Raw genomic sequence first — 57085 nt, 5'->3', positions numbered from 1 at the left:
CATCCACCAGCGGCGAGGATTCGTCGATGCGCCGGCCAAGGCTGGAAACGATGCGGTCGATGATGTTCAACAGGTGCTGGTCGTCCCGGAAGCGCACATCAGTGCGCTGCAGCTTGCCGTGGCGCTCGACGTAGACCGAGGCGTGGCCATTGACCAGGATGTCCGACACCGTGGCGTCGGCCAGCAACGGTTCGAGCGGGCCGAGCCCCAGCACCTCGTCGGTGATCTGCTTGATGATCAGTTGCCGCCCGGCCGCGCTGACCGGCGCGGCATGCTCGTCGAGCAGGCGCTGGCAGATCTCGCGGATCTGCCAGCCTGCGTCCGCCGGCTCCAGCGAGTCGAGCAGCGACAGGTCCATGACCTTGAGCAGCTGCTGATAGGTCCGTTCGCGCCAGTCGGCATCGACCGGGCTCAGTTGGCTGCGGGTTTCATACAGCCGCTCGACCGCCGGCATTTCCCAGGCCATGACGCCTTCCGCCCGTTCGGGCGCAGGGCCGGTGTCCGGCTGGCGGGTCGCGGGTCGCTTGCCTGTCTGCAGGCGGTTGCGCAGTTCGCTGAGCATGGTCATCCCCTGAATAGTCGGCCGAAGGTGCGCTTGAACAGGCCCGGCGCGGCGGCTTCGTTACCGAGCAGGTCCTGGGCGATCTGGCGGATGCCCTGGGTCAGCGCCGCCCGCGGCGCGTGCAGCCCCAGCGGCACGCCGGTGTTCTGGCTTTCGTTGATCACCGCATAGTCGTTCGGCAGCCGCAGCGGCTCGCCGCAATGCAGCGCCTCGGCGATGTCCTTGAGGCTGACCGGCGCCGACTTGTCGTAGCGATTGACCACCAGCTGCAGACGCTCGCCGCCGATGCCCAGGTCCTCGCGCATGATGCGCACCAGGCGCACGGCGTCCTTCAGATGGCTGAGTGACTGCTGCAGCACCACGTAGACATGATCGGCCTGCTCCAGGGTGATGCCGGTGAGGTGGTCGATCTGCCGTGGCAGGTCCACCACCACCCAGTCGTAGCTCGTGCGCGCCAGCCGCAGCAGCGCCTCGAGCTGCTCCAGCTGCACATCCTGGGTCAGGCACAGCTCGCTGGCGCGGCCACCGAGCACGTCGAGGGTCGGGCTGAAATGGCTGCAGAAGCCGTGCAGCGCCACGCCATCCAGTTCATCGATGCGCTGCAGCACTTCCATGTGGCTGTGGTTCGGCTGCACGTCCAGGCAGTGGGCGACACTGCCGAACTGCAGATCCAGGTCCAGCAGCAGCGTGCGTCGTCCGTGGGCGCTGAGACTGTGGGCCAGGTTGCAGGCGAGCATGGTGGCGCCAGAGCCGCCCTTGGCGTTCATGATCGCTATCAGCTGCCCGCCAGGCGCCGGAACGTCGCGAGCTTCCAGTGCGACCCGACCGATCGCGGCCAGCAACTCCTGCTCCAGCAACGGTTCGGGAAGAAAGTCGCGCGCGCCGACCTGCATGGCCAGACGCATGCAGTCACGATCGTCCTGCGGGCCGCAGACCAGCAGCGGCGGTCGTTGCTGCGACGGGTGCTGCTGCAGCGCACCGAGTTCCTCGCGCCACAGGTGGCTGACGTGCAGCAACAGCATGTCGGGAAGCTGCTCCAGCCCGTAGAGCGGGTCGGTGTGCCCGTTGCTCACCTGGCGCGTGCTCACCTGCAGGCCCGGCAGCTGTTCGCTGAGCGCCTTGAGCCGGGCCAGCACGCCGGCATCGCGGCCGCTGATGAGCAGCCGCAGGCCCTGTCGACCGACCGCGACACCGCTGGAAGTTTCGAGGGTGTTCAGCATGGCGTGATCTCCGGAACGGCATCGGGCTCGGCATGGCGGCCGAGGCTCTCGCGCGGCAATGTCGAGCTGAATGGCGGCAGCGTGATCGCCCCGCTCAGGCCGGGAATGAGCGAGTCGAAGGTGAAGTTCTCCACCCGCAGCTGGACGAAGCGGATGGCGCTGAATCCGGCGCTGCCGGGCGTCGACGGATTGGCTATCGGCGAGCCGTTGCCGTCGAGGTAGACCAGGGACAGATCGGCGGTCTGCAGGTTGGCGATCAGGCTGCTGGCGGCGCTGTTGTCGGCCTCGTTGAAGATCGCCCGGCGCAGGATGCGTGGCTCGTGGATCTCGCATACCGCAGCCAGCCGCGCACCACGGCGCACCGTTTCATTGAGCGCGTTGACGGTAAAGAACAGCCGGCCCAGTTCCAGCACGCCGAACAGCAGGATGAACAGCAGCAGCCCGACGACGGCGAACTCCACCACATACACCCCGCGCATGCGCCTGGCGTTCATCACAGCGCCCTCATCACGGAAGTGGCCACCAGCGGAAAGCTCAGCGAGACGGCGTCGCCGTCGAAACCCGGAATGCCGCCGCCGAACAATGGCTGAAACGGATAGCTGATGCTGACCTGCACGTGATCGCTGCCCAGCGTACTGACCGTTACCTGCGACGGGCTCAGCCCGGTGACCAGCGGCGCGCTGCCGTCCTGCGGCACCGGCACGCCATACACCGCCAGTGAGCGCGCCTGTTGCTGCAGGCTCGCGCTCAGTTCCAGCTGCCCGAGGGTGCGATTCCAGGCCTGACCGGCGACGAAACGACTAGCATCGCGGCTGGCCTGCAGCAGGCTGTTGTACTGCCACAACAGCCGACCCAGCTCACCAATCCCCAGTAGCAACAGCAGCAGCAAGGGTAAGGCGATGGCCAATTCCACCATCGCCAGCCCCTGCTGGCGCGCCCTGCTCCGACCTCCCCGACTGTTCATGGCGCCTCCTACGAGTCGCTGCTCGGCGTACGGTTATTGTCGATGTAGGTCTTGTAGAGCTGGATGATCTGCGGGCCGCCATCGTCCACCGGGTTGCTGTCCGGCACGTTGTCGCCTTCGCACTCGCTGACGAACTGGCCGAAGATCTGCGCCTCGTTGCCGGCGCCGGTGGGTAGTGGCTGGACCAGGAAGAAGCAACCGAACCCCAGCACCGGCACGGAAACCTGGCCGCCGGAGCTGCCGCTGCAGTCGCCGAGCACGATCTTCAGGATGCGCCGCTCGAACACGCCGTCCGAGCGACAGCCGTTGGGGCAATCCGCCACGCGCTGGCGCCAGTCGTTGTAATCGAGCAAGGCGCTGCTGGCGGTGGAGAGGTTGCCGTCGCTGGCGTTCACCACCTCGCCGTCATACTCGGCCTGCGCGGTGCTGTTGTTGTAGGTCATGCGTGGCGCGCTGTAGTCGGTGATCAGGTCCGGCGGATACTGATCGCCGCTGTTCGACAACGCCCCGCTGTACTGCCCGAAGCGCGTATTGAAGCCCTGGGCCACCGGGCCGATGGTATTGCCCGGCTCGGTCTCGACCGTCTCGCCGACGCTGTTGCACTGTTCGACGCCACCGGCGAGGGCTTCACGCACGTCCGCACCGCCGCTGCTGTCGCCCAGCCGAATCAGCTGAAAGTTGCCAGGCCCGATGGCCGGCGCATTGCCGGCCGACCCCTTGAGCACTTCCAGATCGCCAAAGCGATAGCCCCAGAACAGGCCATCGTCCGGCTGGTGCTGCGCCGGGTTGCCGCAAACCATCAGCGGCGCAATGTTGCAGGGGCTGGTCGGACTCGGACCGGCGGTCGCCGCGGCGGCCACGGCCTTTTCGCTGCTATTGCCGAAGACCTGCAGCAGCCCCCAGAAAAAGCCCGTCAGCGGCAGCTGGGTGACGCTGACGCGCACGTAACGTGCGTCGGCCGGGCCGGGAAAGGAGAACGGTCCGTAGACGCTGGCGGCCAGATCGACCTGCACCAGGCTGGCCGGGTCCTCACCCAGCGCCGCCGCCAGCTCGTCGTTGCCGGCCGCCTGGGCGTTGAGCTGAAAGGTGGCACGCGCCGCGTCCTGAGCCAGGCTGCCGGCATTTCCCGACCCCATCACCTGCTGCAGGGTCTTGGCGCCGCTCAGCGCAGCGGCATCCACCGCGTTCTGCAGGCGCGTCTTGTTGACCAGCATGTGGCTGCCGTCCAGCGCGAGCGCTGCCATCAACAGGATCGCCGCCAGTGCCACTACGATCAGCACCATCACCGAACCGCGTTGGGCTCGGGGCAGCGGGCGCATCGTGCGAGAGGCGTTCATGATGCGGCCCTTCAGTTTTCCACGTTGATCTGGATCGGCTGGGCGACCTGCTGCGCATCGCCGGTCACGCCGCGGTAACCGTCAAGGACCCGCTCGGCCAGCGGTCCGTCGGTGCCGACAGTCGGCAGCTCCGTGCCTGGATTGGCGGCCGTGTGCTTGTCGGCGATCTGCTGATACAGCGTTGCGTTGACCGTGCTGCCGAGCGCACCGACCCGCCCTTGCTGATAGGGAATGCAGCCGGCCAGCAGGAGCAGGACACAGACGGGGAGCAGACTTTTCATGATCGCGACTCCTACTTGAGGTCGTGGCCGAAGCGGCCTTCGCTGATGCCCAGGCTAACCGGCACCGCACGGTCGACGCCGCGGCCCTTGGTCTTGCCTAGCAGGTAGAACTCGGCATCGCTGGGCTCGACGAAATGCTCGGTGGGCAGCCGCACGGTCTTGGCATCAACCGGCTGCGCAAGGTGCGGCGTGACCAGGATCACCAGTTCGGTTTCGCCGTGAATGAATTGCTGGCTACGGAACAACTGACCCAGCACCGGCACGTCGCCCAGGCCGGGGAAGCGGCTGACGAAATCACGGGTGTTCTGGCTGATCAGGCCGGCAATGGCGATGGTCTGTCCGTTGCCCAGCTCGACGGTTGACTGCGCGCTGCGTTTGGTCAGCGACGGAATCACCTGGCTGACGCCGTTGCCGAGAATGCTCTCCAGGCCGGTGTCCAGTACCAGCGAGTTGGCGTTGGAGAGCTCGCTGACCGAGACGTTGAGGTTGAGGTTGATCCGCCCAGAATCGAGCACCACAGGCAGGAACTTGACCCCGACCCCGAATTCCTTGAATTCGATGGTGATGCCGTCGTCCTCGGTGATCGGCACCGGAAACTCGCCGCCGGAGATGAACTCCGCCTGCTGTCCGGTCAGGGTGGTCAGCGTCGGTTCGGCAAGCACCTTGGCCGAGCCGTTGTCCTTCGCAGCCTCGAGGACCACGTTGAAGAGGAAGTTGTCGGAGAGGAACTGGCCGAAGATGCCGGTGCCATCGCCGAACAGCGTGGTCGGGTTGACCAGCCCGTCCTCATCGAAGCCCAGCCCGGCGCCGTTGTTGAAGCCGCCGCCGGACCAGCGCCCGGACGAGCCGAAGTCCAAGGCGTTGAAGCGCACGTTGAGATTCTTGAACAGGTTGCGCTGCATCTCGGCGACCTTCACTTCGAGCATCACCTGCTGACTACCGCCGACGCTGAGCAGGTTGATCAGTTGCAACGGCCGCTGCGCCGCCGGCGACGCCTGAGCCATGGCGCCCTGCTCCGCGGCTATACCAGGCGCCGGCTCGCTGTAGCTCTGGGCCAGCCTGAGTGCACTGTCCATCACTGCGGCACTGCTGACCTGCCCACGCAGCACCAGCGCACCCTGGGCGCTGAACACCTCGATGGGCTCGTTCGGCAGCACCTGATGCAGTTTGCTTTTCAGGCCGCCGAGGTCGTGCACCACTTCCAGATCGAGGCTGTCGATAAGCCGGTTGCCGCTGTCCCACAGCAGCACGTTGGTGCTGCCCAGCGACCGCCCGAGCAGATAGAGCTGCGTCGGGCTGGTGATGAGAATGTCGGCGATCTCCGGATTGCCCACCGAGATGCGCTTGACAGCTGTGCGCGTGGTCAGCACCCGCGACTTGTAGATCGGCACCTGAACGTCGCTGGTATTCGCCGCCGGGGTCGCGACGACAGCCGGGGTCGCCTGGGCGGCCGCCAGGCCGGACAGCATCATGCCCAGCACCAGGGCCGTAGCCCCCACTCTGCACTTGCTCTTCATGTCCTTCTCCTTGCGCGTCGGTCCGCTCTGGCCGCGCGTCGTCAGCCGGCAGTCGCCCTACAGCCCCAGGTTGCTCACGTTCACCTGGGTGCCACGAATGATCGTCACCCCGCTCGGCGCGGGCGCGCGGCGCACCACCGGTTTCGGCGCCACTGCAACCGGAGCTGGCGGCGGGGCCGCCACCGGCTTCTTCTGGTTATCCAGGGGATTGCGCAGCGCCAGCTGCAGGCGGCCTTCGGTCATCGCCTTGACCAGTTCCTCGGCTTCCTCGGAGCTCATTTCCAGGGTCACCGCGCGTACCACCACCGGCTGGGTCTTGTCGGTACTGGCGGTCTGGTCGACGGCGAGCACGCGCAGGTCTTCGAGAATGGTCCTGGCCTCGGCTTCGTCGCCGTTGCCCTTGCGTCGAGTGGCCAGCACGTCGACGCGGTTGCCCGGCAGCAGGAAGCCGCCCACCCCCACCACATCATCGACCCGCACCGACACGGCGCGCTTGTCGGTGGCAATCAGCGAGGCCAGCGTGCTGCCGCCCAGGTGTTCGGCCAGCCGCGCACCACGCAGTACATCGCCGCGCAGCATGCCGAAGGTGGCGATCTTGCCGACCACGTCTTCGGTGGCGGCGAACGAGTCGTCCGGCACCGTGCCCTTGGGCATGCGCACCAGCGTCACGTGTTGCATCTCGACCATGCGCCCGAAGGGGATCTCGGTGGTGGCGACCACCACGTTCTGCGACTGGTCATCGGGACCGGCATCGAGCCTTGCGCTCAGCCAGTTGTTGGCCATCCAGACCGCCCCCAGTCCCAGCAGCAGAGACAGCGCGATCAGCGTGAGAGTACGAGCGCCCATGTCTGTATCTCCTCATCCGAGAAATTCGAGCTGAACGAAGTAGTTGCGCCAGGCCCATTGCAGGTCGTCGGGCGTCAGCGGGCCGCTGCGTTGTGCGTAGCGCTGGCGGTCCAGCGCCATGCTCAGCAGGTCGCGCGGGTGGCACGGCACCAGCGGCATGCCCTCGGCCTCGTAGAGGTCGTGCAGGACGTAGCGCAGCAGGTGCGCATCGAAAGCGATGCCCAGCCGCTCGGTTTCCTGGCGCCAGAGGCGCTCGTACTCCAGCGGCCTGAGGTAGTTGAAGCGCAGCTTGTAGCCGATCCGCCGCAGGAAGGCCTCGTCAGCCAGTTCCAGCGGATTGAGGTTGGTGGAGAACACCAGGACCATGTCGAACGGCAGTGCGCATTGCTGGCCACCGCCGAAGTTGAGGAAGTCGCGCTTCTCCTCCATCGGCACGATCCAGCGGTTGAACAGCTCCAGCGGCGGCATGCGCTGGCGGCCGAGGTCATCGATGACGAACAGGCCGTTGCTGGCCTTGAGCTGCAGCGGCGCCAGGTAGCGGCGGCTGAAGGGGTCGTAGCGGATGTCCAGCTGCTCCATGCTCAGCTCGCCGCCGGATACCGCCAGCGGCCGCATGCAGCACAGCAGGCGGCGGTCGACGCCTTCGCTCAGCAGCAGACTGGGCGACTGCTCGTCCTCATCCAGGCGCTGGTGAATCTGCGGGTCGTAGATCTCTACCACCGCGTCGTTGACGGCGATGGCGTAGGGCACCCAGATCACCTCGCTGAACAGCCTGGCCAGGCGTGCACTGATGTAGGTCTTACCGGTGCCGGCCGGGCCGTAAAGCATGATCGCGCGCCCGGAGTTGAGCGCCACGCCGAGCTGATCGAGCAGGTCGTCGGCGAGCACGACGCCGCTGAAGGAGGAGCGCATCCGCTCGGCATTCACCCGTCCGTGGTGAATCGTCTGCACTTTGACCAGCGAGCGATAGGTGCTCACCGGAAACGGCGCCGCACCTACGTAGCCACTGCGCTCCAGCGCGGCGCGGGCAGCATTGCGGCCCCGCTCGGTCAGGCCATAGCGCAGGGCCTGGCCATTGTGTTGGCCGAGCACCTCGATGCGGCCGTCCTTGCGCAACAGGCCCAGCACTTCCTCCAGTACCGCGCCGGGCAGCGTCAGCCGCTCGACCAGCCGCGACATGTCCAGCGCGCCACCTTCGTGCAGGTGCTTGCATAGCAGGTCGGCAAGCAGCTGGTCGCTCAGCCCGGTCTCCGCGATGCTGCGCGGCTGCGGCGCCAGACGCTGCACCGCGTCGCGCTCGCTGGGGTAGGCATCGCTGTCGCTGACGGCGTACATGGCGCTCTCCCGCGCTAGAAGTTGAGCTGGCTGGACAGGCTGGCAGTGGTTCCCAGAAGAATCGCGACGGCGTAGGGGAACGGCTGGCCAGCGACCTCGCTGGACGCTGGTGGCAGGTAGCTGTGGACGCGGAACATCGCGCCGTAGCGAACCAGGGTCTGACGTAACTGCCCGTGCCAGAGCAGCAGCGCCAGCCCGCAGAGGCCGCCGGCGAGCAGGCTTGCCGCCGTGGCCAGCAGTGCCTGCTGCGGCGTGAGAAACGCCCCGACCATCGCCATCAGCTTCACATCGCCCGCCGCCATGCCACCGGTGAGGTAGAGCAGCAGGAACAGACCGAAAGCGATCAGCCCGGCCAACATCCCCTGCCCCAGCCCGACCAGACCGCTGACGAAAAACTGCCCGGCCAAGCCCAACGCCAGCCCCAGCAGGATCAGCAGGTTGGGAATGCGGTGACGGCGCAGGTCGCTGATCGCCGCCAGTCCCAACAGCGTCAGCAGCAACAGCGTGCTGATCCAGCCTTGACTGCTCATCGCGATGCTCCGGCCTCAGGATGCCGGGGTCCCGCCGAGCGCAGTGATAAGCGCGTTGATCTTTACGAGCACCGCCGCGCCCAGATTGGTGAACGCCAGGGCAACGGCCGCGGTAATCAGCCCTCCGGCCACGGCGTACTCGACGATGGTCAGCCCGTCCTCATCCTTGGCAAACGCCAGCATCGCGGTCTTGATCGATTGAATGGTCATTTCGCTCACCTCACTCGAAAGTGGTTGCTCAAAGGCGGGCAACGCGGCGTGCGTTGCTTGAGGTGAACACTAGTCAGCGGACCGAAGCGGTCGTTAGGACTCAATTGCCGATCGCTAGCACTCAATTTCGCTGGCACTGCACTGCCCTACGGATCGCCTCAAGGCGGCTGCCGAGACGGATGCAATCAATAACGGCAAATAGCCATCACTAAGGGCGATTAGCAGAAATCGTTATTACCGATAATGGCCAATTGCCAATACTGTGGGTAAGGAAATGTAAAGAGCAGAGCTAGTGCAGATGTCTAACTCTCCGCCGCTACCGGTCCTTCGCTGGATCGATCTGACTCACGACCGCAGCACCGCAACGCTGATGAGCCAGTTCACGGCGTTTAGCGACTCTCGCCTGCTGCAAGCGCATAGCCTTGCCGATAGCAAGCCGGGGCAGCGCATCGACATGATCTGCATGCACTTCGACCGCCCCGATGCCCCGGGCTTGAATCAGTTGCAGCAGGTCAAGCATGCCGCTCCATCGATCCCCATCAGCATGTTCACCGTCCAGCATTCCGAAGAACTGGCGGTGTGGGCGATGCGCTCACGCGTCTGGGAATACATCACCCTGCCGCTGTCAGCGGCCGAGTTGCGGCGTTTCCGTCAGGCGCTGCAGGGGTTGCTCGAACTGCGACAGAACAGCGAACGCGGCGCACGGCGGATGCTCAGCGAGCATTACCCCGACCTGCCGCCGAGCATCCGCCTGACCGCCGACCACCAGAAGCACCAGCTGCTGGCGCGGGCGACCCAGTACATTGACCTGCACTTTCGCGAGAACCTCGATCAGAAGGAGCTGGCGCGGCTGTGTGAGATGACGCCCTCGCGTTTCAGCCGTCTGTTCCGCGACGTGCATGGCGTCTGCTATCTGGAGTACACCCTGGGCAAGCGCCTGGAGTTCGCCAAGGATCGGCTGGAGAACTCGCAGATGCCCATCACCACCATCGGCTACGAAGCCGGCTTTCGCGATCCTTCCTACTTCGCCCGTGCGTTCAAGCAGTTCGTCGGCTGCACGCCAAGCGAATACCGCCTCGCCGGTGGCGCGAACGCTGCCACGCACGCCACTCAGGCACTACAGGACGCCACCGCGACACCCGCCCGGCTGGAGCTGGACATCGGCGCCTGAGCGTTGGAGTGTCGACCGTGCCCGTCTGCTGTCGTCCTTGCCACCCACCATCGCGTCTGTCGCCCGCATGCCGCTCAATCTGGCTAAAAAATATCCACATCGGTATACTCGCGCGCCTTTTTCATGCGCGGTTTTCGAGGTTCAAAGTCGATGAGCAAAACGCCAACAGTCGGGTTCGTGAGCTTGGGGTGCCCCAAGGCAACGGTCGACTCTGAACGCATCCTCACCCAGCTGCGCATGGAGGGCTACCAGATCGTGCCGTCCTACGAGGATGCCGATGTGGTGGTGGTCAACACCTGCGGTTTCATCGACAGCGCCAAGGCCGAATCGCTGGACGCCATCGGCGAGGCGATCGCTGAGAACGGCAAGGTGATCGTCACCGGCTGCATGGGCGTGGACGAGAACAACATCCGCGGCGTACACCCCAGCGTGCTGGCCGTCACCGGGCCGCAGCAGTACGAGCAGGTGGTCAACGCCGTGCACGAAGTGGTGCCGCCGAACATCGAGCACGACCCCTTCGTCGATCTGGTGCCGCCGCAGGGCATCAAGCTCACCCCGCGCCACTACGCCTACCTGAAGATTTCCGAAGGCTGCAACCATACGTGCAGCTTCTGCATCATTCCGTCGATGCGCGGCAAGCTGGTCAGTCGTCCGGTGGGCGATGTGCTCAGCGAAGCCGAGCGTCTGGTCAAGGCCGGCGTGAAGGAAGTCCTGGTGATCAGCCAGGACACCAGCGCCTATGGCGTCGACCTCAAGTACAAACTGGATTTCTGGAACGGCCAGCCGGTCAAGACGCGCATGCTCGAGCTGTGCGAGGAGCTGGGCAAGATGGGCGTGTGGGTGCGCCTGCACTACGTTTATCCGTACCCGAACGTCGACGACGTGATCCCGCTGATGGCCGCCGGCAAGATCCTGCCGTACCTGGACATCCCCTTCCAGCACGCCAGCCCGAAGGTACTCAAGGCCATGAAGCGCCCGGCCTTCGAAGACAAGACCCTGGCGCGCATCAAGAAGTGGCGCGAGATCTGCCCCGAGCTGACCATCCGCTCGACCTTCATCGTCGGCTTCCCCGGCGAGACCGAAGAAGATTTCCAGTACCTGCTCGACTGGCTGACCGAAGCCCAGCTCGACCGCGTCGGCTGCTTCCAGTATTCGCCGGTTGACGGCGCGCCGGCCGAGGTCATGGGCCTGGAACCGGTACCGGACGAGATCAAGCAGGATCGCTGGGACCGCTTCATGGCGCACCAGCAGGCCATCAGCGCCGCGCGCCTGCAGCTGAAGGTCGGCAAGGAACTGGACGTGCTGATCGATGAAGTGGACGAGGACGGCGCCATCGGCCGCTCCTGGGCAGACGCCCCGGAGATCGACGGCATGGTCTACATCGACAGCGAGAAACCGCTGCAGCCGGGCGACAAGGTCCGCGTGCGCGTCACCCACGCCGACGAGTACGACCTCTGGGCCGAAGTGATCTGAGCTAGTCCGCCATACGAAAACGCCCCGCAAATAGCGGGGCGTTTTCATTTCTGCACGACGAGTCCTCGGCAGCGTAGCGTGGAAAACGGCGAAGCCTTTTCCACTGCCGAGCTGCGGGTTCGTCAACGCTGCGGTGGTTGCCGCACCGGTGCGCCATTGGCCACGTAGTAGCTCGCCGTGCTGCGCGGCAGCGGCTCGCGACCGCGAATCCGGTCGGCGATCTTCTCGGCCAGCATGATGGTGGTGGCGTTGAGGTTGCCGGTGATGATCTGCGGCATGATCGAGGCATCCACCACGCGCAGCCCTTCCACCCCATGCACACGGCCCTGACCGTCGACCACGGCCATATCGTCCGTACCCATCTTGCAGGAGCAGGACGGGTGATAGGCCGTCTCCGCGTGCTCGCGGACAAAGGCGTCCAGCTCGGCATCGCTCTGCGCGTCCACGCCCGGGTTCAGCTCGCGACCACGATAGGGATCGAGCGCGGGCTGCGCGATGATCTCGCGGGTGAGGCGAATGGCATCGCGGAACTCGCGCCAGTCCTGCTCGTGGGCCATGTAGTTGAACAGGATGCTCGGATCGACCCGTGGATCGGTGGAGCGAATCTCGATGCGCCCGCGACTGGGTGAACGCATCGAGCCGACGTGGGCCTGGAAGCTGTGGCCGTTGTGGGCATTGCTGCCGTTGTAGCTGACCGCCACCGGCAGGAAGTGGAACTGGATGTTCGGCCATTCGAACTCGTCGCTGCTGCGGATGAAGCCACCAGCCTCGAACTGGTTGCTGGCACCGATGCCGCTGCCGAGGAACAGCCATTCGGCGCCGATGGCCGGCTGGTTCCACCACTTGAGCGCCGGGTACAGCGACACCGGCTTCAGGCATTCGAACTGCAGGTACATCTCCAGGTGATCCTGCAGGTTCTGGCCGACGCCGGGCAGCTCCTGCACCAGCGTGACGCCGAGCTTCTTCAGCAGCGCGCCATGGCCAACTCCCGAGCGCTGCAGGATTTGCGGCGAGGCGATGGCGCCGCCGCACAGCAGCACTTCACGGCGCGCACGCGCCACCTGTGGCTGCTCGCGGCCGCGCAGGTAACGAACGCCGACGGCACGCTTGCCCTCGAACAGCACACGGTCGGTGACGGCATGGGTGTGGATGGTCAGGTTCGGCCGCTCCTTGGCCTGATCCAGATAACCGCGCGCCGTGCTGGCGCGCCGGCCCTGGGGCGTCACGGTGCGATCCATCGGGCCGAAGCCTTCCTGCTGGTAGCCGTTGAGGTCATCGGTACGCGGGAAGCCCGCCTGCACGCCCGCTTCCACCATGGCGTGGAACAGCTCGTTGTTGTCGGCCTTGGGTGTGGTCACGCTGACCGGGCCGTCGCCGCCGTGGTAGTCGTTGGGGCCGATATCGCGCGACTCGGCCTTGCGGAAGTACGGCAGGCAGTCGAGGTAGGTCCAGTCCTCCAGCCCCGGAGTCTTGGCCCAGTTGTCGTAGTCCAGGGCGTTGCCGCGGATGTAGCACATGCCGTTGATCAGCGAAGAACCACCCAGGCCCTTGCCGCGGCCGCAGTCCATGCGGCGGTTGTTCATGTGCGGCTCGGGGTCGGTCTTGTACGCCCAGTTGTAGCGCGTGCCCTGCAGCGGATACGCCAGTGCTGCGGGCATCTGGGTGCGGAAATCCAGGCGATAGTCCGGGCCGCCGGCTTCCAGCAGCAGCACGCTGACGTCGGCGTCCTCGGTCAGGCGCGCGGCGAGCACGTTTCCCGCCGAGCCGGCGCCGATGATGATGTAGTCATATTCCATGGTTCAAACCTCCCTCAGAACACCGAGGCGAACTCGCCCAGCTCTACCTGTACCGATTTGACCCGCGTGTAGTGCGCCAGCGAGGCGATGCCGTTCTCGCGGCCGATGCCGGACTGCTTGTAGCCACCGACCGGCATCTGCGCCGGCGATTCACCCCAGGTATTGATCCAGCAGATGCCAGCCTCAAGGCGATGGATGATGCGGTGCGCCCGCGCCAGATCGGTGGTGACGACGCCGGCGGCGAGGCCGTACTCGGTGTCGTTGGCGCGGCGGATGACCTCCTCTTCGTCCTGATATTCGAGCAGGCTCAGCACCGGGCCGAAGATCTCCTCGCGCACGATGGTCATGTCGTCGCTGCAGTCGCTGAAGATGGTCGGCGCGACGAAGGCGCCTCTGGCGTGCTCGCCGTCGGTCACCCGCTCGCCACCACAGAGCAGCCGCGCGCCGGCGGCCTTGCCCTTGGCGATGTAGTCGAGCACGTTGTTCATGTGCGCGAAGCTGACCAGCGGACCGAAGTTGGTTTCCTCCTGCTGCGGATCGCCGAGACGAATGCGCTGCACCCGCTCCAGCAGCTTGGCCTCGAACGCCGCTTTCAGACCGGCCGGAACGAACACCCGCGTGCCGTTGGTGCACACCTGGCCGGAGCTGAAGAAATTGGCCATCACCGCGATGTCGGCCGCGCGGTCCAGATCGGCATCTTCGCAAATGATCAGCGGCGACTTGCCGCCCAGCTCCATGGTCACGTCCTTGAGCGACGACGCCGCCGCACTGGCCATGACCTTCTTGCCGGTGGCCACGCCGCCGGTGAACGACACCTTGGTGATGCGCGGGTGCTCGGTGATCAGCGCCCCGACGCCGGCGCCACTGCCAGTCAGTACGTTGAACACGCCATCGGGCAGCCCAGCTTCGCTGAAGATCTCCGCCAGTTTCAGCGCGCTCAGCGAGGTGACTTCGCTGGGTTTGAAGATCATCGCGTTGCCGGCAGCCAGCGCCGGTGCGGCTTTCCACAGGGCGATCTGGATCGGGTAGTTCCAGGCGCCGATGCCGGCCACCACGCCCAGCGGTTCGCGCCGGGTATAGACGAAGCTGCTGTCGCGCAGCGGAATCTGCTCACCTTCGATGGCCGGTGCCAAACCGGCGTAGTACTCCAGCACGTCGGCGCCGGTGACGATGTCGACACTGCGGGTTTCGCTCAGCGGCTTGCCAGTGTCCAGGGTTTCCAGCACGGCCAGCTCGTCGTTGCGCTCGCGCAGCAGATCGACCGCACGACGCATGATTCGCGCCCGTTCGATGCCGGTCAGTGCCGCCCAGATGCGCTGGCCCTGCTCGGCGCTTTCAACCGCGCGCTCCAGATCGGCCGCACCGGCCTCCGCCACTTCGGCCAGGACTTCGCCGTTGGCCGGGTTGATGCTCTCGAAGGTCTGGTTGCTGCTGGCGTCGACGTAGCCGCCATGGATATAGAGTTGCTGCCGTGGAAAACGGGCCATGATCTACCTCTTCGTACTGTTCGTGGCGGCAGCGGATCGACGCTGCCGCAACATGATTGGAACGCCTCGGGGATCGCCCGAGGCGTGCAGGATCAGGGTGTCGGCGCCGCGCCCGGATTGGGCATGCCGCTTTCACCACCGCCGTTCTCGCGTTGCAGATGCAGGAAGTGCATGTGGTGCTCGTAGTGGTCGAGGATGTCCTCGATCAGCTGGCGCCGCGAGTAGCCCATCAGGTCGTAACCCAGGCTGCCCTGACGCAGATGCACCTCAAGCCGGTAGTAGTCGGCGTTGCCGCTCTGCGTGCGCAGGGCAAAGGACGGCATGGTGCCGCGCACCGGCCAGATCTGGTAGGTGAAGTCCTGCTCGCTGCCCAGATTGACGTGCAGCGCCAGGTGCTCGTTGCCCGGTTCGCCTTCGACGATCTCCACCGGCACGCCCTTCTCGCCCAGCGCCTTCTGGATCTCCTCCATCGCCGGCTTGCACACATCCTTCAGGTAACGACGGATCTGCGAACGGCTGGGGAAGCTCATTGCCCGCGACAGGCGCTGACTCCAGTTCATCTGCGTGTGTTCCAGCGTAGCGCGCCCGGACAGGTAGCCGGACAGGCTCTTCTGGTAGCTGTCGGCCATGACGCCTTCGACGTGCAATGCCTTGAACAGCCCGTACATCATGAACAGCAGGACGATGGAGAACGGCAGCCCCATGATCACCACGGTGCCCTGCAGCGCAGTCAGGCCGCCCGCAATCAGCAGCGCCAGGGTGAGAATGCCGATGATCGCCGCCCAGAGGATGCGCATCCACACCGGCGCATCGCTGTTCACATCGTTGAGGATGGAGGTGAAGTTCGACAGCACCAGCGAGCCGGAGTCGCCGGAGGTGACGAAGAAGACGATGGCCAGGATGGTCACCACGATCGTGGTGAGACCGGCCCACGGCAGGCTCTGCAGGAACAGATAGATCGACGAACCGGGGTTGCTCACCGCCTGCTGGCCGAATTCGAGGGCACCGCCCATGACCATCTCGATGGCGCTGTTACCCATGATCGACATCCAGGCCATCATGAAGGCCAGGGGCAGCAGCAGCGTGCCGATGACGAACTCGCGGATGGTGCGACCGCGGGAAATCCGCGCCAGGAACAGGCCCACGAACGGCCCCCAGGCGATCCACCAGGCCCAGAAGAACACTGTCCAGGCGTTCAGCCAGTCGGTCGGCCGGCGGTAGGCGTAGGTGTCCAGCGACAGGCTGATGAAGTTGGAGAAGTAGTCGCCGACGTTCATCACCAGCGCGTTGAGCAGGAACACCGTGTCGCCGACCACCAGCACGAACAGCAGCAGCAGGACCGCCAGCAGCATGTTGAATTCGGAAAGCCGGCGAATCCCGCGCTCGACCCCGGTCGCCGCCGAGATTGCCGAGAACACCACGATCAGCACCACCAGCACCGCCTGGGTGAGCGTGCCTTCCGGTATGCCGAAGATGTAGTTGAGGCCGAAGTTGAGCTGGATGATGCCGATGCCGAGACTGGTAGCGATGCCGAACACCGTGCCCAGCACCGCGGCGGTATCGACGGTATGCCCGATGGGGCCGTAGATGCGCTTGCCGAAGATCGGATACAGCGATGAGCGGATCGACAGCGGCAAGCCCTGGCGAAAGCTGAAATACGCCAGCGACATTCCGACCAGGGTATAGACACCCCAACCGGAAAGGCCCCAGTGCAGGAAGGTCAGCTCCATGGCGTGGCGCGCGGCCTGGGTGGTTCCGCCCTCGCCTACCGGTGGTTCGAGAAACTGGGTGATGGGTTCGGCGATGCAGAAGAACAGCAGGTCGATGCCGATCCCGGCGGAAAACAGCATCGCCGCCCAGGTGACCACGTTGAATTCGGGTTTGGAATGATCCGGCCCAAGGCGGATCTTGCCGTAGCGGCTGGTAGCCACGATCACCACGAAGAGCAGGTAGACCAGCACGGCGAGAAAGTAGAACCAGCCGAAGGTGTCGGATATCCAGCCAAGTACCGTGTTGATGACCGCTTGGGAGCGATCTGTGAAGAACATCGTCCATATGGCAAACGCCACGATGGCGATTGCGGAACCGTAGAAAACTACGGGATTGATCCGGTCAGCCGGCGCTTCGGAATCATTGGGCGAGAGCTCAGCCTCGTTCATCAGTTCTATCTCCTGAACTTGTTCTGGCTTTTACGACATCGCGGTGCGACGTATTGCGGCAGGTGGCGGGCAAATCTCTTGAAATTGCTGCGCACCAAGGGCGGGATGGGCATGCATAGCGGCCGTACTGATGACAGCCATGCCCGTCGGCAAGCTGCTGCCGACAAAAAATTGAGTTGAATCATGCTCCCATAATGGCGAAGTCGGCGTGCATCCTACACGATAAGTGTCAATTTCGCGAATCACGGCGAAATCGGCACCATTCCATACGCCTTGATCCGACCCTTCGGTCATGCGAATCGCCTCGCCACGAGCGGCCCAGCGCTCCGCTCCAGCTCGGCGTTTTCAGCGATTGTGCGCTGACTTATGATCGGCCCCGCATAGCAGCAGCCTTCTCCCATTCCACCTGCAGAGATGAGTTCATGTCGTCCGATCCTCGCTTCACCGCCATGCCCGACGCCAACGGATATTTCGGCCCCTATGGCGGCCAGCTGGTCCCACCGCACCTCAAGCAGGCGATGGACGACATCAACCTCGCCTACGAGGAAATTCGCCAGCGTGATGACTTCCGGCAGGAACTGGCCGCACTGTTCGCCGACTACGTGGGTCGGCCAAGCCCGATCTTCCATGCGCGGCGGCTGTCCGAGCAGCTCGGCGGTGCGCAGATCTATCTGAAGCGCGAAGACCTGAACCACACCGGCGCGCACAAGATCAATCACTGCCTGGGCGAGGCGCTGCTGGCCAAATTCATGGGCAAGAAGAAGGTGATCGCGGAGACTGGCGCCGGCCAGCACGGGGTTGCCCTGGCTACCGCCTGCGCGCTGGTCGGCATTCCCTGCGAGATCCACATGGGCCAGGTGGACATCGAGAAGGAACACCCGAACGTCACCAAGATGAAGATCCTCGGCTGCAAGCTGGTAACGGTCACCCGCGGCGCCGCGACGCTCAAGGAAGCGGTGGATAGCGCCTTCGAGGAATACCTGAAGGACCCGCACAACTACATCTACGCCATCGGCTCGGTGGTCGGCCCGCACCCGTTCCCGAAGATGGTCCGCGACTTCCAGTCGATCATCGGCACCGAAGCCCGTGAGCAGTTCCTCGCCAAACATGGCCGCCTGCCCGATCACGTGGTTGCCTGCGTCGGGGGTGGTTCGAATGCCATGGGCATGTTCACCGCCTTTCTCGAAGATGCCGCGGTCGAGCTGGTCGGTATCGAGCCGGCGGGCGAAAGCCTGGACAAGCCTGGGCGCCACTCGGCCACGCTATCAAAGGGCAAGCCCGGCGAGCTGCACGGCATGGCCTGCTACGTGCTGGAGGATGCCGATGGCAACCCATCGGCGGTGCATTCCATCGCCTCCGGCCTGGACTACCCGGGCGTCGGCCCGCAGCACAGCTACCTGAAGGATCTAGGTCGGGTGAACTACCAGACCGCGACCGACCAGGAATGCCTCGACGCCTTTATGACCCTTTCCCGCGTCGAAGGCATCATCCCGGCCCTGGAAAGCGCCCACGCAGTGGCCTGGGCCATCCGCAGCGCACCGACGCTGAGCAAGGAAAGCCATATACTCGTCAACCTCTCCGGCCGCGGCGACAAGGATGCCGATTACGTCGCCAACCTGCTCGGTCTGTAGCGCCCGCGTGGCTGACCGACGCTGCATATGCGCGTCGGCCGGCCGTAAGCGCAACCGGCGGCCGTAGCGGGTAAGATGCGCAGCCGCCCGACTGCTTCCTAGGCCCGCCTTCATGGATCACAGCGTCTCGCCTATCGGCTACGTCCGCTCCTGCTTCAAGGAGAAGTTCGCAATCCCCCGCCAGCCCAGCCTGGCACCAGCCGCACGCGGTGTGGTGGAACTGCTGCCGCCGTTCGACAGCGGGGAGGCGGTGGCCGGGCTCGAGCAGGTCAGCCACGTATGGCTGCTGTTTCTTTTCCATCAGGCGCTGGAAAGCAAGCCACGCCTCAAGGTTCGCCCGCCTCGCCTCGGCGGCAATCGCATGGTCGGCGTGTTCGCCACCCGCGCGACCCACAGGCCCAACGGCATCGGCCAGTCGGTGGTCAGGCTGGATAAGGTCGAGCCGGGACGACTGTTCATTTCCGGCATCGACCTGCTGGACGGCACCCCGGTGCTGGACATCAAACCCTACGTGCCGTACGCCGACGCGCTGCCTGAGGCACGCAACGAGATGGCCGCCGACGCGCCAGGGTTGATCGAGGTGCAGTGGTCGAACGCCAGCTTCCTGCAGGCTGGCCACGAAGCATCGCGGCTCGGCGAACCCCTGGTGGAGCTTATCGAGCAGTGCCTGGCGCAGGACCCGCGCCCGGCCTATCAGAAACCCGAACCGGAACGGCGATACGGCGCGCAGTTCTGGGATGTGGACGTGCGCTGGCATTATCCGACGCCAGGCGTGATCCGCGTTCTGGAAGTCGCGCCAGCAGCGCCGCAACCGGCCTAGGGCCGGCGCGGCGCCCCTCCTCACTTGCCGGCGGGCGTCAGCAACAGACGCTGGTTGCCGTAGACCTTGTCGAGATTCTCCGTCTTGAACGGGAAACTCATGTAGTTCGCCTTCATCCACGCGTCGATGCCATCGGCGTAGTGAGGGCTGGCCGGATTGCCCGACTGGCCTGAACTGTTGAGGCCGATCATCGGCTCGTCGCGGCCAAAGTCGACGATGATGCGCATCGCCGGGATCAGCCAGGTATCGAAGTCCGTTCCCAGGTGATAGGCCGAGGCATTCAGCGTGCTGTGGTCGCCGCCCATGGCAAAGGGGCCGCGATCCAGGTAGCTGCCGATAGCGTTGATCTTGCTCCGCTGGCTGGCCGGCATATGCGGCGCCAACTGCGTCGCGCCGGAGGTCCAACTGGCAGTGTGCAGCTTGCCCCACTGCCACGCACTGCGATCGTTGCCTAGGCGGCCTTCCAGCAGACTCACCGCACCAGCAAGACTGCGTGCCAGAATCGCCGGCTTGTCTTCGGTTTGCGCAGTCCGCTGGTCGTTCCAGAACGGGCTGTCTTCACGTCCGAGCAAATGGTCCGCCTGCGCCGAGTAGGACGTGTTAGCCGTCTGCACCAGCGCTCGCCACGCCTGCGTATCTTCCGGCCCAAGCTCGTCGAGGAACGTCTGCCGTGCGCTTTCGTGCAGGAAAGCGCCATACAGCGCAGCACCGGCCGAATCCGCAGCGAGCTTGCCGTCGAACACCATCAGTCGATCCAGCGCTTCTCGCGCCTTGCTGCGTTCGGCGGCCGGCAGTGCATCGATCGCCTTGCGCAACGGCTCGGCCATGCCCGGCGCCTCGAACATTACCCTGAGCTTGGCGGCGAACGGCGTGACCTGGTCGTACTGCATCGCGATAGTACTGCGGGTGTCATGCTTGCCCCGCCCCGCCAGTTCCGCCAGGCGCTCATAGCGCTCGGGGCCATACCAGGAGCTGGAAAGCTGCATCCCGTAACCGCGCGGTACACTGCGATGGTTGGCGGTGCCGAGCCAGCCCTGGATAGGATCCTGGTCGTAGGGATGCAGCATCGGATCAGCGAAGCCGTCCCATTCATAACGATTGTCCCAACCCGGCGACGGCACCAGCCCCAATCCCTCGCGACGATTTGGGAAGCGTCCGGTGACCTGCCAGCCGATTCCCTGCTGGTCAGCAAACACCAGATTCAGCGCCGTCGCACGAATTTCGCGGGTCGCCTCGAAGGCCTGATCCACCGATTGCGCGCGGGACAGATCGAAAAAGGCATCCAGGGTGCGATCGGCCTCCAGCTGCGTGGTTTTCAGCGCAAGGCCGTAACCACTGCGAAGCTGTAGCGGTTGCAAGGGGTGCTTGCGCTCGCCGAGCGCCGTGTTCAGCAGAGGCCCATTACGGGTTTCGTAGATGGTCTCGCGAATCGGCCGCTCGCCTTTGACGAAGTAGGTTTCGTGCCGCTCACGGGCCTGCAGCCACTTGCCATCGGCCAGGTACATCAGCCGCGAGCCTTCGCGGCGCACCTGCTCGAGATAGAGGTCCTGATTGTCGCCCATCACCATGGTCATGCCCCAGCCGAGCTTGCCGTTGAAACCGGCGACCACTGCGGGCACCCCGGCGATGGTGACACCCGCGGCCTGGAACTTCGGTGCGCGGACCTGCATGAAATTCCAGTACGAAGGCATCGACAGCGGCAGGGGCGTGTCGTTGGCCAGAATCGGTTTGCCGCTACGGGTGCTGCTGCCGGCAATGGCCCAGTTGTTCGACGCAGCCATCCCAGTCGGGGTCAACGATGCCAAGTTTTGCGCCGCTTGCTCGATCGCCGCCAGCCCTGGTACCGATCCACCCAGCGCGAGTCCCTTGAGCTTGTCGGCTTCAGCGAACGGCAATGCTTCGTCCGGATAGATGGGCAGCAACCAGGCGAGCTTGTCGCTACCCACCTTCTGCGCCAGCAGCAGCGCCGCCACTTCTTCTTGCAGATTCTGCGAAAGTCCGAAGTTAAGCAAACAGAACACCAGCACCGAGTCCTCGGGCTTCCAGTACTCAGGCTTGTAGCCGGACTCGGCAAGGTCCATCGGCAGCTTTTCCTGATGGCGATACAGGTAGGCGTTCACGCCGCGGGCGTAGACCTCGAAGAACTTCTTCATCCGCGGCGAGGACTCACGATAGAGCAGCTCGGCGCTCTGGCGCAGATTCACCGCGCGCATGAAGCGGTCGCTCTCCAACACGCCGGGGCCGACCATCTCCGCCAATCGCCCTTGAGCCATCAGCCGTAGGCTGACCATCTGGCTCAGACGATCGGTGGCGTGGACGTAACCCATGGCGAACAGCGCATCGTGGAACGACGAGGTTTCGATCAGCGGCATGCCCAGCGAATTGCGCCGGATACTCGCGCTGCCTGCCAGGCCGGTCAGCGGCTGAATGCCCTGCGGCGGCGGCAGGCTGGCGCTGTAGCGATTATCGAGATAGGCCTGACAACCGCCCAGGCCGGCCAGGCCGAGCGCGGCCCCCAGCGTCAGGCGAACCAGGGCGAACGGCAGACGCAGAGACATCAAAGACTCCTGAGCGAGCTTGGCAAGGGATGGTACTGACAGATTAGAGGGCGCGCGGCGAAGAAGATCGGTCGATCAGGCCGCGTCGCGGGATTTTGGCAGAGCTTCGTCGAGCAGCCAACGGGCCGAACGCCGAGCCTCGGCCTTGTGCTGCAGCTCGAGGGCACTGAACTGCGCTTCATGTCGGCGCCGCTCCTGCTTGTCCAGCGCCTTCCAGGCGGCATGGGTCGGCACTTGCTCGGTGGCTTCGAACAGCTGCTGGAAAACCTGACAACGAGGATGCTGCCCCAGCGCCACATCATAGTTGTCGAGCAGCACCTTGATGCGGATTGCCCCCTCGATGAGCGGGACTTGCTCCTCCAGCAGGCAGCTGGCGAGGATTCGCAGATCCTCCGCCAGCGCGGTCTGCTGCTGCGTCCGCGCCTCTGCCTGCAACCGCTCGTTGCGCCAGACACGCCGCCAGAGATACAGCGCATAGCCGCCCAGCGCAGCAATCAGCAGCGTGGCGATGACGAACAGACCGATGGCCAGGGTCATGACAGGCTCAGGCGCCGTGGCATTTCTTGTACTTCTGCTGGCTGCCACAAGGGCACGGGTCATTGCGACCGACGTCCTTCAGCGGATTACGCACAGGTTCGTGGCTGTGATTGCAATGCGGGCCATGAACGTGGTGATGGTCATGGTCGTGATCGTGATCGTGATCGTGGTTGCAGTCGGGACCATGTACGTGGGGCTCTTGACTCATCTGGGTACTACTCCGGAATAAAGTTGCCCGGGATTATCTCGCCATTGTTGGAAATGTGCACGCGCCGGCCCATCATCAGCCCGGTCTTGAGCTCACCTGCCAGGCGGTAGGCGATCGGACGGTCGGGCTTCTCCAGCAGACGCACGATGTACTTCATATGGCGCCAGAGGTTGGTGTGAACCGGCACCTCGTAGTACTCGAAGCTGTTGGCAGGTACTGTCAGCCAGCCACTGGACTCGCCGCTGGCCAGTTCCACGTCGTTGAGATGGACTTTGTAGATCAGCCCGCGCACCGGCAGGCTGTGATCGTTGGGGTTGTCGATACGAAAGCGCAGCATGAATTGCTGTTCCAGCAGCCGCGCCTTGATGATATCGACCTTGGTGAGCTCGACCGTAGGGTCCTTGAAATCGCCCGAAAACCAGGTCGAGCATCCGGCCATGCCGCCAAGCAGGCAGAGCAACACGACGGTTCTAAGAATTCTTATTGTGTGTGCCTGGCAAAACATTCCGGTACTCCAAAGGACGGCCAAGTGTAGCAAGCAGCATGCTTGCCGCAACGGGGGCCACCGCAAAAATACCAGTCTCAGGCCGCAATATGACAACGACGTTTCTGACAAAGCGCTCCCGCATTGCAGTGCGCCGCGGTTCACTCACGTCGCCAGCACGTTTGCGAGGACCTGTCGCGCCTTGCCTATGCCGGCAGCCAGTGCCGCTTCGATCTCGGTCATGGTGATCACCCCGCTCGCCTTGCCGGCCGCCGGATTGACCACCAGCGCCAGGCAGGCATAAGGCAGATCGAGTTCGCGCGCCAGCGCAGCCTCGGGCATTCCGGTCATACCGACGATGTCGCAGCCGTCGCGTTCCATACGGGTGATCTCCGCTACGGTTTCCAGCCGCGGACCCTGCGTGCAGCCATACACACCGTGACTGCTGAACGCATAGCCCTCGGCTGCGAGTGCGCCGATCAGGCGCTCGCGCAGCGCTTCGTCATAGGGATAGCTGAAATCGATGTGGGTCACGTGATCTATATCGCCTTCGAAGAAGGTGTGTTCGCGACCGTAGGTGTAATCGACAATCTGATGGGGTACGCAAAAATGTCCGGAGCCCATGGCCGAATGGATGCCACCGACCGCATTGATTGCAAGAATCGCCTCCGCCCCGGCCTGCCTCAGCGCCCATAAGTTGGCTCGATAATTCACCTGATGTGGCGGAATGCGGTGCGGATGGCCATGCCGTGCAAGGAACAGCACCTCTCGGCCGCTGTATTCGCCACGCAGGATTTCACCGGACGGGCGCCCGTAGGGCGTATCGATGAGCTGCGCGCGCTGCATCTTGAAGCCGCTCAACTGAGTCAGGCCGGTGCCGCCGATGATGGCATGGACAGTCATGGGTATTCCTTGGAAGAAAAAGGGTCAGTCAATCAGGTCGGCGGCCTTGAGCGCGCCAATGGCGTCAAGCCAACGCGGATTCTGCTTGTACTCAGCAGCGTACTCCTGACGAGCGCGCATACGCGAAAGCGCAGGCGGCGCCGTGACGCTGAGGCGCTGCAGCGCAGCCAACGCCAGTTCAGCCGCCGCCCGATCATTGCACACCAGCCCCATGTCACAGCCGGCAACCAGTGCTGCCTGGATGCGATCGGCCGCATCGCCGGCGACGTGCGCGCCCGCCATCGACAGATCGTCACTGAAGATCACGCCCTTGAAGCCGAGCTCGTTACGCAGGATGTCCTGCAGCCACCGCCGCGAAAAACCTGCGGGCTGGTCATCGACCTGAGGATAGATCACGTGCGCCGGCATGATCGCATCGAGCGTGCCGCTCAGCGCCTTGAAGGGAATCAGATCACAGCGGCGCAACTCTTCAAGACTTCGTTCGTCGACCGGGATCGCGACATGGGAGTCCGCCTCGGCCCAGCCATGACCGGGAAAGTGCTTGCCGGTTGCGGCCATACCCGCGGCGTGCATGCCACGGATGAACGCGTCGATCAGCACCACGGCGGCCTGCGGATCGCCTTCGAATGCACGCGTTCCCACCACGGCACTGCGCTGGTGGTCAAGATCGAGAACCGGTGCGAAGCTGAAATCCAGGCCCGCAGCGAGTACCTCGGTCGCCATCACCCAGCCGCAGGCTTCCGCCAGCCGCGGCGCGTCGGAGCAGCGCGCAAGTTCGCGCATCGGCGGAAGCCGTACGAAACCCTGGCGCAGCCGCTGAACGCGGCCACCTTCCTGGTCCACCGCCAACAGCAGGTCTGGCCGCACGGCACGAATCGAGCGGCACAGCTCGTCGACCTGGCGCGGGTGCTCGATGTTGCGGGCAAACAGAATGAGCCCGCCGATCTCGGGCTGGCGAAGCAGCTGGCGATCCTCGGCAGTCAACCAGGTACCAGCAATGTCCAGCATCAGTGAACCGTGCATATGCAGAAGGAATCCTTATTCGAGTTCAGCGGCAGCCCAATCGGGACAGGGCGCCTCGTCGATGCGCACCGCACAGTGAGGCGGCACCAATGGGAAGAGTTGCAGCAAGTCGGCATTGCGCATGCGAATGCAACCGTGGGAAAGAGGTACGCCCATCGGCTCACAATCGGGGGTACCGTGAATGTAGATGTAACGGCGGAAGGTATCGACCTGCCCGTGGCGATTGGCCCCCGGCTCGCAACCGCTGAGCCAGAGGATTCGGGTCAGTATCCAGTCACGTCCTGGAAAGCTGTCATGCAGTGCTGCAGACCACACTTCGCCAGTCCAGCGCCGCCCACGCAACACCGCACCTTGAGGCAAACCGTCACCGAGGCGCGCACGCACCTGATGCAGACCGCGCGGCGTGCAACCGGAACCGTTCAGCTCGCCCGCACCATTGCGTGCCGTAGAGACAGAAAAGCGCAGACGCAACTGGCCCTCGGCGAAGCCGTAGAGCTGCTGATCGGCGATGGAAATATGCAGAAAATCGAGAAATGCCATGGGCGGCTAGCTTAGCCGATCACCCGGCATGCTTGTAGCTCAAGCCTTCGCCGGAATGGCCACTGCATTGCGCCGTGCGATCGGTTGCGCCGCCGCCAGCGTGTTGTCATCAATGCCACTGTCGGCGCGCATGCCGGCCGCGAGAAACGGCACCATCATACGCATGACCTGCTCGATCGAGGTTCTGACGCCAAAATCGTTCTCGGAAATAGCGCGCAGTGCCTTGATACCCGACATGCTGAATGCGGCCGCACCAAGCATGAAGTGCACACGCCAGAACAGTTCGATGGGCGGAATGGCCGGCGCCGCATCATGCACCTTGAGCATGTAGCGACGGAACACCTTGCCGTACATATCTTCCAGATAGCGGCGCAGGTGGCCCTGGCTCTGACTGAAAGACAAGCCCAGCAGGCGCATGAAGATGGACAGATCATCGCCGCTGCGCGGTTTGACCGCCAAGGCCTGCTCGACGAGGATTTCCAGCAGTTCCTCGAGCGTGTCCTTCTTGTCGGTCAATGCCTCGCGTCGATCCAGTTCACGCTCGAGACTGGCACAGAATGGCCCGAGAAAACGCGAGAACACCGCCTGGATCAGCGCCTTCTTCGAACCGAAATGATAGTTCACTGCCGCGAGGTTGACCCCAGCCTTGCTGGTGATCAGGCGAAGCGAGGTTTCGGCGAAGCCTTTTTCCGCGAACAGCTGTTCCGCTGCATCAAGAATGCGCTCAACTGTTTCCGACTGCGCCATGCCCCCTCCGAAAGACAAACAACTGTTTGAAACTTACGTTTCACCGACCGGCAAGTCAACCACGAAACGCCTTGTGGCACTAGCGTCATTGTCGCAGACAGACCAAGGAGCACGCCGGATGTGCTTTCAAAACCATCATAATCATCCGTTGCCAAGGCCGGATCACTGTATATAATCCCAGTCACTGTATAAAAGAACAGAGACCGACATGATCAAGCTGACGCCTCGCCAGACGGAAATCCTCGCGTTCATCAAGCGCTGCCTGGAAGACAATGGGTATCCACCCACTCGCGCAGAGATCGCTCAGGAACTCGGCTTCAAGTCACCCAACGCTGCCGAAGAACATCTCAAGGCACTTGCCCGCAAGGGCGCTATCGAGATGACGCCCGGGGCGTCTCGCGGGATACGTATTCCGGACTTCGAACCCGCCGCATCCGAAAATGGCCTGCCGATCATCGGCCGCGTTGCTGCCGGCGCGCCGATTCTGGCGCAGCAACATGTCGAAGAATCCTGCCAGATCAGCCCCGCGTTTTTCCATCCGCGCGCCGATTATCTGCTGCGTGTCCACGGCATGAGCATGAAGGACGTCGGCATTTTTGATGGCGACCTGCTTGCCGTGCACACCACCCGCGAGGCCCGCAACGGCCAGATCGTGGTTGCTCGCGTCGGTGACGAAGTCACGGTGAAGCGTTTCAAGCGTGACGGCAAGAAGGTTTGGCTGTTGGCTGAAAACCCCGAGTTCGCGCCCATCGAGGTCGACCTCGAACAGCAGGAACTGGTGATAGAAGGCTTGAGTGTCGGCGTAATCCGCCGCTAAGGAGAAGGTTCATGCAGTACCAGACCAGCACTTCCCGGCCCCAACTTTCGTTGTTCGACGGCGTCATTGCGCAAAGCCTGGCACCGTTTGGCAACCTGAAACCACGCAACAAACCCGAGCAGGACAAGGAATATCTGAGCGAGTTGAGCCTGAGTGGCAGCAGCGAGCACTGCCACCTGCTGCTTGCCCCGATCCTGCGTGAACTCGGCGATGCAGCGGACAGCCGCTGGCTGACGCTGATTGCCCCGCCTGCTTTCCTCTCGCAGAACTGGCTGCGCAAGTGCGGTCTGAATCGCGAACGCATCATCCTGCTGCAGCCACGCGACGCCGAGGGCGCGATGGAACTCGCCTGCAAAGCCCTGGCCTCGGGGTGCAGCCATACCGTGGTCAGCTGGTTTGATCAGCTCGATGGGGCAACACGTAGCAAACTATGCGCAGCCGCCAGCCTGGGCGCAGCTCAGAGTCTGAATATTCGTCTCGGATGTTGAACCGCACGGCACAGGGACGTGCTGAAAATCGCGGATGGAATCCTGAAGCTATAACGCTCGAGCAATAGCTCACTCAGTGCAGAACACGCGGCTCTTCATCGTCGCGCTCGAAATCCCCTTCCGACATGCGACCGGCCATCTGAACGCCGACATTGAACATCGCCTTGGCAATCTCGACGTGCTGCCCCTGTAGAAATAGCTTGGCGTCTTCCGAAAAATTCAGCGTGACCAACACCTCTTCGTCCTCGGCACGACGAAGCACGATGCGCCCGTCAGGTAGCTCGACGATTTCCAGAAAAGATGTAGGCATGGATCAGCTCCGCGTGAAAGGCGGCCATTGTAGCAGCCGACCAGCCTCAGGACAGCCTTTGCAGGTCTCAAGCTCCTTTCGCTAGCAACACCCCGATAGGTAGCAGCATCATGCAGCCGTGCATTGCCCGACCAACAAAACAATGCGGCTATGGATACCGACACGTAGCATGCACAAAAAAAGCGCGCGCCGGCGCTCGATAAGGATTGTGTATGACAACCCGCACCTTGCTGCTTACCGCCTTGGCCATGCTTGCATTTGCCGGCAACTCGATCCTATGCCGTATCGCCTTGCGGGACACCGCTATTGACCCGGCCAGCTTCACCGGCCTCCGTATACTGGCCGGAGCGCTCACGCTCTGGCTAATGTTGCGAATCGGCACGCCGAGACAATCGCAGGGCGGAGATTGGTTCAGCGCCTTGGCGCTGTTCATCTACGCCGCTAGTTTTTCCTACGCCTATATCAACCTGGATGCCGGAGCCGGCGCCCTGCTGCTGTTCGGCGCGGTGCAGTTGAGCATGCTTGCTTGGGGATTGCTGCGGGGCGAGCGCTTTAGCGCTTGGCAGATTGTCGGCTTGCTGTTGGCATTGAGCGGATTGCTGATTCTGCTGCTGCCGGGAAGCAGCGCGCCGGCATTGGACGGCGCACTGCTCATGCTGCTGTCCGGTGTCGCCTGGGGCATCTATTCGCTGCGTGGACGGGGCGCGAGCAATCCCCTTGCAGCAACTGCGGGCAATTTCATCAAGGCCGTGCCGCTGGCAGCAGTGCTTTGTCTGGTGACGCTTGGCCAGCAGCAATGGGATGCGCCAGGAATCGTGTACGCCCTGCTCTCCGGGGCGCTGACCTCTGGGGTCGGCTACGCCATCTGGTACGCGGCGCTGCCCGGTCTTGCGGCAATACAGGCGGCGAGCGTCCAGCTCAGCGTTCCGCTACTCACAGCCATCGCCGGGACTGTGCTGCTGGGTGAAGCGTTGACGGCAACGCTGATCATCTCAGGTGCGGCGATTCTCGGCGGCATCGCCATGGTCCTGAGTATCAGGCACCGCGGCTGACGCCACGGTCCCGAGTGTCACCATTCGGTCAACGACTCACGAAAACGTAATGCCAGGCCCTTGAGGTTCTGTCGCCAGGCTTCCAGCTCGACGCGCGACAGCGGTGGCACATCGTCCTCGACACTGACTGCCTCGATCAACGGCTGGCGCGGATCAGTCTTGGCCTTGGCAGGAGCGCGTGGCGGCTGGAGCAGCTGCTTGTAGGCGGTAAGCAACTGCCCGAGCCAAGTGCTTGGCTGCTCCGACAATTCCAGCAATTCGGCGAGTTCCGGGCTCGGCGCAGCCTCGAGCACGCTGCGGGTCAGAAATGCCTCGACGACAGGCGCATCCGCACCGGGCGATCGGTAGTAACCGGCGATCTCATGGCACAGTCCAAGCAAGGCGCCGTAAAGGTGGAACAGGCAAGCCTCACGTTCAGCCTGAATCAAACCTTGAGAATTCATCGAGGCAGATTCTTCGGCCTTGCGCCAGCTTTCCAGTGACAAACCGGCGAAGAATATCTTCTGGTTGGTACGTGTGTAGAGCTCGTGAGCCATGGCATGCTCTCCGAAAGAAGATGGACAGAGAATGGACCTTCACAGGTTGCCGCACCAGATCGGCTGACGAAGTGCCAGCCGATTTGAAGAACGCACGCGGTGCAGCCGGTCTGCTGAACGGTCGACGCAAAGAAATCAGCGTTTGTCTTCGACCTTCCACTTGCCGCCGTCGTAGAACGCTTTCCAGCCGGTCGGCTTACCGTCCACTTCGGTCTGCACGTACTGCTCCTTGGTCTTGCGGCTGAAGCGGATAACCGCGAAGCGGCCTTCCGGATCCTTCTGCGGCGCATCGAGCAGGAAATGGTACTTGGGATCGATCTCGTCCTTGTGCGGAATCAGCTCACGCACCAGCGGCGCGCGGGTTTCGCGATTCTTCGGGAACTGACTGGCAGCCAGGAACAGGCCGGAAGCGCCATCGCGCAGTACGTAAGTGTCGTCGACCTTGTCGCACTTGAGCTCGGGCATCTTCACCGCATCCATCTTCGGTGGCGCGGCTTCGCCATTTTTCAGCAGCTTGCGGGTGTTCTTGCATTCGGCGTTGGTACAACCGAAGAACTTGCCGAAGCGACCGGTCTTGAGCTGCATTTCGCTGCCGCACTTGTCGCATTCCAGGCTCGGGCCTTCATAGCCCTTGATGCGGTACTGGCCTTTCTCGATCTCATAACCCGAGCAATCCGGGTTGTTGCCGCAGATATGCAGCTTCTGCGTCTCGTCGAGCAGATAGGCATCCATCGCGGTACTGCAGATCGGGCAGCGGTGCTTGCCAAGCAGCACGCGAGACTCGGACTCGCCCTCGTCATCGGCAGCGATCTCGTCGCCCGGAACCAGGTTGACGGTGGACTTGCAGCGTTCCTTCGGCGGCAGGCTGTAGCCGGAGCAACCGAGGAACACGCCGGTGGAAGCGGTACGGATCATCATCGGCCGACCGCAGACCTTGCACGGGATATCGGTCACGGTCGGCTGATTGGCACGCATGCCGTTCTCGCTGGCCTCGGCAACCTCGAGCTTCTTGCGGAAGTCACCGTAGAATTCGTCCAGTACGTGCTTCCAGTCGCGCTCACCCTGGGCGACGTCGTCCAGATGCTCTTCCATGCCGGCGGTGAAACCATAGTCCATCAGATTGTTGAAGCTCTCGGACAGGCGCTCGGTGACGATGTCGCCCATCTTCTCCGAATAGAAACGGCGGTTGTGCAGCGAGACGTAGCCGCGGTCCTGGATGGTCGAGATAATCGCGGCGTAGGTGGACGGCCGGCCGATACCGCGCTTCTCCATCTCCTTGACCAAGCTGGCTTCGGAGTAGCGCGCTGGCGGCTTGGTGAAGTGCTGGCTCGGGTCGAGCTTGAGCAGCTTCATGTCGTCGCCCTTGTTCATCTCCGGCAACACGTCATCCTCACCGGCCTTGCTCTGCTGCGGCATGACCTTGGTGTAACCGTCAAACTTCAGGATGCGGCCCTTGGCGCGCAGTTCGAAATTGCCGGCAGCGACGGTCACGCTGGTGGAGAGGTACTGTGCCGGCGGCATCTGGCAGGCTACGAACTGGCGCCAGATCAGCTCGTACAGACGCTCGGCATCGCGTTCCATGCCCGAAAGCTGGGTCGGGCGCAGGTTGACGTCGGACGGGCGAATCGCCTCGTGCGCTTCCTGCGCGCCTTCTTTGCTCGAATAGACATTCGGTTTTTCCGGCAGGTACTTGTCGCCGAACTCGCTCTCGATGAAGCCGCGCACCATACTGATCGCGTCAGCGGAAAGGTTGGTCGAGTCGGTACGCATGTAGGTGATGTAACCGGCTTCGTACAGGCGCTGAGCCATCATCATGGTCTTCTTCACACCGAAGCCGAGGCGATTGCTCGCCGCCTGCTGCAGGGTCGAAGTGATGAAGGGGGCCGAGGGCTTGCTGCTCGTCGGCTTGTCTTCGCGCTTGCTGACGCTGTACTGCGCGCCCTTGAGTTTCTCCAGTGCAGCGGTGGCTTGGGCTTCGTTCAGCGGCTTGAAGGCTTCGCCGTTCTCACGCGCGACCTCGAAACGCACCTTGGCCTGCTGCACATTCGCCAGGTCCGCGTGAACTTCCCAGTATTCTTCCGGAACGAAGGCGCGAATCTCACGCTCGCGCTCGACCACCAGCTTCACCGCTACCGATTGCACTCGGCCGGCGGAAAGCCCGCGGGCGATCTTCGCCCAGAGCAGCGGCGACACCATGTAGCCAACCACCCGATCGAGGAAACGACGCGCCTGCTGTGCGTTGACCCGGTTCAGATCGAGTTCGCCAGGCTTGGAGAAAGCCTCCTGAATCGCCTTCTTGGTGATCTCGTTGAACACCACGCGCTTGTAACGGCTGTCGTCGCCGCCAATCGACTCGCGCAGGTGCCAGGCGATGGCCTCCCCCTCTCTATCCAAGTCGGTCGCGAGATAGATGGTGTCGGCTTCCTTGGCCAGACGGCGCAGTTCCTCGATGACCTTTTCCTTGCCGGGCAGGATCTCGTACTTGGCCTTCCAGCCGTGCTCCGGGTCGACCCCCATGCGGGTTATGAGTTGACGCTTGGCCTTCTCCTTCGGCGACAGCGCAGGCGCTTCGGCGGCCGCAGCCTTGCCGCGCTTGACCGGCTCCTTGTTGGCAGAGCCGCTGGTAGGAAGGTCGCGGATATGGCCGATACTCGACTTCACCACGTACTGGTTGCCCAAATACTTGTTGATTGTCTTGGCCTTGGCCGGTGATTCCACGATGACCAGCGATTTACCCATGGAGAGGAGAGTTCCTGAATCTAGAGGTGAACAGAGGCGGCGCCTCCGACAGTTTGAATACCCGCACCGGCGCTAAACGGCAAGGCATCAGCGTACGTTAGTGCGCGTTTTGCGAACGGGCCGACCTGACAGAAAAATCGCCCTGCCCGGCTCCGCCTGGTGCGAATCAGAGCAGCCGTCCGATGCCATCCAGCGAACAGCAAGGTTTAAGCTCTGTCTGAAAAGCACCGCTATATATAGTGGCGATGGAGGTGAGGTCAAGCGCGGACCTGGTAGCCGCTAGCCAGCTCAACCTTCGAAAACGCTCGTTTCGGCTTCGATCAATGCGAAACGCGGGACCGTTTCGCCGTTGACTTCGACAGTCTCGATGAACATCGACAACGGGCGCACCCAGAGTCCACGTTCCCCATACAGCGCCTGGTAGAACACCACCGACTCCTCGGTCTCGGAGTGCCGCGCAACAGCGAACACACGATATTCCGGCCCCTTGTAATGGCGATAACGCCCCGGCTGCAACTGCATGCCTACCTCCACACAAATACAAAAAAGAAAAACCGGGGCACCAGGCCCCGGCTTCCATGCACCGGCTGACAATCATATTCCCGCTCAGTCGCGAGATTGGCTGTCAGCCTAGCGCAGTCATTTGCATCTGTCTGTTAGACGCGTTCGAAGACCGTACTGATCCCCTGGCCCAGACCGATACACATGGTGGCAATACCAATCGTACCGTTGTTCTGCTTCATCACGTTCAGCAGGGTGCCGGAGATACGCGCACCGGAGCAACCGAACGGGTGACCCAGAGCGATCGCGCCGCCGTGCAGGTTGACCTTCTCTTCCATCTTGTCAAGGAGTTTGAGATCCTTGAGCACCGGCAGGGCCTGTGCAGCGAAGGCTTCGTTCAGCTCGACGTGACTGATGTCGTCCATGGTCAGGCCGGCGCGCTTGAGCACCTTCTGGGTGGACGGCACCGGGCCGTAACCCATGATTGCCGGGTCTACACCAGCCAGTGCCATGGCGCGAACCACGGCCAACGGCTGGATGCCGAGATCCTTGGCACGCTGGGCGGACATGACGATCATGCAGGAAGCGCCGTCAGTAATCTGCGAGGAAGTACCTGCAGTTACGGTGCCGCCCTTCGGGTTGAACGCAGGCTTCAGTGCAGCCAGGCTTTCCAGCGTGGTGTCCGGACGGATGGTTTCGTCGTAATCGAAGACCTTGAGGAAACCATCCTCGTCATAGCCTTCCATCGGGATGATTTCATCCTTGAAGTTGCCTTCCAGCGTGGCCTTGTGCGCCAGGCGGTGCGAACGCTCACCAAAGGCATCCTGCTGCTCGCGGGTGATGCCGTGCATCTTGCCGAGCATTTCAGCGGTCAGGCCCATCATGCCGGACGCCTTGGCGGCGTACAGCGACAGCTGCGGGTTCGGGTCGACGCCGTGCATCATGCTGACGTGGCCCATGTGCTCCACACCACCGATGACGAACACGTCACCGTTGTTGGTCTGGATGGCCTGCACGGCAGTGTGCAGGGCGCTCATGGACGAACCGCAGAGGCGGCTCACGGTCTGGCCGGCGCTGGTGTGCGGGATACGCGTCATCAGCGAAGCCATGCGGGCGATGTTCCAGCCCTGCTCGAGGGTCTGGTTCACGCAGCCCCAGATGACGTCCTCGACTTCGGCCGGGTCGATCTTCGGGTTGCGCGCCAGCACGCCGTCGATCAGGTGTGCGGACATGGTTTCAGCGCGGGTATTACGGTGCATGCCGCCCTTGGAGCGCCCCATCGGGGTGCGACCGAAGTCGACGATGACTGCATCTCTTGGATTCAGGCTCATGAATTCTCTCTCCCTCGATTAACCGTAGAAGCGCTGGCCGTTGGCAGCCATCTCGCGCAGCTTCGCGGTCGGGTGGTACAGCGGGCCCAGGTCGGCGTACTTGTCGGCCATCGCGACGAACTCGGCGACGCCGATCGAATCGATGTAGCGCAGCGCACCACCACGGAAGGGTGGGAAGCCAATGCCATAGATCAGGCCCATGTCGGCTTCGGTAGCGGTCTCGACGATGCCGTCTTCCAGGCAGCGAACGGTTTCCAGGCACAGCGGGATCATCATGTAGTTGATGATGTCCTCGTCGGACAGCTCGCGAGTCTCGGCAACGATCGGCTTGAGCAGCTCGTAAGCCTGGGCATCGACGACCTTCTTCGGCTTGCCCTTCTTGTCCATCTCGTAGGCGTAGAAGCCCTTGCCGTTCTTCTGGCCGAGGCGGTTGGCCTCGTACATGACGTCGACAGCCGTGCGGGTGTCGTCCTTCATGCGATCCGGGAAGCCTTCAGCCATCACGTCACGGCCGTGGTGGCCGGTGTCCATGCCGACGACGTCCATCAGATAGGCCGGGCCCATAGGCCAGCCGAACTTCTCCATCACCTTGTCGGCGCGAACGAAGTCGACACCGTGGGCGATGGCGCGGGCGAAGCCGCCGAAGTAAGGGAACAGCACGCGGTTGACCAGGAAGCCCGGGCAATCGTTGACCACGACCGGGCTCTTGCCCATCTTCTTGGCGTAGGCAACGGTGGTGGCGATAGCGGTTTCGCTAGTCTTCTCGCCACGGATCACTTCCACCAGCGGCATCATGTGCACGGGGTTGAAGAAGTGCATGCCGCAGAAGTTCTCCGGACGCTTGAGCGCCTGGGCCAGGTAGTTGATGGAGATCGTCGAGGTGTTGGAGGCGATGATCGCGTCTTCGCGAACGTGGCCTTCCACCTCGGCCAGCACGGCGTGCTTGACCTTCGGGTTCTCGACCACGGCTTCGACGACGATGTCGACGTTGCCGAAATCACCATAGGACATGGTCGGGCGGATCGCGTTGAGCGCCTGCGCCATCTTGTCGGCAGTCAGACGACCTTTTTCGACACGCTTGCCGAGCAGCTTGGAGGCCTCGTCCAGACCCATCTGGATACCCTCTTCGCGGATATCCTTCATCAGGATTGGCGTGCCCTTGACGGCCGACTGGTAGGCGATGCCGCCACCCATGATGCCGGCGCCGAGTACGGCAGCCAGTTTCACGTCGCGGGCCTGCTTGTCGTAGGCCTTGGCCTTCTTCTTCAGTTCCTGATCGCTGAGGAACAGGCCGACCAGGCTCTGTGCAACCGAGGTCTTGGCCAGTTTGACGAAGCCGGCGGCCTCGACTTCGATGGCCTTATCACGACCAAAGTTGGCGGCTTTCTGGATGGTCTTGATGGCTTCGACCGGGGCCGGATAGTTCGGGCCGGCCTGGCCAGCAACGAACGCCTTGCTGGTTTCGAAGGCCATCATCTGCTCAATGGCGTTGAGCTTGAGCTTGTCCAGCTTCGGCTGACGCTTGGCCTTGTAGTCCAGCTCGCCGGAGATGGCGCGCTTGACCAGATCCAGTGCAGCGGCCTGCAGCTTGTCCGGGGCGACCACGGCATCGACTGCATGAACCTTGAGGGCGTCTTCGGCGCGGTTTTCCTTGCCGGATGCGATCCACTCGACGGCGTTATCCACACCGATCAGACGCGGCAGACGAACGGTGCCGCCGAAGCCCGGGTAGATGCCCAGCTTCACTTCCGGCAGGCCGACCTTGGCAACGGTAGACATGACGCGGTAGTCCGCGGCCATGCACATCTCGAAACCGCCACCCAGGGCGATGCCGTTAATGGCGGCCACGGTGGGTACGCCCAGGTCTTCGAAATCGCTGAAGATCTTGTTCGCTTCGAGGTTGCCGGCGACCAGTTCCTCGTCGGCCATCTTGAAGTTGTCGACGAATTCGGTGATGTCGGCGCCGACGATGAATACGTCCTTGCCGCTGGTTACGATGACGCCTTTCACCGACGCGTCAGCCTTGATGGCATCGACGGCCTGGCGCAGATCGTTGAGAGTGAGGCGATTGAACTTGTTGACGGACTCACCCTTGAGGTCGAAATTCAATTCGACGATGCCGCTCTCAAGAGCCTTAACCGTGATGGCTTTACCTTCGTAAATCATCAACTGATCTCCAGGTATGGAAGCTGAACGTTACGTGTCTCACGTCTTCGGCCCTTACTCGACCGCGCCTTGCAGCGAACGACACCCACCGACACGATAATCCGGGTGATCGGCATCTGCTCTGGCAAACGCTCGATTCATACGCCCGTTTGATTTGGGTCGGCACACCTTCGGGGAAAAGCTCAGCATTGTCAATCAGCTGGTTTGCCTAACCGAAAGCCACCTGCAAGCGGACATTTCGCGACCACCCGGTCATCATCGACAACACCGATTCGCCGCCATTCACCGCGCCGATCCTTGCCGTGTGCCAGTCACCGACCGACGCCATGTTTGTCTGTTGAATCCTAGCCGCAGCCGAGCAGGTACACTGGCGCCTCTCGCTCTTTGCCATCACCGGCCTTAGCGGCCGCGAACCGAATCCGGAGTTACTGCATGTCCAACGCCCCCATCGCCCGCGCCGACACCGGCACCGATCCCTATCGCTGGCTGGAGAATCGCGACGCCGACGACGTGCTGGCATACCTCAAGGCGGAGAATGCCTATCTCGAAGAACAGCTCGCCGACCAGTCCGAACTCCGCGAGACGCTGTTCCAGGAAATCAAGGGCCGCATCCGCGAAACCGACCTCTCCCTGCCGTCGCCCTGGGGGCCGTGGCTGTATTACCAGCGCACCACGGCTGGCGACGAATACCCCCGGCACTATCGCTGCCCACGCCCGGTCGATGGCTCGCTCACCGTTGACGAGAACGCCGAACAGCTGCTGCTCGACCCCAACGAGCTCGCCCAAGGCGGCTTCCTCTCCCTGGGCGCGTTCAGCGTCAGTCAGGACCACAGCAAGCTGGCCTACAGCCTCGACCGCGAAGGCGACGAGATCTACCGGCTGTTCGTCAAGGACCTCGCCAGCGGTGACGTGACCGCCCTGCCCTTCGACGATTGCGACGGCAGCATGACCTGGGCCAACGACAGCCAGACGCTGTTCTACGGTGAACTGGACGACACCCACCGCCCGCACAAGATTTACCGCCATCGCCTTGGCGATACGGGCAGCAGCGAGGTTTATCACGATCCAGACGGGCGCTTCTTCGTGCATTGCTACCGCACCAGCTCCGAGCGCCAACTGGTCATCCTTTCCCACAGCAAGACCACCAGCGAAGCCCGGGTGCTGTCGGCGGACGAGCCGGAAGGTCAATGGACGTGCCTGGCACCACGCCAGGAAGATCACGAGTACTTTCCCGATCATGGCCTTCACCAAGGTCAGTGGAGCTGGCTGATCCGCAGCAATCAGACGGGCATCAACTTCGCGCTCTATCACGCCAGCGAGGCGCAGCCCGAGCGGGAGCACTGGCAGGAACTGGTTGCCCATGACGACGCGGTGATGCTCGAGGACGTCAGCCTCAACGCCGAGGCGATCACCCTGACCCTGCGCGAAGGCGGCCTGCCGGTGATCGAGGTGCAGCCACAGGGCGTGCAGCCCTATCGCCTGCAGCTGCCCGATGCGGCCTACAGCCTGCACGTGCAGAATTCGCTGGAGTTCACCAGCACGGTGATCCGCCTGCGCTATGAAGCGCTCAACCGCCCGGCGCAAGTCCGTCAGCTGACGCTGGCCGACGGCACGCAGGAAGTGCTCAAGGAAACCCCGGTGGAAGGCCCCTTCGATGCGGACGCCTATGAAAGTCGACGCATCTGGGCGACCGCCCAGGACGGCACGCAGATACCCATCAGCCTGGTCGGCCGCCGCGACAGCTTCGGCAAGCTGGCTCCGCTCTATCTCTACGGTTACGGCGCCTATGGGCACAGCCTCGATCCGTGGTTCTCCCATGCGCGCCTGTCGCTGCTCGACCGCGGTTTCGTCTTCGCAATCGCCCATGTGCGCGGCGGCGGCGATCTCGGCGAAGCCTGGTATCGCGCCGGCAAGCTGGAACACAAGCCGAACACCTTCAGCGACTTCATCGCCTGCGCCGAGCAGCTGTTGGCCGACGGCTACACCACCTCAGCGCGCCTGGCCATCAGCGGCGGCAGCGCCGGCGGCCTGCTGATCGGCGCAGTGCTGAACATGCGCCCTGAGCTGTTCGGTGCGGCCGTCGCCGAGGTGCCCTTCGTCGATGTACTGAACACCATGCTCAACGCCGACCTGCCGCTGACCGTGACCGAGTACGATGAATGGGGCGATCCGAATCAGCCGGAGGTGCATGAGCGGATCAAGGCCTACGCGCCCTATGAAAACATCCGCTCCCAGGCCTACCCCGCGCTGCTCGCAGTGGCCGGCTACAACGACAGCCGCGTGCAGTACTGGGAAGCCGCCAAGTGGGTCGCCAAGCTGCGCGCCACCCGCGCCGACGACAATCTGCTGCTGCTCAAGACCGAATTCGGCGCCGGGCACGGCGGCATGAGTGGGCGCTACCAGGCGCTCAAGGACGTGGCGCTGGAGTACGCCTTCGTGCTCAAGGTATTCGGCATGGCGGCTTAGCACGCTCTCGCGCGGCCTGTCGGGTTGCGCTAGACATTCAGCCTCGAGGCCAGCCGTGAAGCACGGCTACCCCGCGCCAATGTTGGCCGCGAAGTTCGTCCGTCGCATTTTCACGATTCGCGGTCAGGACCGCTCCCGCGCATTGGCGCGCCCTGGCTCCCTCCTCCCGGCGTCCGTTTGGCTTCCCACAACAGCCACTTCACCGGCGTTTCCGCCAGATGCCGACCTGCGGCACCGAACAGCCTGCGCTGGCGAGAGTCATTCATTGAGAATGCCCTCGTCGGAGCCACCCATGAACAACAAGTCCTCGAACCACCAGAATCAGAACGTCCACGGCTGGGAGCGCGCCATGTCCCTGGCCGGCGGGCTGTATTTCCTTGCCAAGGGCCTCAGCCGCGGCGGCCTGGGCGGACTGCTGCAGCTGGGTATCGGCGGCCTGGCACTATCCCGTGGCGTAACCGGGCACTGCGAGGCCAAGCGCGTGTTCAATGAAATCAACGAACAGGCCGGCATGGCCGAAGGCCGCTCGCACCACATGCCGTTCGAACGCTCGGAAAAGGATCGCCAGCAATTGCAGGCCAACGCCGCGGCAGCCACCAACGGCACTACCGTAACCGGCAATGACAGCCTGAAAAGCCCGCCTGCCGGCGTCTGATCCCCGCCCATACAAGCGGGGAACATCAAGCCCGGCGAGTCGTGGCATAGCCTCCGGGCACAGGCTCATGGGTAGAGGCGACCGGCTCCGTAACTGCGCTCCGGTCGCCCTCGCCTTCAGCGCTTCTTCACCGCCTCATGAGCCTCGATCAGCTGATCGACCACACCAGGATCGGCCAGGGTCGAGGTATCGCCCAGCGCGTCGTAGTCGTCCGTGGCGATCTTGCGCAGCAGCCGGCGCATGATCTTGCCGGAACGCGTCTTCGGCAGCCCAGGGGCCCACTGAATCACATCCGGCACGGCGATCGGCCCGATCTCCTTGCGCACCCATTGCTGCAGCTCCTGACGCAGCGCATCCGTGGGCTGCACGCCGCTGACCAAGGTCACATACACGTAGATCGCCTGCCCCTTCAGCGCATGCGGAACGCCCACCGCTGCCGCTTCGGCCACCTTGGCATGGGCGACCATGGCGCTTTCTATCTCCGCGGTGCCCATGCGGTGCCCGGACACGTTGAGCACGTCATCCACCCTTCCGGTGATCCAGTAATAGCCATCCTCGTCGCGGCGCGCGCCATCGCCGGTGAAGTACATGCCGCGGAAGGTCTTGAAGTAGGTGTCGACGAAGCGGTCGTGGTCCTTGTAGATGGTGCGCATCTGCCCCGGCCAGGAGTCGAGGATCACCAGATTGCCCTCGGCGGGGCCTTCGAGCAGGTTGCCGAGGTTGTCCACCAACCCCGGCACCACGCCGAACAACGGGCGTGTGGCGGAGCCCGGCTTGAGCGCAGTCGCCCCCGGCAGCGGGCTGATCAGGATGCCACCGGTCTCTGTCTGCCACCAGGTATCGACGATGGGGCAGCGCGATTGGCCGACCGTTTCGTAATACCAGTGCCATGCCTCGGGATTGATCGGTTCGCCCACCGTGCCGAGCAGACGCAGGCTGGAGCCGTCGGCCCCCTCCACCGCCGCGGCTCCCTCGGCCATCATGGCGCGGATCGCCGTGGGCGCCGTGTAGAGGATGTTCACTTTGTGCTTGTCGATGATCCGGGCGATGCGGGTAACGTCTGGATGATTCGGCACGCCTTCGTACATCAGCGTCGTCGCGCCGTTGGCCAGCGGGCCATAGATCAGGTAGCTGTGCCCGGTGATCCAGCCGATATCGGCCGTGCACCAATAGACCTCCCCGCGGCGGTAGTCGAACACCCGCTCATGGGTCAGTGCGGCATAGAGCAGATAGCCGCCGCAGGTATGCAGAACGCCCTTCGGCTTGCCCGTGGAGCCGGAGGTATAAAGGATGAACAGCGGCTCCTCGGCCCCCATTTCCTTCGGCGCGCAAACCTCACCGGCCACGCGCATCAGGTCGTCGTAGCAGATGTCGCGATGCGCGTGCCAGCGGATGTCCGCACCCGTGCGGCGCACGACGATGATCTTCTTCACACAGCTGGTCTGGGGATTGGTCAGCGCCTCGTCGACATTCTCCTTGAGCGGCACGGGTTTGCCGCCGCGAATGCCTTCGTCAGCGGTGATCACGATCTTCGACTGGCCATCGATGATGCGCCCGGCCAGTGCTTCCGGGGAGAAGCCACCGAACACCACCGAGTGGATCGCGCCGATACGCGCACAGGCCAGCATCGCCACCGCGGCCTCGGGAATCATCGGCATGTAGATGGTCACCACGTCACCGCGGTGCACATCCTGCCCGCGCAGGGCATTGGCGAACTTGCTGACTTCCTGGTGCAGCTCGCGGTAGGTGATCTCGCGGTGTTCGGAAGGATCATCGCCCTCCCAGATGATTGCCAGCTGATCGCCGCGCTCGGCCAGGTGCCGATCCAGGCAGTTGGCCGAGACGTTGAGCGTGCCATCGGCGAACCATTTGATATCCACATGATGATCGTCGAAGGAGGTGCGCTTGACCTCGGTGAAAGGCCGGATCCAGTCCAGCCGCGCCGCCTGTTCACGCCAGAAGCCCTCGGGATTGATCACCGACTGCTGGTACATGGCCTTGTAGCTGGCTTCGTTGGTCAGTGACTGAGCGGCCACCTCGGGCCGAACCGGATATACGGACGCAGCGCTCATGGCAGTTCCTCGTCTGTCTTGTTGGTATGCAGAACCCTGTCCAGCAGGCGAACCCAATGACCAACCCAGCGCCTGTCAGACGGTGCACTCCAGCCAAGCACGCCACCCTTGGCGTATCGGCTTTGCTCAAGCATAGACCGCGCCTCACCGCATGGCGTGTGCACTGCCGCCATTTGCCAGAGCTTTCGCGTAGCTGAATGCTACGGCCCCGACACCCGCGGACGCGTTTTGCGGGCAAAAAAAAAGCGGCCTCAAGGGCCGCTCGGTCAACCATCCGGTTGGAATACACACTTGTCCGATCACGCAGATAGACGCCGCCATTCTGTGCAGCCCGCGCCGCGGCCGAAACTGCACATTGGTCTAACAGACCATTGGCGGGCTTGCCTCAGGGCGCAGAGTTGGCTGCGCGCGCGGCCTCGATCAGGTCCTTGCCGATATCGGCTTCGAACTTCTTCCACGCCGGCTGCACCGCGTCGCGCCACTTGGCGCGTTGCTCGTCGGTCAGCACCAGAATCTCGCTCTTGCCCGAGTCGATGACGCCCTGCTTGGCCTTCTCGTTCAGCGCTTCGGCCTGGCGATTCACCTCTGCGGTGACCTCATCGATGATCGTCTCCAGCTCGCCGCGCACATCCGCCGGCAGGCCGTTCCAGAACTTGGTATTGGTGATTAAGAGGTAGTTGCCGATGCCGTGCCCGGATTCGGTGATGTACTTCTGCACCTCGTGGTACTTCTGGCTGTAGATGTTCGACCAGGGGTTGTCCTGGGCATTGACCACGCCGGTCTGCAGGCCCTGGTAGATCTCGGCGAAGGCCATCTTGCGCGGCACCGCCCGCAGCGCGGTGTACTGCGCCGCCTGCAGGTCCGACGGCTGTACCCGGAATTTCAGCCCGCGGGCGTCGGCCGGCTCGCGCAGCGGCTTGTTGGCGGTGAAGTGGCGCATGCCGTTGAGCCAGTAGGCCAGGCCGGTGATGCCCTTGTCCTCCATCGACTTGAGCATGGCGCGGCCCTTGTCCGACTGCTGGAAGCGCTGCGCCGCGGCCATGTCGTCGAACAGGAACATCAGGTCGAACAGCTGCAGCTGCTTGGTGTACTGCTCGAGCTTCGACGGTGCCGGCGCGAGCAGCTGCACCTCGTTCATCAGCAGCGCTTCCATCTCCTTGCCGTCGCCATACAGCGAGGAGTTGGCGAAAACCTGCACTTCTACCTGGCCGGGCAGGCGCTCTTCCACGAGCTTCTTGAACATCAGCGCGCCCTGGCCCTTCGGCGTGCTGTCGGCGGTGATATGGGAGAACTTGATCAGGATCGGATCGGCCTGGGCGCCAAGGACGGTAAACAGCGCCGAAGCGGCGAGCAGACGGGTGATGCCACGGGTGAGTCGTGCCATGGGGGTGAGCTCCGTTTTGTAGTTGTGTGAGCCATATCGCTGGCCGGACTCTACCCCGGCACCGCCACGCGCTGAATTGCTATTTGGCCAAGCGCGACTTCGCGTTTGGCGAAGGCCGCGCCGCAATCGTGCCGCCGAACGGCTTCGTTCAGGCCTGGCCTTCGCGAAGCGTGAGGTGCTCGAGCATCTGCCTCGCAGTCACCGACAGGCTTTCCAGATTGCGCACGCCGAGCTTCAGCTCGCGTCGCGCCCAGGCGTCGCTCAGCGACACGATGGCCACGTCCAGCGCCGGCAGGTAGTTGCGCACCACCTGCTCGGGCAGCACGCCGATGCCCATGCCGGTGTGGATCATCCGGCAGATCGCCTCGAAGCTGCGTACCTGGATGCGCAGACGCAGCGGCGTACCCATCTGTTGCGCCGATTGCTGCAGCAGCGCGTGCAGCGAGGCGTCCTGTTGCAGGCCGATGAAGTCGAAGCCAGCGGCATCACGCAGGGCGATTTCTGAACGTTCAGCCAGCGCATGCTCGCGCGGCGTGACCAGCACCAGCCGGTCCTCGCGATAGGGAAACACCTGCAGGTCCTCGGCCGGCATATGCCCGGCGAAGATGCCGATATCGGTCAGCCCTTCGCGCAGCGCACGCAGGGTGTCGCTGCTGACGCGCTCCTCCAGGTCGATCTTCACCTCCGGGTGCTGGCGGGTGAAAGTACTCAGGTCCTCGGGGAGAAACTCGATGACCGCCGAGGTATTGGCGTGGATGCGGACATGGCCCTTCACGCCCTGGCTGAACTCGCTCAAGTCGGCGTCCAGCTGTTGCAGGTTGTCCAGCAGGTTGCGCGCGTGGTGCAGCAGCGCGTGGCCGGCCGGCGTCAACTCGACACCCTTGGGCTGGCGATAGAGCAGGCTGACGCCGAGCTGCCCTTCCAGATCGCTGACACGCTTGCTCACCGCCGCCAGCGCCAGATGCTCGCGCTCAGCAGCGCGGGTCAGACTGCGGGTCTCGGCGATGGCGAACGAACAGCCGAAGGGTGACGAAATCGATGCGGCGCATAGTGGAACCCCGTATTCGCGGTAGACGAAGCATGCGCTGCTCAAGCCGTGCTTTTCAAAGCTCCTTTCGTCTTAGCCTTCGTGATGCACGAAACCTCACTTGGCCAACGGCCAATTGTCCGCTGCCGATGCGTCGGTCATGCTCGGCACCATGAATCAACCGGCACAGGTGTCGTGATGAGCGAACAGACAGACAAGAACCTGCCGCTGCAGGGCCTCAAGGTGATCGAGATGGGCCAGCTGATCGCCGGCCCCTTCGCCAGCAAGCTGCTCGGCGAATTCGGCGCCGACGTGATCAAGATCGAGCCGCCCAAGGTCGGCGACCCGTTGCGCAAGTGGCGCAAGCTCAAGGACGGCACCTCGCTCTGGTGGCATGTGCAGTCGCGCAACAAGCGCTCGGTGACGCTGGATCTCAAGGCCGCGGAAGGCCAGGAAATCGTTCGCCAGCTGGTCGCCGAAGCCGACATCCTGGTGGAGAACTTCCGCCCCGGCACGCTGGAAGAATGGGGCTTGGGCTGGGATGAGCTGTCGAAGCTGAACCCTCGGCTGATCATGCTGCGCATTTCCGGCTACGGCCAGACCGGCCCCTATCGCGACCTGCCGGGCTTCGGCGTGATCGGCGAAGCCATGGGCGGCCTGCGCCACCTTTCCGGCTATCCGGGCCAGCCGCCGGTGCGGGTTGGCGTCAGCATCGGCGATTCGCTGTCCTCGCTGTATGGCGTGATCGGTGTACTGCTCGCCCTGCAGGAGCGCAACCGCAGCGGCCAGGGCCAGGAGATCGACGTGGCGCTGTACGAGTCGGTGTTCGCCATGATGGAAAGCCTGGTGCCCGAATACGACGCCTTCGGCTACGTACGCGAGCCGGCCGGCAGCGCCCTGCCCGGCATCACCCCGTCCAATTCCTATTTGTGCAACGACGGCGCCTACGTGCTGATCGCCGGCAATGGCGACAGCATCTACAAGCGCCTGATGAACCTAATGGGCCGCCAGGACCTTGCCGATGACCCGCGCTTCGCCCACAACGATGGCCGTGCCCAGCACGCCGAGCTGATCGATGCCGCCATTGGCGAATGGACCATCCAGCACAGCCGCGACGAGGTGATCGAAGCGCTCAAGGGCGCCCGCGTGCCGGCTGGCTATCCCTACACCGCCGCCGATATCGTCAAGGACCCGCACTACCTGGCGCGGCAGATGATCGAGCAGGTGCAGACCTTTGCCGGCCCGCTCAAGGTACCGGGCGTGCTTCCCAAGCTGTCGCGCACGCCAGGGCGCATCGGCGAAGGCGGCCCGCAACTGGGCGAGCACACCGACGACGTGCTGGCCGGCCTCGGTCTCACCGATGAACAACGCCAGGGCCTGCGCGAGCGCGGGATCATCTGACACTGCCCGTAGGGTGGAAGACGCTTTTTTTCATCCACCGCGACATTCCCGAAACGGTGGATGGGTGGAGCGTCATCCACCCTACGACTACAGCTCTACGTAGGGTGGACAACGCGAAGCTTGTCCACCAGCCAGCAAGCCACAACGGTGGATGGGTAAAGCGTCATCCACCCTACGCCCCAGGATTCACTGATGAACAAACGCCTGTATATCCAGGAAGTCGCCACCCGCGACGGCTTTCAGATCGAAGCGAACTTCGTGCCGACCGAAGCCAAGATCGCCCTGATCGACCGCCTCTCGCAAACCGGACTGGCGAAGATCGAGGTCACCTCCTTCACCTCGCCCAAGGCCATCCCCAATCTGCGCGACGCCGAGGACGTGATGCGCGGCATCCGCCGTGTGGAGGGCGTCGAGTACACCGTGCTGGTGCCCAACGTAAAGGGCTGCGAGCGCGCGCTGGCCTGCGAAGTGGACGAGATCAACCTGGTGATGTCGGCCAGCGACACCCATGGCCTGGCCAACCTGCGCATGACGCCCGAACAGTCGCTGGTGCAGTTCCGCGAAATCATCGAAGTCACTCGCGGCAGTGGCGTGTTCATCAACGCCTCGCTATCGACCACCTTCGGCTGCCCCTTCGAGGGCGACGTGCCCGAGCGGCGCGTCTATGAGCTGGTGCAACGCCTGCTGGAGATCGGCGTGCAGGGCATCACCCTCTGCGACACCACCGGCATGGCCGACCCGGCGCAGGTCGAGCGTATCTGCCGCGAAGTGCTGAACAGCTGGCCACAGGCAGTATTCACCGCACACTTCCACAACACCCGCGGCATGGGCCTGGCCAACGCGCTGGCAGCGCTGAACGCCGGCATCGACCGCTTCGACGCCTCTCTCGGCGGACTCGGCGGCTGCCCTTACGCGCCCGGCGCCAGCGGCAACATTTGCACAGAAGATCTCGTGCATATGTTCCAGCGCATGGGCCTAGACACCGGCGTCGATCTTGACCGCCTGCTGCAATGCGCCGCCGACCTGCCCCAACTGGTCGGCCACGACGTGCCGGGCGCCGTGCTCAAGGCCGGCAAGGCAGATCGCCGTTACCCGAAGCCGAAGTGGATGCAGGAAGCGGGCGGTTGACCGCGTGCGGAGCGGCTGCTGGAAGGTGTGGCGCCCGATGAGCGGTGATTCAGCGGTAACTGGCACAGCACAAAACCCGTCTGGCGGCGGGTTAGCAATGAGATGGTGAAGCGAGACTATCGGAACCGGCGAGCCCTGCAGCGGAGCAAGGTCGATAACAATTATGATCTTCACGATCGCTTGATCGCTTGGTCTCCGCTGCGGGAACTACAGAATGGCCAGGGCAATGCCCAGAACAGGCCGGATATACGAATGCAACCGCGCTGACGACAGGATCGAAAAAGCTATTCCTCACTGCTTGTGGGGAGAGTCCATATACGCATTGTTAGAAGCCATATACGAAGGCTGCAAGTAAATCACCAAATGCATTTGTGAGTGTACCAATTGCGGTAACAATTATGCCTAATACTATGTTGTTTCTAATTTTCCGCTCTTCAGGCGTAGTAATTATTAACGTGCCGTCAGTGTGGAGATCAGCAGGGCGACCGGCTCCGGACTGTTATTTATAGATTCCATTTGAGAACAGCGGGGACATTGTAAATAGCAGGCCCACCACTATTACTATGACCCCAAATCTATTGATCCATGACCAGTCTTTATGGATGACAGAAGTTAATATGCCTGCACCAATGACAACTAGAGAAATAACAATCAAGAAAATTCGTGATGCGAGCGGCTTTACTAAAGGATCGAGTAAATGGTTGTCGGGATTTCGATTTTTAGCGAACACAGAGCAATCCTTTGGCTTCTAACGATTAAGCTAAGGGGCGGGCTTTAGCCCTCCCCAGTGAGCGAAGCGAACGATTTGAGCGTCTTGTTAGCCGCTCACCATAGAATACTTTCAACTTCATCGTATTTATTCGCAATTTTTAAGTATACTTCAGCCCAGCCACTGCTCATGCTAACCTCTTGCAGCGGGCCAGTTAGAGCAAACAGTACTGATATTTTTTCTTGTTCAGGTAAAACGCCATTTTTGACTGAACCTATTAAACCAAGTATCTCTTGCTTGCTTATTCTCCACTCCCCCAATATGACCAACAGAAATCGTTATCCGGGAGCGACACGAGCTTAATAGCTGATTCAAGAATATGAATGAGGCTACCCATTGGATTGTTTCTATCAATCCCCTCATTTATTAACTGTTTGGCACGGTCTAGTTTCATGTTGTGGCTAACGTTTGGTTAAGGAAGGTCTGAAGTAGCCCTGTATTTCCGGTCGACTTCAGCCCTCGCTGCTTTTGAAAGCGGGCCGTCGATCAAAATCGACCAGGTAACCCGCTCAGTTCTCCGTTTTTGGCCGCCGCGAGCACCTCGCAGCAGCCATTTTCCGCATTACAGGCGTACCTCTCCTGCGGTAGTCAGCAAATGTCGGCGCGCCATCCATAGGTTTGACAGCGCGAACAGCGTCACCAGCTGAGCGGTGTTCTTGGCCAGGCCACGGAAGCGCACCTTCACGTAACCGAACTGGCGCTTGATCACTCGAAACGGGTGCTCGACCTTCGCTCGCACTTGTGCCTTGGCCTTCTCGATCTTGCGCTTGGCTTTGTACAGGGCGCTGCGTTTATCGAGCTTCTTGTAGGTGCTGCGGCGTGCTGCGACCTGCCAGATCACTTCGCGGCCAGCATGTTCGGGGCGCTTTTCGACGCCGGTGTAGCCGGCATCGGCGCAGACGACGTTCTCTTCACCATGCAGTAGTTTGTCGACCTGGGTGACATCCGCCACGTTTGCCGCCGTGCCGACCACGCTGTGCACCAGCCCCGACTCGTCATCCACACCGATGTGGGCCTTCATGCCGAAGTAGTACTGGTTGCCCTTCTTGGTCTGGTGCATCTCCGGATCGCGCTTGCTGTCCTGGTTCTTGGTCGAGCTGGGCGCGTGGATCAGTGTGGCATCGACGATAGTGCCCTGGCGCAGCGACAGGCCGCGATCCCCCAGGTAGCCATTGATTACGCCGAGGATGCCGGCTGCCAGCTCATGTTTCTCCAGCAAGCGACGGAAGTTGAGGATGGTGGTTTCGTCGGGAATGCGCTCCAGGCTCAGCCCGGCGAACTGACGCAGGATGGTCGTCTCGTAGAGCGCTTCTTCCATGGCCGGGTCGCTGTAGCCGAACCAGTTCTGCATCAGATGGATACGTAACATGGCCATCAGCGGATAGGCTGGACGACCACCTTCACCCTTTGGGTAGTGTGGCTCGATCAGGGCAATCAATCCCTTCCACGGCACCACCTGATCCATCTCGATCAGGAACAATTCCTTACGGGTCTGCTTGCGCTTGCCGGCGTACTCGGCGTCGGCGAAGGTCATCTGCTTCATGGAAAAACTCGGCTGGCGGGATCGGCGTATTTCACCAGATTCGGGAAGTCTTTTTCAGACCATCCTTAAGGGGCGGGCTTTAGCCCGCCCAGTGAGCGAAGCGAACGGTTTGAACCGCTTGTTAGGCGCGACGCAGAGCTTCAGTGAACTCATGCTCGCCTTCGGCGCCCCACCACGGAGCGACAAGCGTACCACCTAGCCCGCATAGCTCTTTCAACAGTATGAGCAGAGCGTTGACCTCGGATGCTCCCCATGCACTGCCCATTCGGTAGTCGATGTTCAAGCTAGAGGGCATGACGAGAACTCCTAAATCGGGAAGCGTGCAGTTTGCAATGGTTATGCCTGCTAGCACTACATGGAATGGTTCTGCTGACTCACAAACAACTAATGCTGCATCACCGGCACCTGTGAATGGTTTCTCTTTTTGCGAAGATTTGATCCAAAGGTAGCCTCCGCCGGCCGTTACATTCCGGGCACTATTTGCGAAGAGAAATTCGAAAGCTTTGGATACTTTATTTGGATTCGAATACCGCACTTCCAACTCTGGAAGAGAGCCGTCATCGGTAACAAAGTATCGGAGCAGTTTCATACAACGCCTAACTATAATTAGACACCACGTGGTGTATAAGACGCCGAACGGGCTTGGTGTATAACATTCCGTTCGCCTTTCTCTCCGAGCCCCTAGCTCGGGCCTCTCAGGATACCGGGGGTTTATACACCAGCTCCGGAAAGCATGAAATTGATGTCATCATCAAACATTGCCTCGCCTGCGACCTTCCGCACACGCTCCACCATTGCCGTGTCGATAAGGCTTCGCGATTCCATACCGTGTAGGGCCGCAACAGAAACTGGCAAGCACATGCGGCAGGCCTAGCAGAGCCCTAGAAAAACCAACCACTGCAGGTCGGAAAACAGTTAGGTCTCGCCGCCCGTAGCATGTAGCAACGGGCTCAATCCCCCTGACAGAACTGCAGAATCGCCTCGGCCACCGCCTGCGGCGCTTCACGCTGGGGGAAGTGGCCGACGCCTGACAATAGCTGTCGGTGGTATGGGCCGCTGAACAAGGCCTCGCGGCCCGCCGAGGTTTCCGGTGCGTTGCAGGTATCGGCTTCGCCGTGCAGCACCAGCGTCGGCACGGCGAGCACCGGGGCCGGTTGCAGCAGCGCCTCGGCCGATGCATAGGCAGGATCGCCGTCGACGAAGCCCCAGCGGTGGCGATAGGAATGCAGTACCACGGCAGCCCAGTCCGGATTATCGAAAGCTTCCAGGGCCTGGATGAAATCCGCCTCGCTGTACCAGCCGGCCGGTGACCAGGTATCCCACAGCAGCCGCGTGAAGGCCGCGCGATCCTCGGTTACCGTCTGCTCGCCGCGCGAGGTGGCCATGTACCAGTGGTACCAGTAGTTGCGCGCCTGGCTCAGCGAGATGTGCTGGTTCGGGTCATTGGTGCCATAGCCCACCGCGAGCATTACCAGCCGTGCGGCGGCGTGATGGCGCAGCCCGCAGGCATTGGCCACCGCCCGCGCGCCCCAGTCGTGGCCGACCAGCACCGGCTGGTCGAGGCGCAGCGCATCGATGAAATCCAGCAGATCGCGGCCCAATGCGGCCAGCTGGCCGCTGCGCGGGGTCAGTGGGTCGATAAAGCGCGTCTGCCCGAAACCACGCAGCGTCGGGCAGAGCACCCGGTAGCCGGCAGAGGCCAGGCGCTCGGCGACCTCGGTCCAGCTCTCGGCACAGTCCGGCCAGCCATGCACGAGCACGGCGACCTGTTGGCCACGGGGATTCCATTCGAGATAAGCGATATCCAGCACCGGCGTGCTGACAAAAGCATAGCGACTCATGCCGGCGTCTCCTTACGTTGGTCGAGCGGCCAGCATAAGCGTTCGTCTGGGTAAAAAAAGCAGGCCCGTCTCATCTGGGCGGGCGCCGCATGGTTGACCGATAAGAACCTGGGCGGGAGCACACTGCGCCCCGCCCAGGCGGGTGGCTTGGTGTCAGGAGCGGTTGGCTGCCTGGGCCGCCTCGATCAGCTCGACGCCGATCTCGCTCTCGAACTTCTTCCACACCGGTTTCATCGCCTCGCGCCACATCGCGCGTTGCTCGGGGGTCAGCTCGATGATCTCGGTCTTGCCGGAGGCGGCGATGGTCTGGCGCGCCTTCTGATTGAGTTCGTCCGCCTGGCGGTTAACCTCGACGGTGACCTCGGCCATGATCGCTTCCAGCTCGCTGCGCACATCATCCGGCAAGCCTTTCCAGAACCTGGTGTTGGTGATCACCATGTAGTCGATCAGGCCGTGATCGGAGGCGGTCATGTAGGGCTGTACCTCATGGACCTTCTGGCTTTCGTAGTTCGACCAGGTGTTCTCGGTGCCATTGACCACACCGGTCTGCAGGCCCTGGTAGACCTCGGCGAAGCTCATCTTGCGCGGGTTGGCACGCACCACCTTGAACTGCTCGTCGAGCACCGCGGAGGCCTGCACGCGGAACTTCAGGCCGCGCGCGTCCTTGGGTTCGCGCAGCGGCTTGTTGGCCGAGAGCTGCTTGGTGCCGTTGTGCCAATAGGCCAGGCCGGTGATGTTCTTGTCCTCCATCGCGGTCAGCAGCGCCCGGCCCTGCGGGCTGCTCTGGAAGCGGTCGGCAGCGGCCAGATCGTCGAACAGGAATGGCAGATCGAAGATCTGGATGGCCTTGGCGTAATGCTCGAACTTGGCCAGCGACGGCGCCAGCATGTGCACATCACCGAGCAGCAGGGCCTCCATTTCCTTGCCGTCGCCGAACAGCGAGGAGTTCGGGTAGACCTCGACCTTCACCTTGCCCGGCAGGCGTTCCTCGGCGAGTTTCTTGAACAGCAGGGCGCCCTGCCCCTTCGGCGTGTTGTCCGCCACTACATGGGCGAACTTGATGGTCACGGGATCGGCATGTACCAGCCCGGCGACGGTGAAAGAAAGCGCGCAGGCGAGTGCCTTGAGCTTGTTACTCAGCATGGAAGTACCCTCTTGTTTTTGTCTATTGGTACGTTTCGCGGGCAAGCGTTGCGGTCAGGGCACCGCTTGCCCGGCACGTTGCAGCAGGCGACGAGCACGGCCGATGACGGGGGCGTCGACCATCTGTCCGTCCACCACGAAAACCCCATCGCCGGAAGCTCCGGCGGCGAGGATGCGTTGCGCCCAGTCCAGTTCCGCGGCACTGGGCATCAGGGTTTCGTGCACCACGGCCACCTGGCTCGGGTGGATGCACAGCAGGCCGCCAAAGCCCATGTCACGCGCATCGGCAGCGGCACGGGCGAGGCCTTCTAGGTTCTTGATGTCGGGAAAGACGCTGTCCAGCGGTGCTGCCAGTCCGGCCAATCGCGACTGCAGCAGCAGCGCATAGCGCGCCTGGTCGAGCATGCGCTCGGCGCCGGCGGTGCCATTGTCCAGGCCGAGATCGAGGCCCAGGTCCAGCGCACCGAAGGACAGCCGCTCGACACCCTGGGCGTGGGCAATTTCCGCCAGGTTGGCCAGCCCGCGAGCACTTTCGACGATTGGCCAGACCGGCTTGCCGCAGCTGGCCGCCAGCGCTACCTGCACCGCGCTTTCGACCTTCGGCAGCAGCACGCCGGCGACTCCCGCATGACGGGCGCAGAGCGCCAGGTCCGCGGCCTGCTCGGCATGGGTTGGCGCGTTGATGCGCACCAGCAGGCGCGCCTCCGGGTTGGCAGCGAGGAAGGCACCAAGATTGCCCCTCGCCTCTGCCTTAAGGTTCTCCGCGACCGCATCCTCAAGGTCGACGATGACCGCGTCGGCGCCCGTCGCCAGCGCCTTGGGAATGCGTTCCGGACGGGTCGCAGGGACAAACAGCGCGCTACGGATGATCGATGAGTTCATGGGCTGGCTCCTCGGCGTGCTCATACCGCGCCCTGCTCGTGCAGGCGCTGGATATCTACAGGGGCGTAGCCCAGTTCGGTCAGCAGGCTATCGGTGTGCTGGCCCAGCGCGGGGATCGGGTCCATGCGCGGGGCGAAGGCACTGTTGCGTCCCGGCGGCAGCAGAGCGGGCAAGCGACCGGACGGACTGTCCACCTCACTCCAGCGCTGGCGGGCCTCCAGCTGCGGATGCGCCCAGACACCAGCCATGTCGTTGACGTGGGCATTGGCGATGGGCGCGGCATCCAGCCGGGTGATCACGTCCTCGGCGCTCAGGTGGCTGAACGCCTCGACGATGAGCGCACGCAACTCGGCGCGATGCTCCGAACGCCGGGCATTGCTCGAGAAGCGTTCGTCCTGCGCCAGCTCCGGCTGCAGCAGGACCTTGTCGCAAAACGCCAGCCACTCACGCTCGTTCTGCAGGCCGAGCATCACCGTGCCGCCGTCGCCGGTGGGGAATGGGCCGTAGGGGTAGATGGTGGCGTGGGCGGCGCCGGCACGCGGTGGCGGCGTCGCGCCCTTGTAGGCGTAGTACAACGGGTAGCCCATCCACTCCACCAGACTTTCGAGCATGGAAACGTCGACGCGGCTGCCCTCGCCCGTCTTGTCGCGCAGCATCAGCGCGGAAAGCACGCCGGTGTAGGCGTACATGCCCGCGGCGATATCGGCGATGGAGCAGCCGGCCTTGGCCATCTCGGTCTCACCCGGCCCACCGGTGACGGAGAGAAAGCCGCCCTCGCTCTGGATCAGCAGGTCGTAGGCCTTCTTCTGCTCGTAGGGGCCGCCTTCGCCGTAGCCGGAGATATCGCAGACGATCAACCGCGGAAAACGCTCGTGCAGCGCCTCGAACGACAGCCCCATACGCGCCGAGGCGCCGGGCGCGAGGTTCTGCACCAGCACGTCGGCACCCGCCAGCAGCTGGTCGAGCACCTGCGCGGCGGCATCCTGCTTCACGTCCAGGGTCAGGCTCTCCTTGGAGCGGTTGGTCCAGACGAAATGCGAGGCCAGGCCATCGACCCGCTCGTCATAACCGCGGGCGAAATCGCCGGCACCGGGCCGCTCGATCTTGATCACCCGCGCGCCGAGATCGGCCAGCTGGCGCGTGCAGAACGGCGCGGCGATGGCGTGCTCGAGGCTGACCACGGTGATGCCATCGAGTGGGCGGGGTTTGACTTGGCTGTCGTTCATGTTCGGTTCCTGCAAATTCGGCGTTGGGTGGAAATCGCCGAAGCCATTTCCACGCGTTTGTTCCAGCCCCTGGGGCTCTGGCGCCACATTGGTGGATAAGGCTTCGCCGTCATCCACCCTACGTTCAGGCCAGTGCGTCCAGCCGCTCCAGCTCGCGCAAACGCCAGACCGTGTCGATCAATTCGCCCGCCTCGTCATCACTACGCGCCGCGGAGAACTGCAACAGGCGGCGGAATTTGTCTTCCAGCTCGGCGCGGCTCAGCGTGTTGCCCGGATCGCCCTTGGGCTCGTCGATGGCGCCGTGCAGCGTGCGGCCATCGGCGGTGGTCACTTCGACGCGACCGAGCCAGCGCGCCGGGTAGGCGCCGTCGACCTCAGGATCAAGGGTCATCGAGACCTTCTTGCAAAATGCGCCCACGCGCGGGTCACTGAGCGCATGGCTGTGGAATTCGGTCAGCCCAGCCTTGCCGTACAGCGCGATCAGCCCCAGCACGGTGCCCATGGAGAACTTCGCCTGATGCACCGACTGCGGCACCGTCACACGGCCAAGCACGTCGATCGCGCCCTGGTGCACGCGGGTGGTGACCGAGGCGATGTCATCGGCCCCGAGCCCTTCGTGCTGCATCAGCGCCAGCAGCGCATCGGCGGCCGGATGGGTATGCCGGCAGGAGGCGTGAAATTTGAAGGATGTCTCGGCAAGCGCCCAGCGGCTGCCGAGCCGGTCGGACAGCGCACCCGGATTGGCATCGCTCGACATTCCGGCCGCCATGCCCTGCTCGCCTTCGAGGATGTTCTGTGCGCCGGTCAGGCCATCGGCGGTCAGGTAGGCGGCGAGCAGGCCATCGGCGGCGGCCTTGGCCGTGTGCAGCTGCTTGGAGTCGGCCGCGTCACGAAGAAACTCCCACAGCCCCGCGGCCTGGGTGCCGGCGCTGCCGAGCAGGTGGGTGAACTGCTGCTGGTCGAAATCCATCAGCTTGCCGACGGCCACCGCCGCGGCCAGGGTGCCGACCGTCGCCGTGGTGTGGAAGATGCGGTAATGCGAGCGGCCGAGGAATTCGCCGATGCGGATGCCCGCCTCGTAGCCGGCCACCGAGGCCACCAGCAGCTCGCGGCCGGACTTGCCCAGATCCTGCGCCGCTGCCAGCGCAGCGGGAAACACCACCGTGGCCGGGTGCAGCACGGAGCTGTTGTGCAGATCATCCTGCTCCACCAGGTGCGAGCTGGCGGCGTTCACCAGCGCGGCGAAATAGGCGGAGCTGCTCTGGCCGTTGACCAGAATGCGCGCCGGTCCGTCGGCCGGGCCCATCCTCTGCGCGTAACGCTCGAACAGCGGAATCGGATGCGAGCCTGCGCTGGCCAGGGCCGAGCCGAGCCAGTCGAGAAAGAGGTCTTCGGTGCGGGCCAGCACCGGCTCGGGGATCTGCTCATAGGTGAGCCCGGCAAGGAATTCGGTCAGGGCACGGGTGTGCTGGCTCATGCGTTGAGCTCCAGCGGATGCTCTAACGGATTGGACAGTTCGATGAGGTTGTGGTCGGGGTCGCGCAGGTACACCGAGAGGATCGGTCCGGTCGCGCCGGTGCGCTGCACAGGACCTTCGACGATAGCGACGCCCTGCGCTTCTAGGTGCGCAATGACTCGATCCAATGGCGTGGCGACGATAAAGCAGAGGTCCGCCGAACCGGGCGTCGGCCGCTCAGCCTTGGGCTCGAATTCACGCCCGGCCTGGTGCAGGTTGATCTTCTGGTTGCCGAAGGTCAGCGCCTTGCGCCCTTCGCCGAAGGTCACCAGCTGCATGCCGAGCACGCGGGTGTAGAAGTCCACCGTCTTTTCGATATCGGCGACGGTGAGGACCAGATGGTCGATGTGGTCGATCGGCATGTGTGCCTCCTATTGACGCCGACGTCTCCAAAGCGCGCGTGGATGTGCTTCGCGACATCCACCCTACGAACCTGCCGCCGTAGGGTGGAAAACGGTGAAGCCTTTTCCACGCAGTGGCCCGAACCCGCGCGGATGTAGCGTGGCATCGGCTGCCGGTTAAAAGGATCTCGGCAGCTCGAGCAAGTGCTCGGCCACGTACGACAGGATCAGGTTGGTGGAGATCGGCGCGACCTGGTACAGGCGCGTCTCGCGAAACTTGCGCTCGACGTCGTATTCGTTGGCGAAGCCGAAGCCGCCGTGGGTCTGCAGGCAGGCGTTGGCGGCTTCCCAGCTGGCCTTGGCCGCCAGGTATTTGGCCATGTTGGCCGCGGCTCCGGCGTTGCGGCCGCTGTCGTACTCCTCGCAGGCGCGCCAGCGCATCAGGTCAGCCGCTTCCAGCTCGATATGCGCTTCGGCGATGGGGAACTGCACCCCCTGGTTCTGCCCGATAGGCCGGCCGAACACCACGCGGTCGCGGGCATAGGCGGCGGACTTCTCGACAAACCAGCGGCCGTCCCCGATGCACTCGGCGGCGATCAGCGTGCGTTCGGCATTCAGCCCATCGAGGATGTAACGAAAGCCCTTGCCCTCCTCGCCAATCAGGCTGCTGGCGGGGATTTCCAGATTGTCGAAGAACAGCTCGTTGGTTTCGTGGTTGACCATGTTGGCGATGGGTTGCACGCTCAGGCCGTTGCCGACGGCCTCACGCAGGTCGACGAGAAAGATCGACATGCCTTCGGACTTCTTCGTCACCTCGGCCAGTGGCGTAGTGCGTGCCAGCAAGATCATCAGGTCCGAGTGCTGGATGCGCGAAATCCACACCTTCTGGCCATTGATCACGTACTTGTCGCCCTGGCGCACCGCGGTGGTCTTGATCTTGGTGGTGTCGGTGCCGGTGGTGGGTTCGGTCACGCCCATGGACTGCAAGCGCAGCTCGCCGCTGGCCAGCTTCGGCAGGTAGTAGCGCTTCTGCTCCTCGCTGCCGTTTCTGAGCAGGGTGAACATGTTGTACATCTGCCCGTGGATGGTCCCGGAGTTGCCTCCGCAGTGGTTCACTTCCTCGAGAATCACGGAGGCTTCGGCCAGGCCCAGGCCCGAGCCGCCGTACTCTTCCGGGATCATCGCCGATAGCCATCCGGCCTCGGTCATGGCGGTGACGAAGGCTTCCGGGAAGCCCTTCTCCTCGTCGATCCTGCGCCAGTACTCGGCGGGAAATTCGGCACAGAGGGCACGCACGCCTTCGCGGATGGCGTTGAGTTCTTCGGTCTTGTTCGGGTTCATCTCAGTTCCTCAGAAAACGGGCGATGTCGAGTGGCTTGCCTCTCCCCCCCCCCCCCCCCCCCCCCCCCCCC

51 protein-coding genes and 1 pseudogene (1 of these 52 cut by a window edge) are annotated in these 57085 nt (G+C 63.2%); 11 read left to right on the top strand and 41 right to left on the bottom strand.

Going from position 1 to position 57085, the window contains the following annotated elements; genetic code table 11:
• The 11 genes in view from F753_RS38570 to F753_RS38520 are tightly spaced (at most 57 nt apart) and all read right to left on the bottom strand, a layout consistent with a single transcriptional unit that may run on beyond the window.
• Positions 1-562: the beginning of a TadA family conjugal transfer-associated ATPase gene (locus F753_RS38570; RefSeq protein ID WP_031297819.1), read on the bottom strand. The gene continues 872 nt to the left of window position 1, outside the view; only the first 562 of its 1434 coding nucleotides appear in the window; it begins with the start codon at positions 560-562; its stop codon lies beyond the left edge, outside the window.
• A gap of 2 nt (positions 563-564) precedes the next feature.
• Positions 565-1782, bottom strand: coding sequence for an AAA family ATPase (locus F753_RS38565; RefSeq protein WP_023445679.1), 1218 nt, complete (start codon positions 1780-1782; stop codon positions 565-567).
• On the bottom strand, positions 1776-2276 hold the full coding sequence (locus F753_RS38560) for a TadE/TadG family type IV pilus assembly protein (RefSeq protein ID WP_023445678.1): 501 nt from the start codon (positions 2274-2276) through the stop codon (positions 1776-1778). The genes F753_RS38565 and F753_RS38560 overlap by 7 nt, the downstream gene beginning before the upstream one ends.
• Positions 2276-2746 carry a TadE/TadG family type IV pilus assembly protein gene (locus F753_RS38555; protein WP_031297818.1) on the bottom strand — a complete coding sequence of 157 codons (471 nt, stop codon included), beginning with the start codon at positions 2744-2746 and terminating at the stop codon, positions 2276-2278. The genes F753_RS38560 and F753_RS38555 overlap by 1 nt, the downstream gene beginning before the upstream one ends.
• Positions 2747-2754: 8 nt before the next feature.
• Positions 2755-4083: a Tad domain-containing protein gene (locus F753_RS38550; protein ID WP_031297816.1), complete on the bottom strand. Its 1329-nt coding sequence runs from the start codon at positions 4081-4083 to the stop codon at positions 2755-2757.
• 11 nt (positions 4084-4094) lie between these two features.
• Positions 4095-4364, bottom strand: coding sequence for a hypothetical protein (locus tag F753_RS38545; RefSeq protein WP_023445675.1), 270 nt, complete (start codon positions 4362-4364; stop codon positions 4095-4097).
• Between the two features lie 11 nt (positions 4365-4375).
• Positions 4376-5881, bottom strand: coding sequence for a type II and III secretion system protein family protein (locus tag F753_RS38540; RefSeq protein ID WP_023445674.1), 1506 nt, complete (start codon positions 5879-5881; stop codon positions 4376-4378).
• A gap of 57 nt (positions 5882-5938) precedes the next feature.
• Positions 5939-6727 carry a Flp pilus assembly protein CpaB gene (gene cpaB / locus F753_RS38535; protein ID WP_023445673.1) on the bottom strand — a complete coding sequence of 263 codons (789 nt, stop codon included), beginning with the start codon at positions 6725-6727 and terminating at the stop codon, positions 5939-5941.
• 12 nt (positions 6728-6739) lie between these two features.
• Positions 6740-8062 (bottom strand): P-loop NTPase family protein, encoded by a 1323-nt coding sequence (locus F753_RS38530; protein ID WP_023445672.1) that lies wholly within the window; start codon positions 8060-8062, stop codon positions 6740-6742.
• Between the two features lie 14 nt (positions 8063-8076).
• Positions 8077-8592, bottom strand: a complete 516-nt coding sequence (locus F753_RS38525) for an A24 family peptidase (RefSeq protein WP_023445671.1) — start codon at positions 8590-8592, stop codon at positions 8077-8079.
• A gap of 15 nt (positions 8593-8607) precedes the next feature.
• A complete protein-coding gene (locus tag F753_RS38520; RefSeq protein WP_023445670.1) occupies positions 8608-8802 on the bottom strand; it encodes a Flp family type IVb pilin in 195 nt (64 codons plus the stop codon).
• Between the two features lie 298 nt (positions 8803-9100).
• Between F753_RS38520 and F753_RS38515 the strand changes: the two genes are divergently transcribed.
• Both F753_RS38515 and rimO read left to right on the top strand, forming a co-directional pair.
• Positions 9101-9973 (top strand): helix-turn-helix transcriptional regulator, encoded by an 873-nt coding sequence (locus tag F753_RS38515; RefSeq protein ID WP_023445669.1) that lies wholly within the window; start codon positions 9101-9103, stop codon positions 9971-9973.
• A 150-nt stretch (positions 9974-10123) separates the two neighbouring features.
• The gene (rimO, locus tag F753_RS38510) at positions 10124-11446 is read left to right on the top strand and encodes a 30S ribosomal protein S12 methylthiotransferase RimO (protein WP_031297814.1); all 1323 of its coding nucleotides are present in this window, start codon (positions 10124-10126) and stop codon (positions 11444-11446) included.
• Between the two features lie 122 nt (positions 11447-11568).
• Here rimO and betA read toward each other — a convergent pair whose 3' ends face one another.
• The 4 genes from betA to F753_RS49585 form a co-directional block, all read right to left on the bottom strand.
• Positions 11569-13242 carry a choline dehydrogenase gene (betA, locus tag F753_RS38505; protein ID WP_023445667.1) on the bottom strand — a complete coding sequence of 558 codons (1674 nt, stop codon included), beginning with the start codon at positions 13240-13242 and terminating at the stop codon, positions 11569-11571.
• 14 nt (positions 13243-13256) lie between these two features.
• Positions 13257-14729, bottom strand: coding sequence for a betaine-aldehyde dehydrogenase (gene betB / locus F753_RS38500; RefSeq protein ID WP_023445666.1), 1473 nt, complete (start codon positions 14727-14729; stop codon positions 13257-13259).
• 92 nt (positions 14730-14821) lie between these two features.
• The gene (locus tag F753_RS38495) at positions 14822-16888 is read right to left on the bottom strand and encodes a choline transporter (protein ID WP_023445665.1); all 2067 of its coding nucleotides are present in this window, start codon (positions 16886-16888) and stop codon (positions 14822-14824) included.
• A gap of 30 nt (positions 16889-16918) precedes the next feature.
• Positions 16919-17182 (bottom strand): hypothetical protein, encoded by a 264-nt coding sequence (locus F753_RS49585; RefSeq protein ID WP_141396788.1) that lies wholly within the window; start codon positions 17180-17182, stop codon positions 16919-16921.
• Positions 17183-17310: 128 nt separating this feature from the next.
• Between F753_RS49585 and trpB the strand changes: the two genes are divergently transcribed.
• Both trpB and tsaA read left to right on the top strand, forming a co-directional pair.
• Positions 17311-18519, top strand: coding sequence for a tryptophan synthase subunit beta (gene trpB / locus F753_RS38490; protein WP_023445664.1), 1209 nt, complete (start codon positions 17311-17313; stop codon positions 18517-18519).
• 112 nt (positions 18520-18631) lie between these two features.
• Positions 18632-19339 carry a tRNA (N6-threonylcarbamoyladenosine(37)-N6)-methyltransferase TrmO gene (tsaA, locus tag F753_RS38485; RefSeq protein WP_023445663.1) on the top strand — a complete coding sequence of 236 codons (708 nt, stop codon included), beginning with the start codon at positions 18632-18634 and terminating at the stop codon, positions 19337-19339.
• A 20-nt stretch (positions 19340-19359) separates the two neighbouring features.
• Here the strand turns inward: tsaA and F753_RS38480 are convergent, their stop codons facing one another.
• The 8 genes from F753_RS38480 to F753_RS38450 all read right to left on the bottom strand — a co-directional run bounded on the left by F753_RS38480 (position 19360) and on the right by F753_RS38450 (position 26339).
• Complete coding sequence (locus F753_RS38480) at positions 19360-21897, bottom strand: penicillin acylase family protein (protein ID WP_023445662.1); 2538 nt, start codon at positions 21895-21897, stop codon at positions 19360-19362.
• A 75-nt stretch (positions 21898-21972) separates the two neighbouring features.
• Positions 21973-22434, bottom strand: a complete 462-nt coding sequence (locus tag F753_RS38475) for a DUF2489 domain-containing protein (RefSeq protein ID WP_014820587.1) — start codon at positions 22432-22434, stop codon at positions 21973-21975.
• Positions 22435-22441: 7 nt separating this feature from the next.
• Positions 22442-22642 carry an SEC-C metal-binding domain-containing protein gene (locus F753_RS49145; protein WP_084799386.1) on the bottom strand — a complete coding sequence of 67 codons (201 nt, stop codon included), beginning with the start codon at positions 22640-22642 and terminating at the stop codon, positions 22442-22444.
• Positions 22643-22649: 7 nt separating this feature from the next.
• Entirely contained in the window at positions 22650-23147 is a 498-nt protein-coding gene (locus F753_RS38470) for an LEA/WHy family protein (protein WP_036999573.1), read from the bottom strand.
• A gap of 144 nt (positions 23148-23291) precedes the next feature.
• A complete protein-coding gene (locus F753_RS38465; RefSeq protein ID WP_023445660.1) occupies positions 23292-24029 on the bottom strand; it encodes an S-methyl-5'-thioinosine phosphorylase in 738 nt (245 codons plus the stop codon).
• Between the two features lie 24 nt (positions 24030-24053).
• A complete protein-coding gene (gene nagZ / locus F753_RS38460; protein WP_023445659.1) occupies positions 24054-25052 on the bottom strand; it encodes a beta-N-acetylhexosaminidase in 999 nt (332 codons plus the stop codon).
• A 15-nt stretch (positions 25053-25067) separates the two neighbouring features.
• Positions 25068-25592 (bottom strand): L,D-transpeptidase, encoded by a 525-nt coding sequence (locus tag F753_RS38455; RefSeq protein WP_023445658.1) that lies wholly within the window; start codon positions 25590-25592, stop codon positions 25068-25070.
• A 39-nt stretch (positions 25593-25631) separates the two neighbouring features.
• Complete coding sequence (locus F753_RS38450; protein WP_011912890.1) at positions 25632-26339, bottom strand: TetR/AcrR family transcriptional regulator; 708 nt, start codon at positions 26337-26339, stop codon at positions 25632-25634.
• 208 nt (positions 26340-26547) lie between these two features.
• Between F753_RS38450 and lexA the strand changes: the two genes are divergently transcribed.
• Positions 26548-27156 (top strand): transcriptional repressor LexA, encoded by a 609-nt coding sequence (lexA, locus tag F753_RS0125030; protein WP_014820593.1) that lies wholly within the window; start codon positions 26548-26550, stop codon positions 27154-27156.
• Between the two features lie 11 nt (positions 27157-27167).
• Positions 27168-27644: an SOS-induced cell division inhibitor SulA gene (gene sulA, locus F753_RS38445; protein ID WP_014820594.1), complete on the top strand. Its 477-nt coding sequence runs from the start codon at positions 27168-27170 to the stop codon at positions 27642-27644.
• A 73-nt stretch (positions 27645-27717) separates the two neighbouring features.
• On the opposite strand, the gene F753_RS38440 is transcribed toward sulA, so the two are convergent.
• Positions 27718-27954: a hypothetical protein gene (locus F753_RS38440; RefSeq protein ID WP_014820595.1), complete on the bottom strand. Its 237-nt coding sequence runs from the start codon at positions 27952-27954 to the stop codon at positions 27718-27720.
• Between the two features lie 212 nt (positions 27955-28166).
• Between F753_RS38440 and F753_RS38435 the strand changes: the two genes are divergently transcribed.
• Positions 28167-29006: a DMT family transporter gene (locus F753_RS38435; protein WP_023445657.1), complete on the top strand. Its 840-nt coding sequence runs from the start codon at positions 28167-28169 to the stop codon at positions 29004-29006.
• A gap of 17 nt (positions 29007-29023) precedes the next feature.
• On the opposite strand, the gene F753_RS38430 is transcribed toward F753_RS38435, so the two are convergent.
• From F753_RS38430 to fadB, 5 genes are all read right to left on the bottom strand, one after another.
• Positions 29024-29542: a DUF6586 family protein gene (locus F753_RS38430; protein WP_023445656.1), complete on the bottom strand. Its 519-nt coding sequence runs from the start codon at positions 29540-29542 to the stop codon at positions 29024-29026.
• Positions 29543-29677: 135 nt separating this feature from the next.
• Positions 29678-32281, bottom strand: a complete 2604-nt coding sequence (gene topA / locus F753_RS38425) for a type I DNA topoisomerase (RefSeq protein WP_023445655.1) — start codon at positions 32279-32281, stop codon at positions 29678-29680.
• A gap of 288 nt (positions 32282-32569) precedes the next feature.
• Positions 32570-32803 carry a DUF1653 domain-containing protein gene (locus F753_RS38420; protein ID WP_014820599.1) on the bottom strand — a complete coding sequence of 78 codons (234 nt, stop codon included), beginning with the start codon at positions 32801-32803 and terminating at the stop codon, positions 32570-32572.
• A 134-nt stretch (positions 32804-32937) separates the two neighbouring features.
• Complete coding sequence (gene fadA, locus F753_RS38415) at positions 32938-34113, bottom strand: acetyl-CoA C-acyltransferase FadA (RefSeq protein ID WP_003285577.1); 1176 nt, start codon at positions 34111-34113, stop codon at positions 32938-32940.
• 18 nt (positions 34114-34131) lie between these two features.
• Positions 34132-36279, bottom strand: a complete 2148-nt coding sequence (fadB, locus tag F753_RS38410) for a fatty acid oxidation complex subunit alpha FadB (RefSeq protein WP_023445654.1) — start codon at positions 36277-36279, stop codon at positions 34132-34134.
• A 432-nt stretch (positions 36280-36711) separates the two neighbouring features.
• Here fadB and F753_RS38405 point away from each other — a divergent pair, with 432 nt between their 5' ends.
• Together F753_RS38405 and F753_RS38400 are read left to right on the top strand one after the other, a co-directional pair.
• Positions 36712-38745 (top strand): S9 family peptidase, encoded by a 2034-nt coding sequence (locus F753_RS38405; protein ID WP_023445653.1) that lies wholly within the window; start codon positions 36712-36714, stop codon positions 38743-38745.
• A 292-nt stretch (positions 38746-39037) separates the two neighbouring features.
• The gene (locus F753_RS38400) at positions 39038-39400 is read left to right on the top strand and encodes a YgaP-like transmembrane domain (RefSeq protein WP_014820602.1); all 363 of its coding nucleotides are present in this window, start codon (positions 39038-39040) and stop codon (positions 39398-39400) included.
• 116 nt (positions 39401-39516) lie between these two features.
• Here F753_RS38400 and acs read toward each other — a convergent pair whose 3' ends face one another.
• The 3 genes and pseudogenes from acs to F753_RS38385 all read right to left on the bottom strand — a co-directional run bounded on the left by acs (position 39517) and on the right by F753_RS38385 (position 43905).
• Positions 39517-41472 carry an acetate--CoA ligase gene (gene acs, locus F753_RS38395; protein WP_023445652.1) on the bottom strand — a complete coding sequence of 652 codons (1956 nt, stop codon included), beginning with the start codon at positions 41470-41472 and terminating at the stop codon, positions 39517-39519.
• 385 nt (positions 41473-41857) lie between these two features.
• Positions 41858-42856: a TRAP transporter substrate-binding protein gene (locus F753_RS38390; protein ID WP_023445651.1), complete on the bottom strand. Its 999-nt coding sequence runs from the start codon at positions 42854-42856 to the stop codon at positions 41858-41860.
• A gap of 148 nt (positions 42857-43004) precedes the next feature.
• Positions 43005-43905 (bottom strand): annotated as a pseudogene (locus F753_RS38385) (LysR family transcriptional regulator).
• 176 nt (positions 43906-44081) lie between these two features.
• On the opposite strand from F753_RS38385, the gene F753_RS38380 reads away from it, so the two are divergent.
• Both F753_RS38380 and F753_RS38375 read left to right on the top strand, forming a co-directional pair.
• Positions 44082-45284, top strand: coding sequence for a CaiB/BaiF CoA transferase family protein (locus F753_RS38380; protein ID WP_023445650.1), 1203 nt, complete (start codon positions 44082-44084; stop codon positions 45282-45284).
• Positions 45285-45476: 192 nt separating this feature from the next.
• A complete protein-coding gene (locus tag F753_RS38375) occupies positions 45477-46412 on the top strand; it encodes a hydroxymethylglutaryl-CoA lyase (RefSeq protein WP_023445649.1) in 936 nt (311 codons plus the stop codon).
• Positions 46413-47743: 1331 nt separating this feature from the next.
• Here F753_RS38375 and F753_RS38370 read toward each other — a convergent pair.
• The 9 genes from F753_RS38370 to F753_RS38335 all read right to left on the bottom strand — a co-directional run bounded on the left by F753_RS38370 (position 47744) and on the right by F753_RS38335 (position 57014).
• A complete protein-coding gene (locus tag F753_RS38370; protein WP_023445617.1) occupies positions 47744-48724 on the bottom strand; it encodes an IS5-like element ISPa16 family transposase in 981 nt (326 codons plus the stop codon).
• A 121-nt stretch (positions 48725-48845) separates the two neighbouring features.
• A complete protein-coding gene (locus F753_RS0125020) occupies positions 48846-49313 on the bottom strand; it encodes a hypothetical protein (protein ID WP_031297803.1) in 468 nt (155 codons plus the stop codon).
• Between the two features lie 361 nt (positions 49314-49674).
• A complete protein-coding gene (locus F753_RS38365) occupies positions 49675-50565 on the bottom strand; it encodes an alpha/beta fold hydrolase (RefSeq protein ID WP_023445647.1) in 891 nt (296 codons plus the stop codon).
• 153 nt (positions 50566-50718) lie between these two features.
• Positions 50719-51708 (bottom strand): TRAP transporter substrate-binding protein, encoded by a 990-nt coding sequence (locus F753_RS38360; protein WP_023445646.1) that lies wholly within the window; start codon positions 51706-51708, stop codon positions 50719-50721.
• 54 nt (positions 51709-51762) lie between these two features.
• A complete protein-coding gene (locus F753_RS38355) occupies positions 51763-52590 on the bottom strand; it encodes an HpcH/HpaI aldolase/citrate lyase family protein (protein ID WP_023445645.1) in 828 nt (275 codons plus the stop codon).
• Between the two features lie 20 nt (positions 52591-52610).
• The gene (locus tag F753_RS38350; RefSeq protein ID WP_023445644.1) at positions 52611-53816 is read right to left on the bottom strand and encodes a CaiB/BaiF CoA transferase family protein; all 1206 of its coding nucleotides are present in this window, start codon (positions 53814-53816) and stop codon (positions 52611-52613) included.
• 124 nt (positions 53817-53940) lie between these two features.
• Positions 53941-55293, bottom strand: a complete 1353-nt coding sequence (locus tag F753_RS38345) for an MmgE/PrpD family protein (protein ID WP_023445643.1) — start codon at positions 55291-55293, stop codon at positions 53941-53943.
• The gene (locus tag F753_RS38340) at positions 55290-55694 is read right to left on the bottom strand and encodes a VOC family protein (RefSeq protein ID WP_023445642.1); all 405 of its coding nucleotides are present in this window, start codon (positions 55692-55694) and stop codon (positions 55290-55292) included. The genes F753_RS38345 and F753_RS38340 overlap by 4 nt, the downstream gene beginning before the upstream one ends.
• 156 nt (positions 55695-55850) lie before the next feature.
• Positions 55851-57014 (bottom strand): acyl-CoA dehydrogenase family protein, encoded by a 1164-nt coding sequence (locus tag F753_RS38335; RefSeq protein WP_023445641.1) that lies wholly within the window; start codon positions 57012-57014, stop codon positions 55851-55853.
• Positions 57015-57085 lie beyond the last annotated feature (71 nt).

Source organism: Stutzerimonas chloritidismutans AW-1 (assembly GCF_000495915.1).
GTDB lineage: Bacteria > Pseudomonadota > Gammaproteobacteria > Pseudomonadales > Pseudomonadaceae > Stutzerimonas > Stutzerimonas chloritidismutans.
This window is presented reverse-complemented; position numbering and strand designations above follow the sequence as displayed.

Coding starts and splice junctions, on each gene's coding strand:
- F753_RS38565 (WP_023445679.1), bottom strand. CDS start 1,782: ATGCTGAACACCCTCGAAACTTCCAGCGGTGTCGCGGTCGGTCGACAG.
- F753_RS38560 (WP_023445678.1), bottom strand. CDS start 2,276: ATGAACGCCAGGCGCATGCGCGGGGTGTATGTGGTGGAGTTCGCCGTC.
- F753_RS38555 (WP_031297818.1), bottom strand. CDS start 2,746: ATGAACAGTCGGGGAGGTCGGAGCAGGGCGCGCCAGCAGGGGCTGGCG.
- F753_RS38550 (WP_031297816.1), bottom strand. CDS start 4,083: ATGAACGCCTCTCGCACGATGCGCCCGCTGCCCCGAGCCCAACGCGGT.
- F753_RS38545 (WP_023445675.1), bottom strand. CDS start 4,364: ATGAAAAGTCTGCTCCCCGTCTGTGTCCTGCTCCTGCTGGCCGGCTGC.
- F753_RS38540 (WP_023445674.1), bottom strand. CDS start 5,881: ATGAAGAGCAAGTGCAGAGTGGGGGCTACGGCCCTGGTGCTGGGCATG.
- cpaB (WP_023445673.1), bottom strand. CDS start 6,727: ATGGGCGCTCGTACTCTCACGCTGATCGCGCTGTCTCTGCTGCTGGGA.
- F753_RS38530 (WP_023445672.1), bottom strand. CDS start 8,062: ATGTACGCCGTCAGCGACAGCGATGCCTACCCCAGCGAGCGCGACGCG.
- F753_RS38525 (WP_023445671.1), bottom strand. CDS start 8,592: ATGAGCAGTCAAGGCTGGATCAGCACGCTGTTGCTGCTGACGCTGTTG.
- F753_RS38520 (WP_023445670.1), bottom strand. CDS start 8,802: ATGACCATTCAATCGATCAAGACCGCGATGCTGGCGTTTGCCAAGGAT.
- F753_RS38515 (WP_023445669.1), top strand. CDS start 9,101: ATGTCTAACTCTCCGCCGCTACCGGTCCTTCGCTGGATCGATCTGACT.
- rimO (WP_031297814.1), top strand. CDS start 10,124: ATGAGCAAAACGCCAACAGTCGGGTTCGTGAGCTTGGGGTGCCCCAAG.
- betA (WP_023445667.1), bottom strand. CDS start 13,242: ATGGAATATGACTACATCATCATCGGCGCCGGCTCGGCGGGAAACGTG.
- betB (WP_023445666.1), bottom strand. CDS start 14,729: ATGGCCCGTTTTCCACGGCAGCAACTCTATATCCATGGCGGCTACGTC.
- F753_RS38495 (WP_023445665.1), bottom strand. CDS start 16,888: ATGAACGAGGCTGAGCTCTCGCCCAATGATTCCGAAGCGCCGGCTGAC.
- F753_RS49585 (WP_141396788.1), bottom strand. CDS start 17,182: ATGACCGAAGGGTCGGATCAAGGCGTATGGAATGGTGCCGATTTCGCC.
- trpB (WP_023445664.1), top strand. CDS start 17,311: ATGTCGTCCGATCCTCGCTTCACCGCCATGCCCGACGCCAACGGATAT.
- tsaA (WP_023445663.1), top strand. CDS start 18,632: ATGGATCACAGCGTCTCGCCTATCGGCTACGTCCGCTCCTGCTTCAAG.
- F753_RS38480 (WP_023445662.1), bottom strand. CDS start 21,897: ATGTCTCTGCGTCTGCCGTTCGCCCTGGTTCGCCTGACGCTGGGGGCC.
- F753_RS38475 (WP_014820587.1), bottom strand. CDS start 22,434: ATGACCCTGGCCATCGGTCTGTTCGTCATCGCCACGCTGCTGATTGCT.
- F753_RS49145 (WP_084799386.1), bottom strand. CDS start 22,642: ATGAGTCAAGAGCCCCACGTACATGGTCCCGACTGCAACCACGATCAC.
- F753_RS38470 (WP_036999573.1), bottom strand. CDS start 23,147: ATGTTTTGCCAGGCACACACAATAAGAATTCTTAGAACCGTCGTGTTG.
- F753_RS38465 (WP_023445660.1), bottom strand. CDS start 24,029: ATGACTGTCCATGCCATCATCGGCGGCACCGGCCTGACTCAGTTGAGC.
- nagZ (WP_023445659.1), bottom strand. CDS start 25,052: ATGCACGGTTCACTGATGCTGGACATTGCTGGTACCTGGTTGACTGCC.
- F753_RS38455 (WP_023445658.1), bottom strand. CDS start 25,592: ATGGCATTTCTCGATTTTCTGCATATTTCCATCGCCGATCAGCAGCTC.
- F753_RS38450 (WP_011912890.1), bottom strand. CDS start 26,339: ATGGCGCAGTCGGAAACAGTTGAGCGCATTCTTGATGCAGCGGAACAG.
- lexA (WP_014820593.1), top strand. CDS start 26,548: ATGATCAAGCTGACGCCTCGCCAGACGGAAATCCTCGCGTTCATCAAG.
- sulA (WP_014820594.1), top strand. CDS start 27,168: ATGCAGTACCAGACCAGCACTTCCCGGCCCCAACTTTCGTTGTTCGAC.
- F753_RS38440 (WP_014820595.1), bottom strand. CDS start 27,954: ATGCCTACATCTTTTCTGGAAATCGTCGAGCTACCTGACGGGCGCATC.
- F753_RS38435 (WP_023445657.1), top strand. CDS start 28,167: ATGACAACCCGCACCTTGCTGCTTACCGCCTTGGCCATGCTTGCATTT.
- F753_RS38430 (WP_023445656.1), bottom strand. CDS start 29,542: ATGGCTCACGAGCTCTACACACGTACCAACCAGAAGATATTCTTCGCC.
- topA (WP_023445655.1), bottom strand. CDS start 32,281: ATGGGTAAATCGCTGGTCATCGTGGAATCACCGGCCAAGGCCAAGACA.
- F753_RS38420 (WP_014820599.1), bottom strand. CDS start 32,803: ATGCAGTTGCAGCCGGGGCGTTATCGCCATTACAAGGGGCCGGAATAT.
- fadA (WP_003285577.1), bottom strand. CDS start 34,113: ATGAGCCTGAATCCAAGAGATGCAGTCATCGTCGACTTCGGTCGCACC.
- fadB (WP_023445654.1), bottom strand. CDS start 36,279: ATGATTTACGAAGGTAAAGCCATCACGGTTAAGGCTCTTGAGAGCGGC.
- F753_RS38405 (WP_023445653.1), top strand. CDS start 36,712: ATGTCCAACGCCCCCATCGCCCGCGCCGACACCGGCACCGATCCCTAT.
- F753_RS38400 (WP_014820602.1), top strand. CDS start 39,038: ATGAACAACAAGTCCTCGAACCACCAGAATCAGAACGTCCACGGCTGG.
- acs (WP_023445652.1), bottom strand. CDS start 41,472: ATGAGCGCTGCGTCCGTATATCCGGTTCGGCCCGAGGTGGCCGCTCAG.
- F753_RS38390 (WP_023445651.1), bottom strand. CDS start 42,856: ATGGCACGACTCACCCGTGGCATCACCCGTCTGCTCGCCGCTTCGGCG.
- F753_RS38380 (WP_023445650.1), top strand. CDS start 44,082: ATGAGCGAACAGACAGACAAGAACCTGCCGCTGCAGGGCCTCAAGGTG.
- F753_RS38375 (WP_023445649.1), top strand. CDS start 45,477: ATGAACAAACGCCTGTATATCCAGGAAGTCGCCACCCGCGACGGCTTT.
- F753_RS38370 (WP_023445617.1), bottom strand. CDS start 48,724: ATGAAGCAGATGACCTTCGCCGACGCCGAGTACGCCGGCAAGCGCAAG.
- F753_RS0125020 (WP_031297803.1), bottom strand. CDS start 49,313: ATGAAACTGCTCCGATACTTTGTTACCGATGACGGCTCTCTTCCAGAG.
- F753_RS38365 (WP_023445647.1), bottom strand. CDS start 50,565: ATGAGTCGCTATGCTTTTGTCAGCACGCCGGTGCTGGATATCGCTTAT.
- F753_RS38360 (WP_023445646.1), bottom strand. CDS start 51,708: ATGCTGAGTAACAAGCTCAAGGCACTCGCCTGCGCGCTTTCTTTCACC.
- F753_RS38355 (WP_023445645.1), bottom strand. CDS start 52,590: ATGAACTCATCGATCATCCGTAGCGCGCTGTTTGTCCCTGCGACCCGT.
- F753_RS38350 (WP_023445644.1), bottom strand. CDS start 53,816: ATGAACGACAGCCAAGTCAAACCCCGCCCACTCGATGGCATCACCGTG.
- F753_RS38345 (WP_023445643.1), bottom strand. CDS start 55,293: ATGAGCCAGCACACCCGTGCCCTGACCGAATTCCTTGCCGGGCTCACC.
- F753_RS38340 (WP_023445642.1), bottom strand. CDS start 55,694: ATGCCGATCGACCACATCGACCATCTGGTCCTCACCGTCGCCGATATC.
- F753_RS38335 (WP_023445641.1), bottom strand. CDS start 57,014: ATGAACCCGAACAAGACCGAAGAACTCAACGCCATCCGCGAAGGCGTG.